The organism is Glutamicibacter sp. BW80, assembly GCF_002332385.1.
Lineage (GTDB): Bacteria > Actinomycetota > Actinomycetes > Actinomycetales > Micrococcaceae > Glutamicibacter.
Genome location: NZ_NRGV01000016.1, coordinates 1 through 57,671, shown reverse-complemented (window position 1 = coordinate 57,671; position 57,671 = coordinate 1). Strand labels below are relative to the sequence as shown.

The window sequence follows — 57,671 nt, the reverse complement described above, 5'->3', positions numbered from 1 at the left end:
GCGCCCACGATTGGTTTGCCGAAGCGTTGCCTCAGCTCATCGACTATTGCCCTGGCTTCACTGGGTGAACCGCCGGTGTCAACGACGGTCGTGCCGCTAGGCCCGAGGATCGCGGCAATGTTGACGCTATCTGCGCCAAAAGATTTCACGAATACGTCGTTTGCGACCTCAACCCAAGACATGACCACAACGGTACAGCCGTCGGTGGTCAAAATGGCGGATCAGCCGACAGCAATGGGCCTGGGCCATCGGCATCAGCACAAATTCCAGGGTCATCTCGGCTGTGTCCGGGAGCGCAGAGTGCTCCACGAGCAGCGCGCCTAGGCAACCGTCGCAGGGGAGCGCTGCATCCGTGCAGTGCGGGTTATGGCAGTCAACTAATCGCCGCAACACTCACCGTTCGTCCTACCCGGAGAAGTTTGGCCCCCACCGGCGGCTCCAACGGCCAGATCCGCCACGAGAATCCCTGCGAGTTGTGCAACGCTACCGGCTGGGCCATGGAATAAATACCGCGAGCCGTGGGGCTGATTCCTGCTAAACATCCCGACAGGATAAGCTCCCGGTATGCCTACAATTGATCTGCAAAAACGGAAAAAGACCTTGTGGATCCCAGTCGTGCTGATGTCACTGCTGATTGCGGGGCTCGCGCATGTACCGTGGCTCGCCGGGGGAGTGCTTCCCAAGGTGCAGGCGGCCTCGCTGTGGCTTCTGCTCATCCCATTTGCTGCGCTGGTCTATGCCTGCTGGCGGCGCAAATTGCTTCCGGGAGCGGTGCTGCTTTTGGTGCTCATCTTCGGATTGCAGCCTTACCTGCAGTTCAATCCGCCGGCCGGCACAGAACCTGGACCGGCGCTGAAGGTATTTTCGTTTAATACCTATAAGGCCCAGGCAGATCCCGCCGAGCTGGCGCGAGAGATCAGCAGCGAAGATCCAGATGTGCTTGTTTTGGTGGAGACCAGTGAGCCGTTGCATGAATCGCTCGCGGCCCGCGGGGCCATGACCGAATATCTCTACCGGACAGCTCCGGCGCCGGAAGATGGAAACCGGGACACAGTCATCTTTTCAAAACTCCCGTTGACCCAGACCGAGACGGAGCTGAGTACCGAAGAGACCGGGTGGTTCAGCATGCCCACGGTGCTGATCGAGGTTCAGGGACAGCAGGTGCCCTTGGCCGCAGTGCATGTGTATCCGCCATTGGGCAATGCGGAAACCTGGGAGCAGGGGCTTGGCAGCGTGGAGAAGTGGATCGAAACGCATGGTGAAAACCCGGTGATTTTGGCGGGCGACTTCAATGCCACGCGCGGCCATCCGCAATACCGCCGCGCGGTGCAGGGGCTAGATGAAGCTTCGGGGTTTGTTCCTGCGGCGACTTGGCCGGCCACGCGACTGCCGAGTCCAGTCATAGAGATTGATCACATCATTTCTCGTGGGTTTACGGTCTCGGAGACGAAATCCATTCGGTTGCCCGGCTCGGATCATTTGGCGCTCAGCGCAACTTTGCATCTGCAGCCGCCAGCAAGCCCGTAAAGCCGGGAGCAATCCGGGCCGCGGGTGTGACCAAGAACGCTAGCTTTCCTATTACCACACCATTTCTAAATGGCGTGAATCTAGGCTAGACTTAAGGTTCTGTGCGCATTTCATTCGAGGACTATCCACCTTCGGTGCGATGCAGTGCGGCCTGACACCGTCGGGTTGCGCAGTACAGCCTCGATATTTTACGCCTCGGCCCTGCCAGCAATTGGGATCAGCATTCGGTGCGCCCGCGCCGGTGGGGGTAAGCGATCGTATCGTGGAGACCATATCCGTTCCGCAAGGCTCCCAGAGAGAACCAGCGAGACGACAGGAGTAAGAAGTGATTCAGAAAGAGTCGCGACTAAAAGTTGCCGATAACACTGGTGCTAAGGAAATCCTTACCATCAACGTGCTCGGTGGCTCGAAGCGTCGCTACGCAAGCATTGGCGACACTATTGTCGCTACCGTCAAGGATGCAATTCCAGGCGGCAACGTGAAGAAGGGCGACGTCGTCAAGGCTGTCGTTGTTCGCACCAAGAAGGAAATCCGTCGTGCAGACGGTTCCTACATCAAGTTCGACGAGAACGCTGCTGTGATCTTGAAGAACGAAGGTGAGCCCCGCGGAACCCGTATTTTCGGTCCAGTGGGTCGCGAACTTCGTGACAAGAAGTTCATGAAGATCGTTTCGTTGGCTCCGGAGGTGCTGTAAGCATGGGTGCAAAGATCAAAAAGGGTGATCTGGTTCAGATCATCTCAGGCAAAGAGCGTGGCAAGCAGGGCAAGGTCCTGACTGTCATCACCGCCACTTCGCGCGTTCTGGTTGAGGGCGTTAACCGCGTCACCAAGCACACCAAGGCTGGACAGTCCGAAAACGGAACCACGTCCGGTGGCATCGAGGTTGTCGAGGCTCCAGTGCACGTTTCCAACGTTGCAGTGGTTGACCCAGAGACCAAGAAGCCAACCCGCGTTGGTTTCCGCGAGGAAACCGTCGAGAAGAACGGTGTGTCCAAGACTGTGCGCGTCCGTTACGCCAAGGCTTCCGGAAAGGATCTGTAATGACTGAGACAGCCACCAAGATCCAGCCACGTCTGAAGGCAAAGTACGCCGCAGACATCCGCCCTGCATTGCAGGAGCAGTTCAGCTACGTCAACCCGATGCAGGTACCAACCCTGACCAAGGTCGTCGTGAACATGGGTGTCGGCGAGGCCGCTAAGGACTCGAAGCTCATCGAAGGCGCCGTGCGCGATCTGACCGCAATTACCGGTCAGAAGCCAGTGGTCACCAAGGCTCGCAAGTCGATCGCACAGTTCAAGCTGCGCGAAGGCATGCCGATTGGTACCCACACCACCTTGCGTAACGATCGCATGTGGGAATTCGTCGATCGCTTGATCACCTTGGCACTGCCTCGTATCCGCGACTTCCGCGGTCTGAGCGACCGCCAGTTTGATGGCAATGGCAACTACACTTTCGGTCTGACCGAACAGTCGATGTTCCACGAAATCAACCAGGACAAGATCGATCGCGTGCGCGGTATGGACATCACTGTGGTGACCACCGCCAAGACTGACGATGAAGGCCGTGCCTTGCTCAAGGCTCTGGGCTTCCCGTTCAAGACCAACAACTAAACTCGCTACGTTACAGGTCCCTAGCGGAAACCGTAACGAGGAAGGGCTGAAGCCCACATGTCTATGACAGATCCAGTCGCAGATATGCTGACTCGACTGCGCAACGCCAACTCGGCACACCACGACTCCGTGTCGATGCCGTCGAGCAAGCTCAAAGTGCGCATTGCCAACATCTTGAAGGATCAGGGCTACATTGCCTCCTTCGAGGAAGAAGCAGCAGAAGTCGGCAAGACGCTGACCATCACCCTGAAGTACGGCCCATCGCGTGAGCGTTCAATCGCTGGCGTACGCCGTATCTCCAAGCCAGGCTTGCGTGTATACGCAAAGTCCACCAACCTGCCTCACGTGCTCGGTGGTCTTGGTATCGCAATCCTGTCCACCTCCTCCGGTCTGCTTACTGACCGTCAGGCTGCAAAGAAGGGCGTAGGTGGGGAAGTCCTCGCCTACGTCTGGTAACGGGAAGGGAGAAACATACAATGTCACGTATTGGACGTCTTCCGATCACCGTCCCGGCAAACGTTGAGCTGAATGTGGATGGCCAGCAGGTCACCGCAAAGGGCCCGAAGGGTGAGCTTTCGGTCACCATCTCGGCTCCTATCACCGTTGCCAAGGATGAGAACACCGTTACCGTATCCCGCCCGAACGATTCGCGCGATGCGCGTTCGTTGCACGGCTTGAGCCGCACCCTGATCAATAACCTGATCATCGGTGTGACCGACGGATACGAAAAGAAGCTGGAAATCCACGGTACCGGTTACCGTGTTGTCGCTAAGGGCGCCGGCCTGGAGTTCGCTCTCGGCTACTCGCACCCAGTTAGCGTCACGGCTCCTGACGGCATCACCTTTACCGTCGAGGGCAACAACAAAATCACCATCGCTGGTATTGACAAGCAGCACGTCGGTGAAGTTGCCGCTAACATCCGCAAGCTGCGCAAGACCGAGCCTTACAAGGGCAAGGGCATTCGCTACGCTGGCGAGATCATCCGCCGCAAGGTCGGAAAGGCTGGTAAATAATTATGGCTATCGGAATCAAGGGCAAGAGCAGGTCCGCTTCACGCGGTCGTCGCCACCTGCGTGTGCGCAAGCGCATCGTTGGTACCTCGGTACGCCCACGCTTGGTCATCAACCGTTCGGCTCGTCACATGTTCGTACAGATCGTGGACGACTCACAGGGTCTGACCCTGGCCAGCGCTTCGACCATGGAAGCAGATCTTCGCGCAAGCGATGCCGACAAGACCGCAAAGTCCAAGCGCGTTGGTGAGCTCGTCGCAGAGCGCGCCAAGGCTGCAGGCATCGAAGCAGTTGTCTTCGACCGCGGCGGTAACCGCTACCACGGTCGCGTGGCAGCCATTGCCGACGGCGCACGTGAAGGTGGGCTGGCACTGTGAGCGAAGCTACTAACAAGAAGGAAACTCAGGTGTCTGAAGCTACTGAAGCAGCCTCGACTACTGCAGCTCCTGCCACGGAGAAGACCGGCGCCGCTCGCGGCGAGGGTCGTGGCCGTGGTGGAGAAGGCCGTGGCCGTGGCGAGGGTCGTGGCCGAGGCCGCGATTCGAAGGACAGCCGCAATGACGACAAGGACAAGTTCCTTGAGCGCGTTGTAGCTATCAACCGCGTATCCAAGGTCGTCAAGGGTGGTCGTCGCTTTAGCTTCACCGCACTTGTCGTCGTGGGCGACGGCAACGGAATGGTTGGCGTTGGCTACGGTAAGGCCAAGGAAGTTCCAGCAGCTATCGCCAAGGGCGTTGAAGAAGCCAAGAAGTCCTTCTTCCGCGTTCCACGCGTTGGCGGCACCATCCCGCACCTGGTCAAGGGCGAGGCCGCCGCTGGCGTCGTCTTGCTCCGTCCAGCTGCTCCGGGTACCGGCGTTATCGCCGGCGGTCCGGTGCGTGCGGTATTGGAATGCGCTGGTATCCAGGACATCCTTTCGAAGTCGATGGGTTCAAGCAACCAGATCAACATCGTGAAGGGCACCATTGCAGCGCTGAAGGGTCTCGAAGAGCCTGCAGCAGTTGCAGCTCGCCGCGGTCTTCCGCTGGACGAGGTTGCACCAGCAGCAATGTTGCGTCACATCCAGACCCAGAAGGCAGGTGCTTAATCAATGGCTAAGAACATTGTTCCAGGCGATGCCACGCTGGAAATCACCCAGATTAAGTCCATCATTGGTGGTAGCCAGGTTCAGCGCGACATCGTTCGCTCGCTGGGTCTGAAGCGCATCGGACACACCGTTGTCCGCTCCGCTGACCCTGTGACCGTAGGTATGGTCAACAAGGTTCCACACCTGTTGAAGGTTGAGGAGGCGAAGTAAAGATGGCTGAAGAAAAAGCACTTAAGGTTCACCACCTGCGTCCAGCTCAGGGTGCCAAGACCGCCAAGACCCGCGTGGGTCGTGGCGAGGCATCCAAGGGTAAGACTGCAGGCCGTGGTACCAAGGGTACGAAGGCTCGTTACCAGATCAAGGCAGGTTTCGCAGGTGGACAGCTTCCACTGCACATGCGTCTGCCAAAGCTGCGTGGCTTCAAGAACCCATTCCGCGTCGAGTTCCAGGTTGTAAACCTGGACAAGATCTCGGAATTGTTCCCAGAAGGCGGCGAAGTTACCGTCGAGGCACTCGTTGCCAAGGGCGCTGTTCGTAAGAACCAGCCTGTCAAGGTGCTGGGCACCGGCGACCTTACGGTCAAGGTTGACGTGAAGGTTAACGCTTTCTCGGCTTCCGCAACCGAAAAGATTGCTGCTGCTGGCGGCCAGGCAGAAACCCTCTAATTCAGGGTTTGCGCTATAGCTAAATCCCCGGTGAGCTTGTTTAGACAAGCTCACCGGGGATTTTCTTATCTCGCGTTACTCGTAGTATTACGCTGTAGAATCCCAAGTAAACCACCGTATTTCCGCAACCACTGCGAAAAAATGGGGTTGTAGCTGTGTGGCGTATTTGGCGAGATAGTACATAAGACGGCTAGAATCATTAGGTCATAGCAAGAGTCTTTACCTAGACTCAAGCACATACTTCAGGAGGACGCTTGTTCAGCGCCATAGCCCGAGTTTTTCGGACGCCTGACCTGCGCAACAAACTGCTTTTCACCCTCGGGATCATTGCGATCTATCGAGTCGGCGTTTTTATTCCGGCCCCGGGCGTGGATTACAGCAACGTTCAGCAGTGTCTGGCATTGGGTTCAACCACCGGTGGTCTTTATCAGTTCGTAAACCTCTTCAGCGGCGGCGCCCTGTTGCAAGTTTCGATCTTTGCCATGGGTATCATGCCGTACATTACGGCGGCCATTATTGTGCAGCTACTGCGTGTGGTGATCCCGCACTTCGAAGCACTGCACAAGGAAGGCCAAGCCGGCCAAGGCAAGCTGACCCAGTACACCCGCTACCTGACCATCGCGTTGGCGCTCTTGCAGGGCACCACGCTGATCACTCTGGCGCGTACCGGCGGACTGTTCCCGAGCTGCACCCTGCCGCTGATTCCCGATGACTCGATTATCGTGATTCTGCTGATGATCTTCGCACTGACCGCAGGCACCGGCCTGATCATGTGGATGGGCGAATTGATCACCGAACGCGGTATCGGCAACGGCATGTCCATCCTGATCTTCATCTCGATCGCTTCGGGCTTCCCGGCCGCCATGGGCGCCATCGCGCAGTCCCAGGGTTGGGGCACCTTCATCGGTGTCATCGCCGTCGGCTTCCTGGTGATCGCGCTGGTCGTGTTCGTGGAGCAGTCCCAGCGACGTGTTCCGGTGCAGTACGCCAAGCGCACCATTGGGCGGCGCACCGTGGGTGGAACTTCCACCTACATTCCGCTGAAGGTCAATATGGCGAACGTGATCCCGGTGATCTTCGCCAGCTCGATCCTCGCCCTGCCGCAGATGATCGTCTCGTTCAACCAGAACGATGACGGTACCCTGCCGGAATGGGCGATGTGGCTGCAGGAGCACTCGGCGTCCTCTTCGCCGTGGTACATGCTCGTCTACACCCTGCTGATCATCGGCTTCACCTACTTCTATGTAGCGATTACCTTCAACCCGATTGAAGTCTCGGACAATATGAAGAAGTACGGCGGCTTCATTCCGGGCATTCGCGCCGGCAAGCCAACGGCCGAGTATCTGCAGTTCGTGATTTCCCGAATCACCTTCGCGGGCGCCCTGTATCTGGCGTTCGTCGCGTTGATCCCGCTGATCGCCTTCGTGCTGTTCAACGCAGACCAAAACTTCCCATTTGGCGGCACCTCGATCCTCATCATGGTTGGTGTGGGTCTGGAAACCGTCAAGCAAATCAATGCTCAAATGCAGCAACGAAACTATGAAGGGCTACTGCGATGAGTCGACTGTTAATTATTGGTCCACCGGGTGCCGGCAAAGGCACCCAAGCAGTGAAGATTTCCGAGCGTCTGGAAATCGTCGCGATCTCCACCGGTGATATCTTCCGCGCCAACGTCAAGGGCGGCACCCCACTGGGTGTCGAGGCGAAGAAGTACATCGACGCCGGCAACTTCGTGCCGGACTCGGTCACCAACAACATGGTTGAAGATCGACTGGGCCAGGAAGATGTCGCCAACGGCTTCCTGCTCGATGGCTACCCACGCACCAGCGCGCAGGTTGATGCCCTGGATGCCATGCTTGCCGCTCAGGGCGTCGAGCTCGATGCAGTGCTGCAGCTGACCGCCGATGACGAAGAGCTGGTAGCGCGCCTGCTCAAGCGTGCTGAGATCGAAGGCCGCGCCGATGACACCGAAGAGGTCATCCGCCACCGCCTGGGTCTGTACAACGAAGAGACCCGCATCGTGGTAGATCGCTACGAAGAGCGCGGCATCGTGCGCAAGGTCGATGGCATTGGCGCCATCGACGAGGTCACCGAGCGTGTGCTCTCGGCGTTGAACGTTACCGCCTAAGCATTTCCACTTACACGTAGGGACCGTGCCGCGAACAGCCTCTGAGGGCCGTGGCACGGTCCCTGCGTGGTTCAGCAACACATATCCAAACGCTTACTCGGGTTCTGAGACCCAAAAGAATTAAGGGGCATGACATTGGCTCTAGGTCAGCCACGAATTGAGTACAAAACCAATTCGCAGATTTTGATGATGCGCGAGGCCGGACTGGTGCTCGCCGAAGCACTCGATGAGGCCAGCGCCACCGCCCGTCCGGGGGTCACCACCAAGCAGGTCGATGCGGCCTTCGCGAAGGTGCTCGAACGCCACGGCGCCACCAGCAACTTCCTCGGCTACCACGGTTTCCCGGCGAACATCTGCGCCTCGGTCAACCACGAGGTCGTCCACGGCTTCCCCAGCGAGTACGAGCTGAAGGACGGGGACGTGCTGAAGGTCGATGGCGGCGCGATCATCGATGGCTGGCATTCGGACTCCGCACGCACCCTGCTCATCGGCAAGGTGGACCCGGCGGACCAGCGCTTGAGCGAGATCACCGAGCAGGCCATGTGGGCCGGCATCGCCGCCTTCTCCAAGGCGCGGTACATCGGGCAGATCGGCGAAGCGATCGACGACTTCGTCAGCTCCCAGCCGGGCGCCCCGCTGGGCATCTTGGAGGAGTACTGCGGCCACGGCATCGGCTCGGCCATGCACATGGCCCCGGATGTGCTGAACTACAACACCGGCCACCGCGGATCGCGGATCAAGCCGGGCATGGCGCTGGCCATCGAACCTATGCTGGTGCGCGGCAAGATCGCGACCTCGGTGCTGGAAGATGACTGGACGGTAGTCACCGATGACAAGGCGAACGCCTCGCAGTGGGAGCACACCGTAGCCATCCACATGGGCGGCATCTGGGTACTCACCGCACATGATGGCGGCGAAGCGGGATTGGCGCCATTCGGCGTGACTCCCTCGCCGATCAAGCCTTAAGTTCTGGCTCCGGCACGCCCTGCGTGCCGGAGCTAACAGTTTAAGTGCGTCCTTGGATTTGTCCTAGAGTCTGCCAATGGCGTATTCTTAATTTTTGGTTGTCTATTTGACTGAGCCTAAAACTCTTAGGGTTCGGTGAGGTCGTAAACAGCCAGAACCAATTACTTGTTGATGGAAAATCGTCAACAACAAAAGTTAGCGGGGAAAATGGGCAAGAAGGAAGGCGTCATCCAGGTAGAGGGCTCCGTATCCGAAGCGCTGCCGAACGCGATGTTTCGCGTAGAGCTGCCAAACGGTCACGTGGTGCTCGCCACTATCTCGGGTAAGATGCGTCAGCACTACATTCGTATCCTCCCAGAGGATCGAGTGCAGGTTGAAATGAGCCCATACGACCTCAACCGAGGCCGTATCGTTTACCGCTACAAGTAAATCTGCAGTCCATAGACATTAGCCTGACGGACGTTGAACGAGAGATCGTTCGAACGCCCGTCTGAGGAATGTCCCTGGGACGAACTGCTTATTCACTGCTCCACTCAATAACTGCAACCGCAAAAGGACAAAGCCTTGAAGGTTAACCCTAGCGTGAAGCCGATCTGCGATAAATGCAAGGTGATCCGTCGTAATGGCGTGGTCATGGTGATCTGCGAGAATCCACGCCACAAGCAGCGTCAGGGCTAATTCCGTTCTTCGGAATTTCCCACGCGTAGTCATATAGGCAGTACCGCATCGAAGTATCGATGCACACCCCCGGGTTCGGAGGCCGGGGCCAGGAGATATCCTGGGCGGTACTGCTCCAGACCTCCGTTGGTTGAAAGGTAGCCACTTGGCTCGTTTAGCAGGCGTGGACATTCCACGCGAAAAGCGCGTAATTATCGCGCTGACTTACATCTACGGCGTGGGCAAGACCCGTGCAGAAGAGATCATCGCAGCGACCGGGACCAACCCGGACACGCGCGTTAAGGATCTCAGCGACGCTGACCTCGTTCAGCTGCGTGACTTCGTCGAAGGCACTTACAAGGTAGAAGGTGACCTGCGCCGCGAGGTTCAGGCTGACATCCGCCGCAAGGTCGAGATCGGATCCTACGAAGGTATTCGTCACCGTAAGGGCCTGCCGGTCCACGGTCAGCGCACCAAGACCAACGCTCGTACCCGCAAGGGCCCGAAGCGTACCGTCGCAGGTAAGAAGAAGACTCGCTAAATCTTAGCGGTCTAGTTCAAATACTTTTTTCGTAGGAGAAGAAATGCCCCCAAAGACTCGTGGAGCGGTACGTAAGCCGCGTCGCAAGGACAAAAAGAATATCGCGCAGGGACAGGCGCATATCAAGAGCACCTTCAACAACACCATCGTATCGATTACCGATCCGTCCGGTGCTGTTATCTCGTGGGCTTCGGCCGGCGAGGTAGGCATGAAGGGCTCGCGTAAGTCGACCCCATACGCTGCTCAGATGGCCGCTGAATCTGCCGCTAAGCGCGCGCAGGAGCACGGCATGCGCAAGGTTGACGTTTTCGTCAAGGGCCCGGGCTCGGGACGCGAAACCGCGATCCGTTCGCTGCAGGCTGCTGGCCTTGAGGTTGGATCCATCCAGGATGTTTCCCCAAGTGCCCACAACGGTTGCCGCCCATCAAAGCGTCGCCGCGTCTAATTGATTCGCTAGGCTGAGCCTAAAGAAGTCACCGAGCCATTCTTGACGAATGGGTCGGTGACGTTCTTGGACTCTCATGCCTGCAACAGACGAACGGCCAACAGGCTACCGTCGTTTCCACCCCCGTGAGGCGTCATATAGCGGACGCTCGCTGAAAGGAAATGTAAGTGCTCATTACGCAGCGCCCAACCCTGACCGAAGAAGTAGTTTCCGAGAATCGCTCCCGGTTCATCATTGAACCGTTGGAGCCAGGCTTTGGTTACACCCTAGGCAACTCACTCCGCCGTACCCTGTTGTCCTCGATCCCTGGTGCAGCTGTCACCAGTGTTCGACTCGACGGTGTATTGCACGAGTTCTCTACCGTAGCCGGTGTCAAGGAAGACGTCACCGAACTGGTTCTTAACATCAAGAACCTGTCGGTCTCTTCCGAGCACGACGAGCCGGTCGTCGCCTACCTGCGCAAGCAGGGCCCAGGCGTCGTCACCGCAGCGGATATCACCCCACCAGCGGGTGTAGAGTTCCACAACCCTGAGCTGCACATCGCTACCTTGAACGCCAATGGCAAGTTCGATTTGGAACTGACCATCGAGCGTGGCCGTGGCTATGTGTCAGCTGCTCAGAACAAGAGTGCCGACACCGAGATCGGTCGAATCCCAGTTGATTCGATCTACTCGCCGGTGCTGAAGGTGACCTTCCGCGTGGAAGCTACCCGTGTTGAGCAGCGCACCGACTTCGATCGCTTGATCGTTGACGTTGAAGCAAAGCCGTCGATCACCCCGCGCGATGCTGTTGCATCCGCAGGTACCACGCTGGTTGAGCTGTTCGGTTTGTTCCGCGAACTGAACACCGCAGCCGAAGGTATCGAAATCGGCCCATCGCCAACGGATGCAGCTTTGGCTGCAGACATGGCGCTGCCGATCGAGGATCTGGAACTGACCGTTCGCTCGTACAACTGCTTGAAGCGTGAGGGCATCCACTCCGTGGGTGAACTCGTAACTCGCTCCGAGGCCGACCTGATGGACATCCGTAACTTCGGTGCGAAGTCCATTGACGAAGTCAAGGCCAAGCTTGTTGAACTGGGTCTAGCACTGAAGGATTCCCCTCCAGGGTTCGACCTTGCCGCTCGTAGTGCCATCGAAGATGGCGACGACGTCTACGACGAAGGCCTGTAAAGACCTTAGTCTCGCGACACACTACTTCACCCGACCTGCCGGTCACATACCGGCGGACTCGGTCATTCATCTAGGAGAACTACCATGCCTACCCCTACTAAGGGTCCGCGTCTCGGCGGCAGTGCAGCACATGAGCGATTGATCTTCGCTAACATGTCCGCACAGCTCTTCGAGAACAAGAAGATCACCACCACCCTGACCCGCGCCAAGCGTCTGCGTCCCCACGCAGAGCGCCTGATCACCTTCGCAAAGCGTGGAGATCTGGCCTCGCGTCGTCGCGTCCAGTCGGTTATCGCTTCGCGCTCGCGCACCAACAAGTCGATCGTTCACGAGCTGTTCGCGAACATCGCACCTGCTATGGCCGATCGCCAGGGTGGCTACACCCGCATCACCAAGATTGGTAACCGCAAGGGCGACAACGCCCCTATGGCTGTTATCGAACTGGTAATGGAACCGGTTTCGCCAAAGCAGGCAGTCGTCAAGGAAGCCACCCAGGCTACCGAGAAGGCAACCGAAGCTACCACCGAAGAAGCCTAAGCTTAAGCTTGTGAATCTTCACCGGTAAAACGGTCAAGTTATCCCCGGACAATCCGCAAGGAATGTCCGGGGATAACTATTTAACGCAACGAAGCCCGGCAAATCATTCGGTCCGGACGTGGTGCCTGTCCGCGGCGTTCATTCAGACGATAGGCCACCCCAGTTGTACCGAGGCTTTGCGCGCCATGGTCAACACATCAATGTGGGTCAGGTTCCGGGAAAAAGCGGGTGCCATCGGGAAAGCGGTACGCGCGCGCGAAAAGAGAACCACCATGGGCATACCAACCATCGTTGAATTCACGTAGATGCCGTCAATGTCAGCGCCAAGCTGCAGGTTGATCTCCTTAGCCCACGCTCGGCAAACATTCTTGGGCTGTCCATTCAAGGAAGCCGAGGACCGATGTCTCAGTAGCCACGTAGATGTAGTCAAATCAAGGAGATGAAGTGGGCGTATCGGCGACCACGCGGAGAGTGTTCGGCTCTTGTCGAAGGAAATCGCGCGAGCTGTCTGAAAGACCTCGGCAAAAGCGGTGACGTAACTAGGAGTTGTGTAGGAGACTCCAAGCCCGGGATGAACATTTACCGGGAGAGGATGAGGCTCCCATCTGAAAGCCTTGATTGGACCGTACTCGCGCAGGTTGTTCCATGGTGCGCCGAAGGCTCCGGAACTTGTGTGTATTCTCCACAGAGGTCCTTGCCAAATCCTCAAATCATGGGGGAGCCGGGTGGGCGGCACAGGTGGCTTGCGAGGATTCTTCGGTGCCTTGGCAGTCACTCGAATTCCAAATGAGAAACCAATTCCAGTACGGCTTCAAGTGCACCACCGGTAATAAGCCAATCCGCAGGGGAGCGCCCTCCGAGATAGTCCTCATTGGATTGGGTCATTACGGTTTCGATCGCCAGCGGGTGATAGAAACGCGGGAAAGCGGGAATCAGTTCCCGCAGTCCGGGGACCACGCCCTCGCTGGTGAACTGCCATTTCGGGAACAGGGATTGTTTCCCTTCACTTCGAGCTAGCGCGAAATAGTCACCCTTTGCTTTCGCGCGGCGCACATTCGCCTCGTCCCGACCAACGATCCGCGCAACTTCAGCGGTGGTGTAGGCGGATTTCTCCACCAGATCCAGTGATTTTGCTTGGGCGTCTAGGACGATCAAATCGGACTTCAGCCGTCCTTCAGGGCTTAAATCGGCCTCTGACAGGTCTGTGTTCTCCAGCAGGAAATTACGTTCGCCCTCGGTCAACGGTTCGCTGATGCTATCTGACACATCCGAAACTACGCGCAAGAAATCTCGGGGTGCCATGCTGCCACCGTGTTTGTCCAAGAAGATCTGTACCGTCGACTCCAGATCCTTCCGGATGTAGTTCATCGCGCCGCTCATAGTCATGATGATACGCCGTATCCAACCGTGGATAAATAGGTAAACCCTGCCATGTGGACGACGGAACGCGAGCATCGTGGACTGATGACGGCTGCGGCGATTAAGTCGTGAATTACGACCACAAGCGTGCGGCAGCAATGTTCCGCAGTGAACGGAATCGATATGCGGGGGCGTCTTGGCATGCCCTGCCTGCCGAACAGGTTCATTCGCTCCCTGCGGCACTTGGCTGGAGGACTGCAGAGCGCGCGGATCGCAGTGCTGCGGGCAGGTCAAAATGCGGTAGAAAGAGCATGTCCAGCTGCGGTTGGGGCTTCGGTTCGCGATTCACTCTTGTTCCAAGGGATAATTGAAAGCATGAATTCGCAGTCAGAGATCATTGATCCATTCGGTACCACCGCTCTGGGTACTAGTTCGTCCCCGGCGCTGATCCGCATGCGCATGGTGCTTGGCTACGACGGCGCAGCCTACAACGGCTGGGCGCGGCAGCCCAATGTCGTCGGTGTGCAGCAGCTGGTCGAAGAGGCACTGGAAACCCTGATCCGCCGCCTGGTCCGGGTGGTCGTCGCCGGACGCACCGATGCCGGGGTGCACGCGCGCCGGCAGGTAGTCCACTTCGATCTGACCGAGGAAGAATACCTGGCGCTGCCGCGCAATTCGGATCTGTTACCGGGCCCGGCGCTTCTGCGCCGCATCAATGGCCTCTTGGGCCGCCAAGATAAGGCCGTGTGGGTCCATGAAGTGGCCAAGGCCGCCGAGGGTTTCGACGCACGTTTCTCCGCCTTGGCCCGTCGCTACTCCTACCGGATTGCCGACGGCATCCACCGCTGGGATCCACTGAGCCGGCAGCTGACCATGTGGTACCGCGAAGACATCAACATCGACCTGTTGAACGCCGAGGCCCGGTCGGTCCTCGGACGCCACGACTTCCTCTCCTACTGCAAGCCGCGCCCGCGGGCCACCACCATCCGCACGCTGCAGGAGTTCGAATTCAGCCGTGCCGAGGATGGGAACATCATGGTGCATTTGAAGGCCGACGCGTTTTGCCACAATATGGTGCGTTCGCTGATCGGGGCGGCGCTGCGTGTGGCCAGCGGCAGGGAAGAGCCTGGTTTTCTGGCCGAACGCCTGGCGCTGATGGTGCGCGATTCGAAGTCGATTCTGGCTCATCCGCACGCGTTGGTGCTCGAAGAGGTCTACTATCCTGATGACCACGAGCTCGCCGAGCGAGCGGCACTCACCAGGGCAAGACGCGACGTTTCGCAGAAGGATTCATTAAAAGACCTCGATTAATGACCCTTCGGGTGTCATTGCTCACCTAGAGGCACCTTTGTTTTGGTCGTCTGAGTGTTAATCGGCTAAACTTTTATGAGTTGTGTATGTCCACGTTCGACACTACACGCCCAAGCGTGACGGCTTAGTTGCATAGTCGCTGGTCTGCTGGGTGTGCGAACAATATATGGACGGCCGGTCATCATCAGTCCTCACCTGACGTACTGGTCTAAGCACAAGAACAACACGACAGTGCTCGTCACTGGAGGATCTCACGCCTCGATACCTGCGACTGTTTGACCAGAAACGAATCAACGTAAGGCAATTACTGTGCGTACGTACACCCCTAAGCCGGCTGACCAGACTCGTCAGTGGTTTGTCATTGACGCCACCGACGTAGTACTCGGCCGTCTCGCCGTCCAGGCCGCAACCCTGCTGCGCGGCAAGCATAAGCCAACCTTCGCAGCTCACATGGACATGGGCGACCATGTCATCATCATCAACGCCGAGAAGGTCGCCCTGACCGGTAAGAAGCTGAAGGACAAGCGCGCCTACCGTCACTCGGGCTTCCCGGGCGGTCTGAAGAGCGTTAACTACGCCGAGCTCCTTGAGAAGAACCCAGTTCTGGCCGTCGAGAAGGCCATCAAGGGCATGCTGCCAAAGAACAAGCTTTCCGACGCTCAGCTGTCCAAGCTGAAGGTATACCGCGACGCCGAGCACCCACACGCTGCTCAGGCTCCAAAGGTACTGGAAATCAGCCAGGTCGCTCAGTAGTACTGGCCCCGAGAACAAAGACTTAATAGGAGATTATCGTGGCTGAGAACGCTGAAGAGACCACCGAATTCGAAGGCGAAACCCCTTCGACTTACACCACCGAGACCGCTGCATCGACCGTCGTAGCCGACACCGAGCGCGCTCCACTAACCGTTCCAGGTGGCGCAGTAGGCCGCCGCAAGCAGGCTATTGCCCGCGTTCGCCTGATCCCAGGCTCGGGCAACTGGGTCGTCAACGGCCGCACCCTGGAAAACTTCTTCCCTAACAAGCTGCACCAGCAGGATGTTAACGAGCCATTCAAGGTTCTGGGTCTAGAAGGCGCATACGATGTTATCGCCCGTATCCACGGTGGCGGCATCTCCGGCCAGGCCGGCGCATTGCGTCTTGGCATTGCCCGCTCGCTGAACGAGATCGATCGCGATGCAAACCGCGCGGCGCTGAAGAAGGCCGGCTACTTGACTCGTGACGCACGCGTCATCGAGCGCAAGAAGGCTGGTCTCAAGAAGGCCCGCAAGGCTTCGCAGTTCTCGAAGCGCTAAACCTTACCCACAGGTTTCCCAAAGGCCCGCATCTTCGGATGCGGGCCTTTGGCCGTTTAAAGCCCCTTTGTGACCTCTTGGCCATTAAAGTTTTCTCACATAGCGTTCCAAAGCTCACATGTGCACGGGTAAATCGATGCGCAGGGCTTATGATTGACGATGATGGCAAGGTTATTTGGGACCGATGGGGTCCGAGGAAAAGCAAACGAGTTGTTAACCCCCGAGCTGGCGCTGGATCTAGCGCAAGCAGCTTCGGTGGTTCTTGGTTTAAGTCAGTCGGAAGACGGACGCAAGCCGGTTGCCGTGGTGGCGAAGGATCCGCGTATCAGCGGCGACTTCCTCTCCGCCGCGATCGAGGCTGGTCTGGCCGCTTCCGGTGTTGACGTTAAGGATGCGGGCACGTTGCCGACTCCGGCCGCCGCATTCCTGGTCGGTGATCTCAACGCCGACTTCGGCGTGATGATCTCCGCCTCGCATAATGCCGCGCCGGATAACGGCATCAAGTTCCTGGCCCGGGGAGGCAAGAAGCTGGACGACGCGTTGGAAGACGCGATCGAAGCCTGCCTGGACATGCCGAACCCGCGCCCTACCGGCGGCGCCGTAGGACGGATCTCGCGTTTCTCCGACGCCGAGGACCGCTACATCATGCACCTGCTGGCGGCTATGCCAAACCGCCTCGAAGGCGTCAAGGTGGTCTTGGACTGCGCCCACGGCGCGGCTTCGGGCTGCTCGCCAGAGGTATTCAAGAATGCCGGCGCAGAGGTCATTGTCATCGGCGCCGAGCCAGATGGCATCAACATCAATGACGGCTACGGCTCCACCCACCTGGAAAAGCTCCAGGCCGCCGTGCTCGAGCACGGTGCGGACCTGGGCATCGCACACGACGGCGACGCGGACCGCTGCCTCGCGGTGGACCACGAGGGCACCGTCGTTGACGGGGATCAGATCATGGCCGTGATGGCCATCGACCTGAAGGCCCGCGGCGAACTGGTGGATGACACCCTGGTGGCCACCGTGATGAGCAATCTCGGTTTGAAGATCGCCATGGAAGAAGCCGGCATCACGCTCAAGCAGACCGGTGTCGGAGACCGCTACGTGCTCGAAGGCATGCGCGAAGGCAACTACTCGCTGGGCGGCGAGCAGTCCGGCCATGTCATCTTCAGCAAGTACGCCACCACCGGTGACGGCGTGCTGACCGGCCTGCTGCTGGCAGCCCGTGTGAAGGCCACCGGCAAGACCCTCAAGGAGCTTGCCTCCGTGCTCACCGTGCTGCCGCAGGTGCTGATCAATGTGCGCGGCGTGGACAAGGCAGGGGTTGCCGAGTGCGAACCGCTGCTCAATGAGATCGCCGGGACCGAGGCCCGCCTGGGTTCCACCGGACGGGTGCTCTTGCGCCCCTCGGGCACCGAGCCAGTGGTGCGCGTGATGGTCGAGGCCGCCACTCAGGACCAGGCCCAGCTCGAAGCGGAGCTGCTGGCCGGCGCCGTGGCAACGCACCTGGCGCTTTAAGGCAACCACCCAGTAAACATCAAGAAAACTCACACCCCCGTACCGCGTTCCCGCAGGGATCATGGTGCGGGGGTGTGGCATGCTAACTAGTAGTTATTGGGTTAGATATCTGGGGAGTAGTACTTCGTGACTTTGCGTATCAGCGTCATCGGCACCGGCTATCTTGGTGCAACCCATGCAGCGTGCATGGCAGAACTGGGCTATGAGGTCATCGGCCTGGATGTTAATCCGGAGAAGCTCCAGGCACTGGCGGCCGGGATCCTACCCTTCCACGAGCCGGGCCTGCCCGAGCTGCTGCGCAAGCATGTCTCCAGAGGGCGCCTGCGGTTCACCGACTCCTACGCGCAGGTGGCCGAACTGGCCGACATCCACTTCGTCACCGTCGGCACCCCGCAGCGCGCGGACTCCCAGTCCGCGGATATGAGCTACGTCGATGCGGCGGTTGACTCCCTGGTGGAACACATCAGCGGCGAGGCGCTGATCGTGGGCAAATCCACGGTGCCCGTGGGCACCGCGCGCCGGCTGGCCGAACGCATCGAAGCCACCGCGAGCCCGGAAAGCAAGATCACCCTGGCCTGGAACCCGGAGTTCCTGCGCGAGGGCTTCGCCGTGAAGGACACACTGACACCGGACCGCCTGGTCTACGGCCTGGCGGATGAGAGTGCGCTGGGCAAGCTGCGCGAGGTCTACGCACCGATCCTCGCCGCCGGCACCCCCGAGGTCGTCACCGACCTGGAAACCTCAGAGCTGGTCAAGGTGGCCGCCAACGCGTTCCTGGCCACCAAGATCTCCTTCATCAACGCCTTCGCCGAGGTCACCGAGAACGTCGGCGGGGACATTAAGACGCTGGCCGACGCGATCGGCCACGATGCGCGCATTGGACGCAAATTCCTCAACGCCGGCGTCGGATTCGGCGGCGGCTGCCTGCCCAAGGACATCCGCGCCCTCCAGGCCCGGGTCAGCGAGCTGGGCCTGAGCCAGACCATGGGCTTCCTCGCCGAGGTGGACCAGATCAACCTGCGCCGCCGCGACCGCGTGGTTTCGCTGGCCTCCTCGATCCTGGGGGAGCAGCTGGCGGGCAAGCGGATCTGCGTGCTCGGGGTGACCTTCAAGCCCGACAGCGACGACGTGCGCGACTCGCCGGCGCTGGATATCGCGGTGCGGCTGTACAACTCCGGGGCCGAGGTTTCGGTCTATGACCCGGAGGGCAATAAGAACGCGGCCGGACGTTTCCCGCGGCTGAACTATGTGGATTCCTGGCGCGAGGCGGCGAAGGCCGCGGACCTGGTACTGCTGCTGACCGAATGGAACGAATTCCGGGCGCTGGACCCCCAAGAGCTCGGCGAGGTTGTCGGCACCCGGGCGCTGATCGATGGGCGCAATGTGCTGGACCGCCCGAAGTGGCGCGAGCAGGGCTGGGTTATCACCGGGCCCGGCGAGAAGTTCGAGCTCGACTAAAAGTAATCCCTGAAAAGAAAATGTGGTCTCTGCGTATCGCGCAGAGACCACATTTTTCTGATTTAAGAGGCTTTGCCTAGAAACCGAATTCCTTCATAACCGCCGGCAGGTTTTCGATCAAGCGCGAGGCGCTCACAGTACCCTCTGCGGCGCTCACCCGGCCCAGATGGCCATGGATGACAGCCGCGCAGGCGGTGAGCTCCATCAGGCGGCCATTGCTGACGGTTTCCAGGCCCTGGATGCCCGTCAGCGAGCTGTCGGAGAGCAGGTAGCCGAGAATGCCCGTGAGCACGTCTCCAGAGCCTGCGGTCGCCAGCTGGGCCGCCGCATGGCAGACCACGAGGTTGGCACCGTCCGGGGCGACCACATAGCTGGTCGGCCCCTTCAGCAGCACCACCGCGTTGTAGGCAAGGGCCACCCAACGGGTCCAGCGGATCGGGTCCTGGGCGACTTCCTCGGTGGTGACGCTCACCCCGGCGCGGCGCAGCAGCATGCGAAGCTCCTTGGCATGCGGGGTCAGCACACGTGGCTGCTCGCTGGGCCCGGCGGGAACCACATCCAGCCCGCTGGCGTCGATGACCGCCGGCTGGCGGCTTTCGAAGACGTTGGCGATAACCCCAGTGGGGGGAGTGCGGCTGTCGATTCCCGGGCCAATGGCCCAGGCCGAAATCTTCGCCCCGCGCCCGTGGAGGTGGCGCCGAGCCAAAGACAATGCCTCAGAGATCTGCTGGTCATCCAGCGGAACGGTTTCCGGCGCGGCGATGGACAGCAGTGGCTGCACCTCTCCGGGTACATGGGTGCGCAGCAGGCCTGCACCGCAGGCAACCGCGGCCCGTGCGGTCAGCAGCGCGGCACCGGGGTAGAGCGCGGAGCCGGCAATGAGGCCGAGGACGCCACGTTCGTACTTATGGCGCCCGGCGTCCCGCCAGCTGCGGTGCTCATCGAGCAGCGCACGGGCCGAGAGCTCGTCGACCAAATCGGTTTCCGGGCTGAGCGCGGAAAAATCAAAGTCCAGGCCGGCCACCTGAATCTCACCGGTCACCAAGGGTGCGTCGCGGGAGATCAGTCCGGTTTTCAGCGCCCCGAAGGTGATGGTGCGCTCGGCAAGCAGCACCTGGTCATCGGCAACGCCGGTTTCGCAGTCCAGCCCGGAGGGAACATCGCAGGCCAGGACGCGTGCGCCGGTGGGCAGCTGGGGCAGCTGTGCCCCGGGGCGGTAGCCAATTCCATAGATCGCATCGATGACCAAGGCCGCCGCAGCCAGCTCGGACTGGCCTGCTGCCACCGGCTTCACGGTGCCGGAAGCAGCGGTATAGGCCTTCAAGGCTTCGGTGTGGCAGGTGTCGGTGCATTGCAGGGCGAGGGTCTGGTAGCCGCGCTGTGCCAGTTCGGCCAAGGCGTAGAGCCCATCACCGCCGTTGTTGCCCGGGCCGATCAGAGCGACCACCAGGGTGTCGGTGGCCGTTGGCGCTTGGGACAGCATGCTCTCGGCCGCGGCGGCGAGTTCACCGGCGGCGGCGCGCATCAGCGCTTCACTTCCACGTGTGGAGATCTCTTGGGCCTCGACCGCACGGACTTGCGCAACACTGTAGACAGGGATCATAAGACAAACTTTACTCACCCAAGCGGTGATACGCCCGTTTTAACTGCTAACGTGTCGTTTTATCGCTCGGCGACAACCATGGCCACGGCCATATCGCCGTCATGCGACATGGTCAGATGCCAGGAAGTAATGCCGCGCAGTTCACTGGCTGCGGCAACCGTGCCGCGAATGAGCACTTGCGGATCTCCGGCCTCGTCCTTGGCGATGGTGCAATCCTGCCAATTCATACCTACCGGGGCGCCCAGAGCCTTGGCGATGGCCTCCTTGGCGGCGAATCTCACGGCCAGGGAGCGAAGCGGCAAATCTCGTTCCACCGCGGTGAAGAGTCGTTCACGCAGGCGTGGGGTGCGTTCGAGCTGTCGGCCAAAGCGTGGCACGTCGACAATGTCGACACCGATTCCTGCAATCATGATCTCCAGTCTATCCAGAGCCCTTGAAGACAAAAAATTGCGGGCACCCCCGAAGGGATGCCCGCAAGATTCTATGGTGCAGAGTGGATTACTCCACGGTCACCGACTTGGCCAGGTTTCGCGGCTGGTCCACGTCGAAGCCCTTGGCCGAGGCAAGTTCGCAAGCGAAGAGCTGCAGCGGCACGGTGGCCAGCAGCGGCATCAGCAGCGTTGGAGTCTCCGGGACGTAGAAGACCCACTCGGAGTAGTCCTTCACATCGTGATCGCCGTCTTCGGCGATGACCAGGGTCTTGGCGCCACGGGCGCGGACCTCCTGGATGTTCGAGACAACCTTCGAGTGCAGCGAATCGCGGCCGCGAGGGGAAGGAACCACCACGAAGACCGGCTGGCCGTCGTCGATCAGGGCGATCGGACCGTGCTTCAGCTCGCCGGCGGCGAAGCCCTCGGCGTGGATGTAGGCGATCTCCTTGAGCTTCAGCGCGCCTTCCATGGCCACCGGGTAACCGACGTGGCGGCCCAGGAACAGCACCGAGGAAGCGTCTTCCATCGAGCGGGCAAGTTCCTTGATCTCGTCGGCGCGATCCAGGATGTCCTGGATCTTCGCCGGGATCTTGCCCAGGTCGGCCAAGATGTCCTTGATCTGGCCCTGGAAGAGGTTGCCGCGCAGCTGAGCCAGGTACAGGCCCAGCAGGTAAGTGGCGGTGATCTGCGCCAGGAATGCCTTGGTGGAAGCCACCGCGATCTCCGGACCGGCGTGGGTGTAGAGCACCGCGTCGGATTCGCGCGGGATGGTCGACCCGTTGGTGTTGCAGATCGACATGGTCTTTGCACCCTGCTCCTTGGCATAGCGCACGGCCATCAGGGTGTCCATGGTTTCCCCGGACTGCGAGATCGAAACGATCAGGGTCTTCTCGTCAACGATCGGCTCGCGGTAGCGGAACTCGTGTGAGAGCTCCACCTCGACCGGAATGCGGCACCAGGATTCGATGGCGTATTTGGCTACGGAACCGGCGTAAGCGCTGGTACCGCAGGCGAGCACAACGATCTTGGAGATCTTGGAAAGTTCTTCCGGATCGATGCGCAGCTCATCGAGGGTCAGGCGGCCATCGGCGTCCGAGCGGCCCAAGAGGGTGTCGGCCACGGCGGCTGGCTGGTCGAAGATTTCCTTCTCCATGAAGGAAGGGAAGCCGCCCTTTTCGGCGCTGGCTGCATCCCAGTCAACGTGGAATTCCTTGCCTTCGGCAGGGTTGCCGTCGAAGTCGGTGATGCTGTGGGTATTCGGGGTGATGGTCACGATCTGGTCCTGGCCCAGTTCCACCGCACGACGGGTGAAATCGATGAAGCCAGAGACATCGGAACCGAGGAAGTTTTCGCCATCGCCCAGGCCCAGCACGAGCGGGGAGTTGCGGCGGGCTGCCACGACGACGCCCGGGTGGTCTTGGTGAACTGCCAGCAGGGTGAAGGCACCTTCGAGGTGCTTCACGGCCAGCTGCATGGCCAGGGTGAGATCCCCATTGGCTTCGGTGCTGTAGAGCTTGCCCAGCAGGGCCGCTGCAACCTCGGTATCGGTGTCCGAGAGGAGCTCGACCCCTTCGGCTACCAGCTTTGCCTTGATGCCCGCGAAGTTCTCAATGATTCCGTTGTGGATCATTGCAAGCTTGCCGCCATCGGCCAGGTGAGGGTGGGCGTTGCCGTCGCTTGGCCCGCCGTGGGTGGCCCACCGAGTGTGGCCGATACCGGTGTGAGACCCAGGCAACGGTTCCTCGGCGATAACATTTTCCAGGTTGACAAGTTTGCCAGCCTTCTTGCGTGAGTGAATGGCACCATCGGCGACCACGGCAACACCGGCCGAGTCATAACCGCGGTACTCCAACCGACGTAAACCTTCAATTAGAACGTCAAGTGCACCGTGATCGGTGACTGAGCTTGACGCTCCCGCATATCCAACAATTCCGCACATAGGAAAAAGCGTACCGGTTGATTCCCCAATGATGGGAGATATCGTGGCGCATCACTCAAAAAGTCGCGTGTCATAGGTCACCGGAGAACGCGACTTATGGGTCATGTGCAAAGAAAGCGATGGCAAAGTTTGGGTTGTTGGGGTAATCCTTGGCAGAATTTGTCTCCGTGGAACCACAAGGAACGTTAGAGACACCGATTACCCCCTTCGTCGAGCTAGAGCGCGAGACCTGGGCCCGTCTCTCTAACAAGATGGAACAACCCCTCAACGAAGAGGATATTGAACGGCTGCGCGGTTTAGGCGACGCGTTGGACCTCGATGAGATTCGCGACGTATACCTGCCATTGAGCCGTTTGCTGTACCTCTATGTCCAAGGCGCCGGGGCAACGCACCGGGCAACAACGACATTCCTCGGCGAGCAAACGAGCCGCACACCCTTTGTCATCGGCGTCGCCGGTTCGGTGGCGGTAGGCAAGTCCACCACCGCCCGCGTGCTTCGCGACATGCTGCGCCGCTGGCCGGAAACTCCGGACGTGCAGCTGATTACCACCGACGGGTTCCTTTACCCCAATGCAGAGCTTGAGCGCCGCGGCATCATGGACCGCAAGGGATTCCCGGAGTCCTATGACCGCCGCGCGCTGCTGCGCTTTGTCTCGGCGGTGAAGTCCGGTGTTCCGGCAGTCGGCGCCCCGGTGTACTCGCACCTGACCTACGACATCATTCCCGAAGAGCGCAATGTGATTCGCTCGCCGCAGGTGCTGATCGTCGAAGGGCTCAACGTCTTGCAGCCGGCGCGGACCCGGTCGGATGGAACCGTGGGCCTGGCGCTCAGCGACTTCTTCGACTTCTCCGTCTACGTTGACGCGCGGACCAAGGACATTGAAGAGTGGTACATCCGGCGTTTCATGAACCTGCGCTCGGGCGCCTTCGCCGACCCGGCGAGCTACTTCCACCGTTATGCCCAGTTGACCGACGACGAGGCGCGCGAGACGGCGCACGGCATCTGGAAGCGCATCAACGAACCGAATTTGAAAGAAAATGTGCTGCCTACCCGTGGCCGTGCGCAGTTGGTGCTGCGCAAGAGCGCGGATCATTCGGTGCACCGGATGCTGCTTCGCAAAATCTAGACATTCTTCCTAACGGGAACCGAATTTCTTACAAAATTTAAGTTTTCGCGCAAAATGTCCGCTCTCGCTGTGTTTTTGCTGTGTATGCTCAAATCATGCTTAAGGGATTCCGCGATTTTATAATGAAGGGCAACGTCATCGATTTGGCGGTTGCTGTTGTAATCGGTGCCGCATTCGGTGCCGTGATTACCGCTCTGGTAGAGAACATTCTCATGCCATTGATCGCTGCATTGGTTGGTTCGCCAAACTTTGACAGCTTCCTGCTCATTACCCTCAACGGAAATGACATCAAGATCGGTGTCTTCATCACCGCTTTGGTCAACTTCCTGCTGATCGCCGCGGCCGTTTACTTCGTCTTGGTTATGCCAATGCAGAAGGCGACCGAGGCAAGGAACCGCCGCCACGGCATCACCGAAGAAGAGGACGAAGTCGACCCGCAGGTTGCTCTGCTGGAGCAGATCCGCGACGAACTGAAAACTCTCCGCTAACCGCCCCCACAAACGCGCAAGGGCCGCTAGTCTCAAACATGTTTTGAGCGCAGCGGCCCTTTACCTTTAACCTGTGGACCGCCGTTGGCTCGGCCTGCGGGGTGCGACGCGGCATCGGTTGCGGAAAAGTGGGAAGATAGTTTGGTGAACTCTGAATCTCTTGAGGAAATCAACGCGCCGGAAGCAGGCGACACCGCTCCTTACATTGGTTGGGAACGCCGTGCAGTAATCGACCTGTCCGCGATCCGCAGCAACGTCAAGCAAGTCGCCGATCTGGTGGCCCCGGCCAAAGTCATGGCCGTGGTCAAGGCCGACGGCTACGGGCACGGAGCATTGCCGGTTGCTACCGCGGCACTGGAGGCCGGCGCACGCTGGATTGGCTGCGCCCATGTGGCCGAGGCCCTCGCCCTGCGCGAGGCGGGCATCGAGGCGCCCATGCTGGCCTGGCTGCACACCAATGACACCCCGTTCGAAAAGGCCATCTCCGCGGGAATCGACCTCGGAGTCTCCGGCTGGGATCTGGAGCTGATCGCCGCCGCCGCGCAGGCGGTGCAGACCCCGGCGCGCATTCACCTGAAGGTGGATACCGGGCTGGGACGCAACGGGTCCACCATGGCAGATCTGCCTTCCTTGCTGGAACGTTCAGCGAAGTTCCAGTCCGAGGGCCTGCTGCGCGTTGTGGGAGTGTTCTCGCACCTTGCGGTGGCCGATGAACCCGAACGCCCCGAAACGGATCTGCAGCTTGAGGTCTTCGATCAGGCCATCGAAATGGTGGAGGCCGCCGGCTTCAACCTGGAGATGCGCCACGTCGCCAACACCCCGGCGATCCTCTCCCGCCCGGACTCGCACCACGAAATGGTGCGCTTGGGTCTGGGCCTCTACGGGCTGAGCCCGTTCGAAGGCGAAACACCGGCCACCTATGGTTTGCGTCCGGCAATGAAGCTGGTCACCAAGGTCGCCAACGTGAAGAAGGTCAACACCGGGCAGGGCGTCTCCTACGGACTGCGCTACCTCACCGCGAAAGAAACCTATCTGGCGCTGATCCCGATGGGATACGCCGATGGACTTCCACGCGTGGCTACCGGTGCTCCGGTCACCATCCACGGCAAAACTTACCCGGTGCGCGGCACGATCGCCATGGACCAGTGCGTTATCGATCTGGGGCTGGATATTGACCCTGAACAATTCCTCGGGGCCGAAGCGATTATCTTCGGCGAAGGGGGAGAATCCGCGACCACCTGGGCGCACGCGGCCAATACCATCAACTACGAGATGGTCACCCGCATCTCGCCGCGCGTACCGCGTTACTACGTTGAGGGAACCTGGGGCCAAGCCGGTGACTAGAAAAGTTTTGGAATTCAGCTGCCAACTCGAAGACCTGACCGCTACCGAAGCGCTCGGCGAAGCACTGGGCAGTCACTTGTCCGCAGGGGACTTGGTGATCCTCACCGGTTCCCTTGGCGCCGGCAAGACCACCCTGACCCAATCGCTCGGGCTAGGACTGAACGTCCGCGAGGGAATCATCTCGCCCACCTTCGTCCTCGCCCGCCAGCACCCGTCGCTTGCCGATGGGCCGGGGCTGATTCATGTGGATGCCTACCGGCTCAACGGGGATAGCGACGTGGACACCCTGGATCTGGAGTCCACCCTGGCCGACTCGGTCACCGTGGTGGAGTGGGGTCTTGGCAAGGTTGAGCACCTGAGCGATTCACGGCTGGAAATCCAGCTGGACCGCGAGGTCTGGGCCGTTCCGGCGAGCAACCCGTGGGAAGAATCAGACGAAGAGCTAGATGAACCGCGCCTTTTCACGCTCAAGGCCATAGGCCCGCGCTGGGCCGAAGAGAATTTCACCGAACTGAAAAACGCGTTGCTGCAGGCCATCGGACTGCAGCACTCGGGAGAAACACATGCCTAACTATCTGTCCATTGACACCTCGGCGCACGCCTCGGTGGCGCTGGTCGATTACACCACTGGTTCAGTAATCGCTCAGAGAACCTCGCCGAAAGGCAACGACCAGACCGAAACTCTGGCCAGCTATGTCCGGGACATGCTGGAGGAGAACAATGAAGAGGGCAAGAACTTGGCTGGCATCTTCGTTGGCGTGGGTCCTGGCCCTTTTACCGGACTGCGCGTCGGCCTGGTGGCTGCACGCACGTTCGGCTTTGTCTGGAACGTTCCGGTCCATGGAATCATGTCGCTGCATGCGCTCGCCGAACGCGTGCTTCGTTCCGGTGAGAACCCGAAAGAATTCGTGGTGGCCTCGGATGCACGTCGTAAGGAACTGTACTGGGCGCGCTATGACGCAGAGGGTAAACTGCTGGACGGTCCGCATGTATCCGCTGCTACTGAGTTGCCTGTGCTACCGGTTTATGGCGTGGGTGCTGGCTTGTATAAGGAACAGCTGGAGTCCGTTGGTAGCCAGCCACGGGAACGTTCCTTTGACTGGGTAATCGATGCACGGCATCTGGCCCATCGCGGCATGGATGACCTGGCATCTGGACTCGATCTGTCGGATACCGCACCGCAGTACCTGCGCGAATCAGATGCCCAGGTACCGGCGTTCATGAAGAAGGCCAAGGCATGAGCATTACCCTTCGCGAGATGACATCCGAAGACATTCCCGCAGTCCACACGCTGGAAACCCAGCTGTTCCCCGAGGACGCTTGGCCACTGGCCGGATTCGAAGCCGAGCTGGCTCAGCTGGAGACCCGAAAATACTGGGTCTATGAGGACGCCGGTAAGATCATCGGCTACGCCGGCTTATGCACCGTGCTGCCCATTGCCGACGTGCAAACCATCGCGATCATCCCCGAGTACCAAGGCCAGGGTTTGGGCCGTGCGCTGCTGACGGAACTGATCACCACTGCACGGGCCAACCGTGCCTTGGATCTGATGCTCGAGGTGCGCTTTGATAACCCCTCAGCCATTGGACTCTATGAGTCCATGGGATTTGAGACCATTCATCGTCGCCCGCGCTACTACAAGGGCGGCATCGATGCGCTGATTATGCGCCTTCCACTGCACGCGCTCGACACTCCGGAGGCCAGCGAATGAGCACCCCACAGCACCCACTGGTACTGGGCATCGAATCCTCTTGCGATGAAACAGGAATCGGGATCGTGCGCGGCACCCAGCTGCTGGCCAACACCGTGTCCAGCTCCATGGATGAACACGTGCGCTTCGGGGGAGTGATCCCGGAGATCGCAGCACGAGCCCACCTCGAAGCGTTTGTGCCCACCTTGGAGCAGGCGCTCGCCGAAGCTGACGTAACTCTTGAAGAAATCGACGCGATTGCCGTCACCAGCGGTCCTGGGCTAGCCGGTGCGTTGATGGTGGGCGTGGCCGCGGCGAAGGCGCTGGCGCTAGCCACAGGCAAGCCGCTGTACGGCATCAACCACCTGGTGGCGCATGTGGGCGTCGGCGTGCTGGAAGGCACGGTTCTTCCACCGACCTTCGGGGCGCTGCTGGTCTCCGGCGGTCATACCGAGATCTTGAAGGTCACCTCGTTGACCAACGATGTGCAGCTGCTCGGTGCGACCATCGATGACGCGGCGGGCGAAGCCTACGACAAGACCGCCCGCTTGCTGGGTCTGGGCTATCCGGGTGGACCGGCCATCGACAAGGCCGCCAAAGACGGAGACAAAAAGGCTTTCCGTTTCCCGCGAGGGCTGTCGCTGCCAAAGTTCGTGGGCTCCGCCGAAGAACCGGGCAAGCACCGCAACAACTTCTCTTTCTCGGGTCTGAAGACCGCGGTGGCTCGCTGCGTGGAACACTTCGAAGCGGCTGGGGAACCGATCCCGGTAGCGGATATTTCCGCATCTTTCCAGGAAGCGGTAGTGGACGTGATTACCTCCAAGGCGGTTCGCGCTATGCAGGAGAATGGGCTGACGACTTTGCTGTTGGGTGGGGGCGTCGCGGCGAATACTCGTTTGCGCGAGCTACTGGCGGCGCGTTGCGCTTCGGCCGGCATTACGTTGGTGGTTCCGCCGTTCTCGCTGTGCACGGATAACGGGGGCATGGTCGCAGCCCTCGGCGCCCAGCTGGTGACCGCGGGCACGCAACCATCTGGATTGGGCTTCGCTACCGACTCATCACAACCGGTAACCAATATTGTTTTGGCGAGCTGAGAATTTACACAGCTTACAATTACTGATCGAAGTTGGAGATCTTGAAGTTTTAAGCCATCTGATGGAACTCGAGTAGCCAGGGGCGCAACGAATATCGATTCCTCGCTTAAGACACGTTCATATCTCATCAAATACGGTAATCCTTCTATTTCTAGCAGACTGGATAGAATCGAAATGGCAAGCGGACCGTAGCTTGCATGCTGTGTGTTAAGGGGTAGAAGTGCGCGTAATTAGCAATAGAACAGAACGTCTCGGCGATGACCTCAAAACCGAACTCCGAAAAGGGGCGAAGGTTCGTATCGCCGCGTCGACGTTTTCCATCTTTGCATTCGAAGCGCTTCGGGAAGAACTTGAACAAGTAGAAGAACTGGAGTTTGTTTTTACGTCTCCGTCTTTCAGACCGGCCGATGCGGGTGACAAGATTCGGAAGGAACGCCGTGAATTCTTCATTCCCGTGGGTCATGCAGAGTCCAGTCTCTACGGCACAGATTTCGAAATTAGACTCCGCAACAAACTCACACAGCGTGCCATCGCCAAAGAATGTGCAAACTGGGTCCGCCAAAAGGTTACGTTCCGTTCAAACTCCACCGATCAGATGATGCAGCCCATGGTGATCGCTGGCGACCAGGCTGCCTACTTTGCGCCGCAGGGTTTCACTACGGCCGACCTCGGCTACGAGCAGGGCAACGCTATGTCGAATATGGTCACGAAAACCGAAGGAACAATTGAAACTAAGCAGTTCCTTGACACTTTTGATCAGATTTGGAACACACCCGGTCATCTCACCGACGTCACCCAAGCGGTGCATGATCATATCGCAGCTGTATATACGGAGAATTCGCCAGCACGGATCTATTTCCTTATTCTTTATAACCTCTTCGCCGAGTTCTTAGACGATATTTCTGAGGATACTTTGCCTAATGACCGTACCGGGTACGAAGACACTAAGGTGTGGCAGAGTCTCTACAACTTCCAGCGAGACGCAGCAACGGGCATAATCAACAAGCTCGAAACCTACAACGGATGCATACTCGCCGACAGCGTCGGCCTTGGAAAGACCTTCAGCGCACTCGCAGTGATTAAATACTACGAGCTACGCAACAAGTCAGTATTAGTTCTTTGCCCGAAGAAGCTTGCTGAGAACTGGACCACGTACAACTCGAACTACACGACCAATCTCTTTCATGAGGACCGGTTCAACTACGATGTACTTGCGCATACCGATCTCTCACGCGTCAAGGGTCAGTCCATCGGTGGCCTGCAACTCGACCGAATCAACTGGGGTAATTACGATCTCGTTGTTATTGACGAGTCCCATAACTTTCGCAACGCGGACTATTCAGAGGAAAAAGAGTCGCGCTACCAGCGCCTCATGCGTCAGGTCATTCAAGAAGGTGTGAAGACCAAAGTTCTTATGCTCTCGGCGACCCCGGTGAACAACCGTTTCAATGACCTAAAGAACCAGCTTCAGCTGGCCTATGAGGGTGACTCTGAACAACTCAGCACTCGCTTGAATCTCTCCTCCAATGTAGAGAAAGTGTTCAAGGACGCGCAGACCGTCTTCAATACCTGGTCCATGCTTGACGCTGAAGAACGCACTACGGAAAGTATCCTGACGATGCTTGACTTCGATTTCTTTGAACTTCTCGATGCCGTGACGATCGCGCGCTCACGCAAGCACATCGAGGCTTTCTATGACACGTCTGCCATCGGCGCTTTTCCCAAGCGGCTCGCGCCTCAGGCAATCCGTGAGCCTCTAACGAATTTGCCTACTGCTCCAAGCTTTAATGAAATTTTTGAGCAGATTCAGACCCTAAATCTTGGCGTCTACGCGCCAATGAGCTATGTATTCCCATCGCGCCGTTCTAAGTACGAGGACATTGGCAAGCCGTCTAAGAGCACGGAGAATTTCCAAGCAGGTGGAGGTCAAGCCGGCCGCGAGCAGGGAATCAAGCAGCTGATGACTGTAAATCTGCTGAAACGCTTGGAATCCAGCGTTGAAGCGTTTCGAATTACTTTGGCCAAAGTTGAGTGCACTGTCGATAATCGGTTGCAGCAGTTGGCATCGTCCATGCCAATCGATGATCGCGACGCCGTTGATTCTGAGCTCGATTTGGATATCGATGATTCCGAGAATGCAGGGCTTGAAGCGCTCATGGTCGGTGATCTTCTGATCGACACAGCGGACCTTGACATTGAACGGTACAAAGTTGATCTCTGGCATGATCGGGAGACCCTTCGCGAACTCATGAGCGCCATGGCCGTTATCACCCCGGAGCAGGACTTGAAGTTGATCAAGCTCAAGCAGCTCATTGCCAATAAAGCCATGTACCCGATCAACCCAGGCAACAAGAAGATCCTGATTTTTTCGGCTTTCGCAGACACCGCCGGCTATCTCTATCGAGAGCTTGGACCCGCATTGGCTGCCGCTGGTCTGCACACGGGACTGATCACCGGGGGACAAAGCGGCGCGAAGACGACTCTGGGCACTGGATATGACTTCGGCCAGATTATGACGATGTTCTCTCCTGTGTCGAAACATCGTTGCGAGACCATGAGTGGACATCCCGGAGACATCGACGTTCTCATCGGCACGGATGTTATTTCCGAAGGCCAAAACCTTCAAGACTGCGACACCGTCATCAACTACGACATCCATTGGAACCCAGTACGTATCATTCAGCGCTTCGGACGTGTCGATCGCATTGGGTCGAAGAATTCTGTCATCCAGCTTATTAACTTCTGGCCGGATATCAGTCTGGACGAGTACATCAATCTTAAGGACCGCGTGGAAAACCGCATGCGGATTGCCAACCTTGCCGGAACTGGAGATGACAACGTCCTAGAACCGAATAGTGCTGAGGCGTCCTACCGGCGCGAACAGCTGCGTAAACTTCAAGATGACGTCATCGAACTCGAAGACGTACGGTCCGGGGTCTCCATAACTGACTTAGGCCTCAACGATTTTCGAATGGATCTGCTCGGGTACGTCCGCCAAGTCGGGAACCTCGCTGGAACACCTAAAGGCCTACACGCCGTTATCCCTGCGAACTCAGAACTAGGCTTGGAGCCAGGCGCCATTTTTGCATTGAGAAACATCCAAACCGATGCCGAACAACTAGGCGGCAAGGATGGCGCTCGCGGTAACCGCTTGCACCCCTACTACTTGATCTATGTCGATCAGCAGGGTGAAGTTATCTCCGACCATACGGAGGCTAAGCACCTTCTCGACCTGTTGCGCGCCGGCTGCCGTCCGTTCGACACACCAGTTTTGGACGCGGTCGCCGTGTTCAACGCGGCTACCGTTGAGGGGGCGGAAATGGGAGTCTATTCGCAGCTTCTCACCGATGCGATCAGCTCCATGATCGAACGTAATGACGAACACGATATCGACAGCCTCTTCACATCCGGCGTGACTACAGCGCTCAAGAACACCATCTCAGGTTTAGATGATTTCGAACTCATTGCCTTTATCGCAGTCGTTGATCCCAATAAGGAGGTGAAACATGGCTGATGTACTTTTCTCCTGGCCTGCGACCGCGGCCGTCGGCACCCGCATTCCCAAAGAACGCTTCTACGCGCAGGGCCCTGTAGCTGGGGGAACTAAGGAAAAATTCGTCGCCGAGGTTTCACGGGTTATCTGGAGCTACAAACTTGCACTTGATACCGTCAACATTCCGGAGATGGACGGTATCTCGGAGATAGACGTTTTCAGGATAGACACGAAAAATGGCGAACTTTCCGACAGCGTTCTGACAGCCATCGACAAAGCCATCCCGCGCCCGTTGATTTTTGAAGTCACTAGACCCAAAGCAGAAGTGGGTAGTGGTAACGGCGTCGTTCGTATGGTTGCAGCTCATAAGTTAGTGGATGGGGGAGCTACGAAGCTGAGCGGATACTATTCGACAGGATGGTTACCAACCGGACAAGAGCGAATGGCGCTCCCCAATGCGATCAATCTGCAAGTTCTCTACACCGCGTTGCTGGAACCGCTCACTCCGGTGAAAATCCGGACGAGTGAAACAATGTCGGAGGTTGCTGAGAGACTAGAAGCGGTCCGAAAACTGGACCGAGAGATCAGCACGTTGGAGCGTAGACTCCGCACCGAGGTACAGCTCAACCGCAAGGTTGAGATTCGCAGACTGCTCAAGACTAAACAAGCACTTCGAGAACAACAGAGGTAACCGGTGGAGAAGATCCGAATGACATCTCGTGACATGACCGCGGCCAACATCGAGGCACTCGCCGAGCTGTTTCCGAATGTCGTCACCGAAACCATAGACATTGAAGGAAATCCCAAGTCGTCGATCGACTTCGACTTATTGCGGCAGGAACTTTCCGATCACATTGTGGAGGGGCCTCAGGAGCGGTACCAGTTAGATTGGCCGGGGAAACGTGCGGCCGCTTTCGCCGCAAACGCTCCAATTGCCAAGACTCTGCGTCCCATCCGCGACGATTCGGTGGACTTCGACACGACGAAGAACTTATTCATCGAGGGCGACAATCTCGATGCCTTAAAACTGTTACAGGAGTCGTATCTCGGCAAGGTCAAACTGATCTATATCGATCCTCCTTACAACACGGGAAACGACTTCGTGTATGCGGATGATTTCGCGGAGTCCACCGCGGAGTACCTCGTCAAGTCGGAGCAGGTTTCCGAGACCGGTGAACGTATGGTGGCGAACTCGGAGTCGAATGGCCGGTTCCACTCGGACTGGCTGAGCCTGATGTACTCGCGTCTGAAGCTCGCCCGGAACCTGCTGACCGATGATGGCGTAATCATGGTGGCGATCGGCGACCAGGAGCACGCCAACCTCCGCAACCTGATGGACATGGTGTTCGGTGGCGAAAACTTCCTCGCGAATGTCGTCTGGCAGGGACGTGCAAAAAATGATGCGCGCTTCTCTGCCGGAGGCATCGATTACATGTTGATTTTCGGCCGTAATCGAGGAGCGCTGGTTGGAAAAGATGCTCGCTGGAAAGAACCAAAGAAAGGCTACTCTTTGGTTCTTTCAGCAGTTCGAGATTGTTGGGAACGAGCTGATGGTGACGCGGAGCTGGCGACCAGACTTCTGCGGGACTGGTGGAAGACATCTCCTGACACAGAGAAGGGCCTTCAGTCATATTCTGAGATTGATTCGAACGGCCGCGCCTACTTGCGGGGGCCTCTCGCCAGCCCAAATCCTCGCGAGAATCTGAAATATGAAATTCTGCATCCAGAATCATTCAAGCCAGTTCCGATGCATCCAAACGGCTGGCGCTATTCGCGCGAAACGATGGATAATTTGCTGGCGGATGGTCGTATTGTCTTCGGTAAGGATGAGCTGACGTCGCCTCGTCGCAAGATGTATCTCGATGAGCAGGACGACCAGGCGATTCGATCCCTCATTGTCAAGGAAAGAGCTCCTGCAAGTGAAGCCCTGAGCAGACTGCTCGACGGTAAGTTTTTTGACTACCCGAAAGATGTTGATGTTCTCGTGACTTGGATTCGTGCGGCCACGCAGAACAATAATGATGCACTCGTGCTGGACTTCTTTGGTGGCTCAGGTTCGACAGCTCATGCAGTCATGAATCTCAATGCTGAAGATGGTGGCACACGACGGTTCATCCTTGTCCAGCTGCCGGAAAAACTTGATGCCGCAGCTCAGCAGCAGGGTTACTCGACAATCGCTGACGTCGCACGAGAACGTCTTCGTCGTGTCGGTACGCAAATGAACCTCTCCGCTACGGAGACGAGCACCGGGTCGCAAGATCGCGGATTTCGCTCGCTCAAGATCGACACCATGTCCAAGACGGACACCCTGAGGTCGGCAGATGCACTTCAGCAGTTGGAGATTGAACAGCTGGAATCCAGCATCAAACCTGACCGAACGGGTGAAGACCTACTTTTCCAGGCCATGCTCGACGCAGGCCTGGAACTGACCTTGCCGATCACTCGCGAAGAACGGGACAGCTTCGAAATCTATGACGTTGAAGAAGGAGCACTCATGATGTGTTGCCGTTTACGAGAGAGGAACTCTCTCTCTCTCTCTCTCTCCGGGACTCGTTCGCGAGCTTGCCGCACGGCAGCCGTTGCGCATGGTCTTCCTCGACGAGGAGTTCGAGCATGATGCGTCACGGATCAATGCAGAACAGATCTTCCGCGAGCTCTCACCGCTCACTGAGGTTAAGGCGATCTGAGTGGTCGCCACGGCGGCCCGAGAACGCCCACGCGAATTCGCTTGTGCGTGGTTCGGTGTACTCTGTATCCTTCGCTGGGGCTGGTGCCTGATGGAGAAACGCACACTGCACTCACCCGATCTCACCGCCCGCAACATCGAGCGGATCGCAGAACTGTTCCCAAACGCTGTGACCGAAGCGCAAGACGCCGACGGCAATGTGGTCCCCTCGATCGACTTCGATTGCCTGCGGCAGGAACTGAGCGATCACATCGTCGAGGGGCCGCAGGAGCGTTATCAGCTCGACTGGCCGGGCAAGCATGCCGCCGCCTTCGCAGCGAACGCTCGGATCGCCAAGACCTTGCGTCCGGTGCGTGAGGAATCGGTCGACTTCGACACGACTAAGAACCTGTTCATCGAGGGCGACAACCTCGATGCGCTGAAGCTGCTCCAGGAGTCGTATCTGGGGAAAGTCAAGTTGATCTACATCGACCCGCCGTATAACACGGGAAATGACTTTGTTTACAACGATGACTTCGCCGAAACTACCGCCGAATATTTGGCGCGCTCTGTTCAAGTGAGCGAATCTGGAGAGCGATTGGTAGCTAATCCGGAATCGAATGGACGCTTCCATTCCGACTGGCTGAGTATGATCTATCCGCGCCTTAAAATGGCAAGAAACCTTCTGCATGATGACGGACTGATTTTCATTAGCATCGATTCAGGGGAATCTTCTTCCCTGAAGATCCTTTGTGATGAGGTGTTTGGGCAGAACAACCTCGTTGACGTTCTCGTATGGCAGAAAAAGGTGAGTCCTTCAAATGACTCTCAATTCTTCAGTAACGACTATGAGCATATTTTGGTCTACGCGAAGTTTAAGCGCCCAGGCGTTATTGATCGACTAGAGCGCACTGGGGAGCATAACAAGTACTACACGAATCCGGACGAAGATCCTCGAGGTCCTTGGAACTCGGTTGCTGCGACGTCGAATAAGTCTTCCTCTGAGCGCCCGAATCTTTACTATCCAATCGTGAATCCGAATAGTGGTGTCGAGGTGTGGCCGGTCCGTAAGTCATCGTGGAAGTACTCACGAGAAACTATGCAGGACTTAATTAAAGACGGGCGACTGTATTGGGGAGCCAGCGGCCATTCTGAGATTCCTCGCGTGAAAAAGTTCTTATCGGACGCTGGAAAGGTCGTGCCTCGGAATGTCCTGCATTACCAGCAGTACGGAAGTACGCAGTCTGCTAAAACCGAGTTTCGAGATCTCATGGGTGAGATTCCTTTTGATTACCCAAAACCGACCAAGCTGATTGAAGGTTTGCTTTCACTGCTGCCGGATGACGACGAGTCGCCAATCGTGCTGGACTTTTTTGCCGGCTCGGGTACAACAGGGCAGGCGGTGCTACAGAAAAATAATCAGGACGGCGGAAATCGACTATTTATCTTGGTGCAGCTTCCCGAATCGCTGGACGTCGCGGCACGGAATCTTGGATTCCCAACTATCGCTGATGTTGCGCGTGAACGGATTCGTCGGGTAGGAAAGGCGCTAACTGAGGCCTCAGAGAGTGCACGGAAACCTTCTCAAGACGTCGGTTTCCGGTGTGTGAAGGTGGCATCAACTTCGAAGGCAGATTTGCTGCGTTCCGCGGAGGCTACGGACCAATTGGATCTGGTCGAGCTAGAACCCAGCATCAAACCGGGCCGTACCGGGGAAGACCTCCTCTTCCAAGTCCTCCTCGACTGGGGCCTTGAACTCACCGTTCCAATCGTGCGTGAGGAGATTGACGGGCGCGAGGTTTTCGCTGTCGACGACGATGCGCTGTTCGCCTGCTTCGCAGAGAATGTGACCCCGACTGTGGTCAGGGCATTGGCCGAGCGAGAGCCTCTGCGCGTTGTCTTCCGTGACGATGCGTTCGAGTCCGACGCTGCTCGGATCAACGCGGAACAGATTTTCAAGGAGATCTCTCCTACTACAGAGGTAAGGACCATCTGATTTGAAACTCCAGTTCAAGGTTCAGGAGTACCAGACCGAAGCCGTCGACTCCGTTGTTGATGTCTTTGCTGGGCAGCCACGCCGGGACGGTACGTCCTACCGTATCGACCCCGGCGTATCGAGCGCAGGTCAGAACCGGATCTACGATGATTCCGGTCTGGCCAACGCTCCGATCGAGCTGTCCCGTCCCCAACTATTGGAGAACGTGCACCGGGTCCAAGGCTCGCGGAACCTGCCGCTGTCCTCGGAGCTGAAGGACTCGAAGGCTGCTTCTGGTGCTCCGAACCTTGACGTTGAGATGGAGACCGGTACAGGAAAGACCTACGTCTACATCAAGACCTTCATGGAGCTGAAAAAGCGCTATGGATGGTCGAAATTCATCATCGTCGTACCCTCCGTCGCGATCCGTGAAGGCGTGAAGAAGACCTTCGACGTCACAGCCGACCACTTCCAATCGCTTTATGGCACCAAACCGCGCTCGTTCATCTACGACTCGAAGCAGCTGCACGAGCTGGAACGTTTCAGCTCTGATGCCGGCGTCCAGGTGATGATCATTAACATTCAAGCCTTCAACGCCACAGGCAAGGACCAGCGACGTATCTACGACGTGCTCGATGACTTCCAGTCACGGCGCCCGATCGACGTCATCAAGGCCAACCGTCCGATCGTCGTGATCGACGAACCGCAGAAGATCGGTGCTGACAAGTCGCTCAATGCCCTTGCTGAGTTCAACGCGTTAATGGTTCTGCGATACTCGGCGACCCACAAGGTCGATCACACGAAGGTCCACCGCCTTGACGCGCTGGATGCCTACAACGCGAAGCTCGTGAAGAAGATCGCGGTGCGAGGGATTACAGTCAAGGGTCTGGCCGGGTCCACAGCATACCTGTACCTCGACAGCGTCATATTGAAAGAGGGCGCTGCACCGACAGCTCGCGTGGAACTAGAGGTCCAGACGAAGAGCGGAGACATCAAGCGAATGACCCGGATCGTTGATAAGCGTACCAACCTTCACGATCTCTCCGGTGGAATTGAGGCTTACAAACCTGAGGGACAGGCGCTGCTAATCACGGATATCGACGCAACTCGTGACATCCTCGAACTCTCCAATGGGGATATTGTCGTTGCAGGTCAACTGGCCGACCGTGACGTAACTGAGGATTCGAAGCGTCGCATCCAGATCCGCGAGGTTATCCGGGCACACATCGCCAAGGAACGGGCGCTATTCGCACAGGGCATCAAGGTGCTCTCTCTGTTCTTCATCGACGAGGTCATGAAATATCGCGACTACGGTCGTGAGGAGTCCCACGGTGACACCCTTGGTGATTACGCCCGCATGTTCGAAGAGGAATATGAAGCCGTCCGGGCCGAGATTCTCGGAGAACTCGAACTCGATGACGCAACCGCCGAGTACATGAAGTACCTTCGGCGCGATGAAGTAGGAACTGTCCACGAGGGCTACTTCTCCATCGATAAGAAGTCAAAGCGACAGGTGGATGAATGGAAAAATGGAAGGATCGCCAAGACCGGTGAACTGAAAGGACTTTCAGTAGACACGGACGCCTACGATCTGATCCTCAAGAACAAAGAACGGTTGCTCTCGTTCGCCGAGCCCGTCAGATTCATCTTCTCCCACTCCGCACTGCGAGAGGGCTGGGACAACCCTAACGTGTTCGTCATGGGTATGCTTAAAAAGTCCGACAACACCGTGTCTCGCCGCCAAGAGATCGGTCGAGGTTTGCGTCTCTCGGTCGATCAGCACGGCGAACGCATGGATAACCCGATCACCGTCCACGAGATCAATGAGCTTACCGTCGTCACGGATGAGTCCTACACGGACTTCGTCAAGGGACTCCAAGAGGAGATCTCGAAGTCCTTGGCCTCGCGTCCGCGCAAGGCCTCGATTGAGTTCTTCACCGGCAAGACGATCAAGACGCCCGAAGGCGAGTCGCAACTGGAGAAGGAACTCGCTACCGCGTTGTACGACTACCTCGTCAAGAACGATTACCTCAACGTGGACCACACCATTTCGGAGAACTACAAGGACGCTAAAGAGAACGGCACTTTTGCCGTTCCGACCTCACCCATCCTGACGCCGGTCATCGACTTCGTGTGGCCGCTGGTCGACGCGCTATACCTCGATGTGTCGATGATCGGTGGCGACGACCGGGCCATGAAGAAGATCCCGATCAATGAGGCGAACTTCGCCAAGCGTGAGTTCAAGGAACTCTGGGGCCGGATCAATCATAGGGCCGTCTACCAGGTCGAATTTGACTCGAACGAACTGATCGCGAAGTCCGTCACTGCACTTGACTCGAAGCTCAATGTGACCGGACTCCAATACGTAGTGGAACATGGCAAGCAGCTTGCGAGTCTTGATGCCGAGCAGTTGAAGACCGGCAAGGCATTCAAGGTTGCCGGCCACTCACGCGAAACCGAACAGATTTCGGCGAGTTCCTCAGTGAAGTACGACTTGTTGGGGGAGATCACCGAGAAGACCCAGCTCACGCGCCGCACGGTGTCCGCGATTCTTCGCGGCATCCGTCCGGACACGTTCGGGAAGTTCCGGCTTAACCCGGAGCAGTTCATCACAGAGACCTCTCGTTTGATCAACGAAGAGAAAGCGACCGTGATCGTCGAACACCTCACCTACGACGCGCTGGAGGATTGTTTCGAGACGGCGATCTTTACCGAGAACCAGTCCGCGCAGGACTTCCGAAAAGCCGGTGAGAAGCTCTCCAAACACGTTTACGACTATGTAGTTACTGACTCCCAAGTTGAGCGCGACTTCGTGGAAAAACTCGACACTAGTAAAGAAGTTGCGGTCTACGCAAAACTTCCCCGTGGGTTCTTCATTCCAACTCCGGTAGGAGACTACAACCCTGACTGGGCTATCGCATTCGAAGAAGGTTCGGTGAAGCATGTCTACTTCGTGGCTGAAACTAAGGGGACCATGTCGAGCTTGGAGCTCAAGGGCGTCGAGGACGCGAAGATTAAATGTGCAACCAGGTTTTTTGAAACCCTCACCAAGCAAAGCCAAGGAGAAGTTGTCTACAAGCAGGTAGACGGCTTCGATACCTTGATGGAGTTGGTTGGTAAATGAACGAGCAAATTTACGATCGAAGCGCTGAAGTCGCGGCGGTCCTCGAAACGGAACAAAGCCGTTTGGGTGACACCTTTCGAGGCGACCGTGATGGATTGAGCTTAGAACAACAGGCAGACATCGCAGGAGCGAAGGGTGGTAACTATGGCTACAACAATCGGGTGACCATCAAAGCTCTTACTGACGGTACGCTCCCAACTGGGCCAACACTGGCTTTGCAGGCTGCTCGACGACTACGTACGTTGCTGAAACGGACCGATCTTTCGCCGGAATTACGAGGTGATTGGGTTGTCTTGGAGGAGCAGCTAACGATTCGCGCAGAAGACAGGATTGCCGCCGAGATTGAAGAGGCGGCCACCAGCCGCGCGACCTCTGAGGCTGAATCGGCACGTACTCCGGGTATTTACGTTTATACACTGCCGCATTATCTAAAATACCCGATCGATCCGGAGACCGGGAAGACCTACTTGAAGGTTGGGCATTCATCACGTGACGCTGTCCACCGTGCAGGCTCGCAGGGGCGCTTCACCGCGCTACCAGAAGACCCAATCCTACTTCGGATCTATCTATCTGATGCGTCGTTCGAAGCAGAAAAGAAGTTTCATGAGTGGCTACGCATGGCCGACCATTACGGAGCACGTACCCGTCGAGGAGGGACCGAATGGTTCCTTACTTCAACGAAATTCCTCGACCATATCGCGACTGAGCTTGGTTTAGAACGATGGACAGTAAATGACCTCGATGCAGGCGATAACTGACCGGTCAGGCCTGTCAGATAAACCAGAACTGCACTAAAAGTTGTCTGAGGCCGTCTAACTTGCAGGCAGGGGCAAATGCGGTATGCCGACCGGGCTATTTATCCAGTGTGGCCGGGACCCCAGAGAGGCACAACAGCCTCGTCGTAAGTAGCGCTCTCGATGTCATCAACTTCTGAAACCTCCTCCATCCGCACGTTTCGAGGGCTATATATCCAGTTGAGATTGCCCTCGCGCTCGAGCTTGCCCGTAAAGGTGAGCTTGCGGTCCTGGCGATGGGCTTCGATTGCCTGTATGTACTGATCTTCTTGCAATCGTAAACGTACTTTTCGGAATCTGCCACCGCCCTCAGTGATAATGCGGACAATTCGGTCTTCGGTGCTGGACTCGTGTTGCAGCACCGCGACTTCGCCGCTGAGTGTAACTTCTTGTGGTTCATAGGCCTGCGCAAAGCGATTCGCTACGCTGTCCAATACCGAGGCTTCGTCTGGAGCGAAGGAGAATTCACGCGTGCCCCCTATGTTTATCTTTGCAGAATTTGGCCGTATGAGTTTGACGGCTGACTCGCTATCTCGCGTCGCTGAACCCAACGCTCGCGCGAACTCAAACGATAGTCCTTGGGGAACGGCCTCGTCGAATACACGAATATCTGCGTCCTTACGGTAGGCGTCGAGACAGGAACGGGTTACGTCCAGTGCGGTCTCCAGCCAGTTCATGATCTGTGCACCACTCGTAGAGTCGGGAGCGGCCATGCCAGGCAGAACGGGCCTCAACTCGTCGGTTTCAGCGAAGTGGAAGCTACGGTCTCTCGGCGCGTGAGCCGTGATTATAAAGCTGCCGACTTGGGTCTGTCCCATGAGGCAACTTGAAAGGAATGACTTGGCAACGTGGGCACTGGCATTGCCGTGGTACATGCGTCGTTCTCGCGACGCCTTGGCTGCGGCGACAAGCATTTCGCGCGCCGCGGCGTAAAGCTGCTCTCCTTGAGTCCACGAAATCAGGCCGGCATCGATGGTGCTTTCTTTCTTCCAATGCGCCTCTTCAAGCCCACTTGCCGTCGAGATAGCTGCAAGCTCCATATACCTATTGGCATCTGGGCCAAGATAACCACGTAGGCGACGCATAGCCGTATCCATTAGGCGAACGAAGTCGGCGCGGCGCGGGTCCAGAGGAACTATAATCTCATCTGTCGACTCCGGGCTTTGCCAAAGGTCGAACGCTCCCTGAGCACCACCAGTGACGGACCAATCAAGTTTGCGAAGCAACCAATTGATCTTTTCAAGTTCGCGTGGACTAATCGCCGTCATGGCTTGTCTCCATTGTGAATGCGTTCCATGATGTGGCAGAGAGCGACGTCATCCAGCACATTCGTGGTCGGTGCCCGGAAAGATGGATTTGTGGCCGACGAAACTTTGGCGCCGGCGAGGTTCACCCAGTATGCGCAGTGACGGATACTGAGAGCGTCCGGTGTGGCCGATACCCAATTCTCTTGTAATTCAGGAAGTGTCATCACAACAGCGATGTGTGGGACTGATGGGTTCTGACTACGATACTCGTCGTAGCGATCACGACTCATTCTTGCTGTGACGAATTCGGCGCGAGCGTCAAATTGTGTTGCGGTTGCCTTCAGCTGGAGTGCTAGTAGGGCCTCCTTGATGTCGCCATTTTCCTCCCGCCGACGATGTTTTAGATAAACGTCGGTCCCCTCATCGATCGACGGTTCACCTATGAAGACACATCCAGACGCGGCTACAACGGCACGTAGATATCCAAGTTGCAGTTGCTCTTTGTGGTCTGACAATCGTTCGGGAGAGCCGCGCATGACTTGAGCTGCCACAGCTACCATCTGTTCTTTCGCATGACGACAAGCATATAGTGCGAATCAATGCAATCACTCTGTATGGTCACAATGTTTAGTTCTGCCCAACACAACGTGCAAACGAGGAACTACCAAGAGAAATCGTAAGACATTGTCAACTAAGGTGAGCTGTCTGAGCTGTCGGAGGGCTCAGGTATGGTTAGTTCATCAAGAGAACCTTGCAAACCTGATACCAGTTAAAAATCAATTTGGGGGAGATTGCACATGAGCTACCGGAACAAGACCTATGTAGCGTTTGCGAGTGAAGACATCTCGTCGTACCGGCTTGTGGAGGCGTGGAGAGGGAACAAAAACATCGACTTCAACTTCTTCGATGCCCACGACCTATTTGTTGCTCGTGACACGAGCCGGCCGGAGACCATCAAGAGAAACCTGCGTGAGCGGATGAAGAACGCGAAGCAAATCGTTCTTTTGGGAAGCGCAGCAGCCAAAAAGAAGGGCGGGGATGGGGTTTCATTCTTGGCCTACGAGCTGCAGGTTGCGCTGGAGCTGAATTTGCCTATCGTCGTCTCCCACCTGGATGGGTCTCGCAAGGGCAACAGCGCCAATTACCCCAAGCCGCTCGTCGAGGCTGACCACTACACCATCTCGGTGTCCTTCCAGCCCAAGATCATCCAGTACGCGCTCGACAATTACGCTTCCACATACTCGGCCAGCACTACGACCGGTGAGCGAATCTACAACGCCAGCGTCTACACCGACTTGGGACTGTAGGGCAGTCGCCGTGAATAAAATCTTGCCTCGTCGTGTGAAAGTGATGGGGCAACGGTTCCTTGCTGCACTGGGCGTCAGCGCGATCCCAATTGGAATCTTGGCCCCGCTGTCGCCGAACTGGTGGGAAGGGAAGTGGTGGCTGGTCTTCTTCGTGGGTATGGCAGCGGCTGCGTGGGCGAGCCTCGGCTTACGACGACGCCCCATCCAGCAGACTTATCCAGAAAACGTCACTATTCGGCTGGTGGTGGGTGATTTGTTTGATCAGAAGGCAAGCGTAGTGATCGGGATGACCGCTACCTTCGACACCTCAGTGCCTGACGTGATCGCAAGGAACAGTCTTCAGGGCAACTTCCTATACAAGGTATACGATGGGTCGCAGCACCAGCTGGACCAAGACTTGGATCAGGCCCTGGCTTCAGTGGACTCTGTGGGAACCATCAACAAGGTTGGAAAGCAGACCGTTTACCCTATCGGCACTGTTGCCACCCTTTCCCCACCCGGGTCCATCCGCTATTATTGCGCCGCCTACACGACCATGAACATGCAGAATAAGGCAACCGGTACGATCCGCGGGATGCTCGATAGCCTAGACGAATGTTGGAATCAGGCGGACGTGCATGGAAATGGCGCACCTATTTGCGTTCCTCTTATCGGGCAAGGGCAATCTCGTATTCCCGAGCTCACTCCTGAAATCTCCGTCAGGCTGATAGCTTTCTCATTTCTGCTCCGCACCAAACGGTCACGATTCTCTAGGGAACTACGCATCGTCATTCATCCGGACGAACAAAGTAAAGTCAACCTACCAGAATTCCAAGCGTTTTTGACCTCGCTGGTGGCCGCATGACCGATAGCAGTCTGGATCTTCCCAATGACGATCCCTGCCCCTTCTGCGACTACCTCAGCGGCAAAAGGCCCTTTACAATTATTTGCCGCACCAGTTTGATCGCTGTACTTGTGACAAGAGACCAACGAGGCATTGGCCATCTCCTCGTCATTCCCACCCGCCATTACCCGACACTGTTAGAAGCAACGGTCGAAGAACGTCACGCTCTTATCGACACTGTTGCTGCCGCTGCTGCCGCGATCGATGACGCTTATGAGCGGCCAGGGATTGCTGTCTGGCAGAATAACGGAACTGCTGCACACCAAGCTATCGCGCACCTCCACTTTCATGTTGCCGGTACACTTCCCGGCGGTGGTACAGACTTTGGAGAAGTACCTGAGCTCACTGTTCAGCAGACAGACCAAATCGCGCGGCAATTAGCAGAAGCAACTACGTCGCCTATCTGCCAACCATGACTGTGAATCCTCCACCGTGATTGAATGGGGACTAACTGAAACGAACAACGCATGGCTGGACTGTTGTTTCATTAGCCTAAAAGCTTGACCAGAGCAGCCTGGATAATCCTAAAGTGTCCAAGGGCGCGTATGCGGTGATGCTGTCCCAGGTTGTTTTACTTTCGCGTGGCAAGGAATCAATGTGAATCAACAAGATACTCACCGGGTATGCGTCGTCTTTAGTCGCTGAGTAAGTCATGAAGGTTTGAGGCACAGCCGATTGACTTTTAAACGGCTGTGCCTTTACCGTTTCTTTTTGCCTACTTCATCGGAAGCGGCTCATCGAGCGGTTGCGCCTTTGCGCTCATATCGATGCCCAGATCCTTAGCGAACACTGTACGGGTTCCGGTGTAGACTCCGTCCTTGTTCTCGTCGAGTTCGAAGACGCGGGCACCGCGAAGCTCGTGGTTCTCGGTTCCACCAAGGCCATAAGTGCCGAAGCCGGTACCCGGGGCGTAGCCCAGCTCGATGCCGTAGTAGTCGCCCTTGAAGGTATTGATGTGGTCGTGGCCGCAGTACACGCCACGAACATCGCCGCGCTCCTGAAGGGCTGTGAACAAGCCGGAGTTGAAGGCGCCGACGTAGATGCCCTCGTTCTTGACTCCTTCGATGGAGTGCTTGGCCGCCGCTTTCTCGTGGTCGGCATCATTCGAGGTGAACTGGGAGCCGTACCACATGTGGTGGTGCTCCCACAGTGGGATATGGAAGAACATCAAGGACTGGACCTTGCCATAGCGTGCTTCGGTGGCCTGGGAAGCTTCGCGGTACCAAGCGATCTGCTCTGGGCGGATCCAGTCGTAGGACATGAGCCCTTCGAAGTCCTGTCCGCCAATGGTCTTTGGCGCGTAGCGGTTCGAATCGAGCAGCCAGATACCGAAGGCGGGCTTGGCGTTCTTGGATGAGGCGATCAGCAGCTGGGAGTTCGATTCGCCTTGGATCTTGTCATTCTTCGAGTTGGTGTTGAACTCGTAGCCGCGAACGAAATCGAGAATTTTGGCATCCGTCATATTGGTGCCGTTGGGCATCGAGTCCTCGTCATGGTTGCCAAAGGTCAGTGCCCAGGGGACACCCCGAGATTCCATGGGCTGGACAACGTTGTTGATTGCCTGCTTGACCTCGGTGGTGGTTTTCGGCGAACCATTGATGACGTCGCCGTTGATGAGCGCGAAGCCTGGCTTTTCGGTATCCAGCACCTTGTCCATCAGTTCCAGAGTGCGGCGATCGGTGCGCGGGCCATCCTGCGTGTCATTGAATTGAACGATCTTGAACTTGCCGTCTGCCGCGAACTTGAGCTTCGGGGTGGCAGCTGGAGCCTTCTTGGCCGGCGCTGCGGACGCTGCTGTGCTGTTGGCAGCGAGGAGTCCGGTAATCGCGGCAGCTGTGCTGCCGATCAGAACTCCGCGACGGGGGACAGAAGAAGAATTGCTCACAGATGTGCCTTTCACATGAATAAGGTAGCCAGTATTAATTATTTGGCTGATAACCACTAGAGCGTAGGGCTGGCTAGTGACCAGACAGTGAACGCTGGTAGTCGCTCCCAGCCCCTGCGCGTAAATAAAGCTGTAGAACATGAACCTTCGGCCTTCAAGCCGATTCGGGCGTGCAACAGTTCACAAGATTTGTCGAGGCAAACATCAAACGTCTAATGTTTAAACGTGATTGTCAACTCGGCTGAACAGCCCGTCCCGCCCGATGCCCCGCAAGCCCGGAAGTCACCGTGGATGGTCGGTGCCCTTGCCGTCGTTGCGGTAATCCTCGTCGGGTTGAATCTGCGCATGGGCATCGCCTCCGCGTCACCGCTCTTCCACGAGTTGCAGGAAATGCTGGGCTATGGCACCTTTATCGCCTCGTTGCTGCCGACAATTCCGGTGCTCTGCTTCGCCGTGGCTGGTGCCGCAACCAGCTTGGTGATTCGCCGTACCGGCCTTGAAATGGGCATTGCCTTTTCCTTGCTGCTGCTCACGGCTGGCTTGGCCCTGCGAGTCGTCGATTCCACCTGGGCTTTGCTGGCAGGCACTGTGGTGGGCATGAGTGGTCTGGCTATCTGCAACGTGGCCATGCCCTCTTTCATCCGCGAACATCATGGACACCGTTCGGCCTCGATGACCGCCGCATACACGACAACCATGTCAATTGGCGCGACCTTTGCCTCCGCAGTCAGCATCCCTCTGGCAATGCAAGTCGGATCACCCACAACCGCCTTGGCTTTTTGGGCGATACCGGCCAGCTTGGCTCTGCTGGCATTTGTACCATTATCTTTCTCGGGAAACCGCACGAAGCCCACTGCGGGCGCGCATGTCTCACCTTGGCCGCTGCTGGCCACGGGCAAGGGTTTGCTATTCACCACGGTCTTCGGAATCCAGTCGTTGCTGGTCTACACGGTGGTCAGCTGGTTGCCGCATATCCTCATCTCGCGCGGGCTGGAACCGGCTGCCGCCGGGCTGATGCTCGGAATCGTGCAGGGAGTGAGCATCCCGGCGGTCCTGATCATGCTCTGGATGGCCTCGAAGCCGGGTTTGCTGCGCAGTGCTTTCCTGCTGACCACAAGCTGCTCGGTACTCGGCTTCCTGGCCCTGCTGGTTCTGCCCGTGGAATTGTCCTTGATCAGCTCGATACTCATCGGACTGGGATTCGGCGTTTTCCCGCTGGTTATGCTTATGCTCAGCCGCAGCGGTGGAAGCGCAGAAGAAACCACGGCTCTGTCCACGGTGGCTCAGTCGGTAGGCTATTTGATTGCAGCCCTTGGCCCGTTCGTACTGGGTCTGATGCAAGGCGCCTTGGGATCCTGGACCTTGGGACTGGCGATCGTGCTGGTCTTCGCGGTGGTTCAGCTGGTGTTCTGTTTCAAGCTTGGCGGTCTGCGCACCGAGGCCGATTCCCGGCAGTTGGTCGAAGTTGATGGTTCAGCCGAAGTGGGGCGCTCATGATCAACATGCCAATCCGCCCACCGCTGGCCGAAGAAGTCGTTGCCCGGTTGAGCGATGCCGTGGCGCAAGGACGCTGGGCGGTAGGGGATCGCATTCCGGCAGAACCCGAGCTGATCGCCGAAATGGGTGTTTCGCGCGGTACGCTGCGCGAAGCAATTAAGGCTCTGGCTCGCACGGGCATGTTCGAGGTGCGCAGGGGAGACGGTACCTATGTGCGGGCCACCAGCGAAATCAGCGGAACCGCGCAACGCGTATACCGGGAACACTCGGACCAGGATGTTCTGCAGGTGCGTTTCGCTTTGGATACCCAGGCCGCGAGGCTCGCTGCGAAATCCTCCGATGCGCAGGTGATCCAGGGCTTGCGTACCCTGTTGCGTCAACGAAGTGATGCATGGCGGGCGCAGGACTATCAGGCTTGGTCGCAGGCAGACTGGCAGTTCCATCTAGAAGTGGCGCGCGCCTCCGGAATTCCGCTGCTGCACGAGATTTACGAGAGCTTCGGCGACGTCTTCCACGGCACCAAGATGGCCCAGCGACTAGCGGAGGGATTCGACGGTTGCCTGCGCGAGGGGCATGAATCCCTGGTGGATGCCATCGAAGCCGCCGATGATGAAGCAGCCACTCGGACAGTTATTGCAAACCTCGACTACTGCATGAGTTGGATGCCGTAAGTCCCGAACAGGAGCGCCGTGACGATTGCCACCAGGGCGCCGAGATTCTGTGCCTAAGAAGCTAAATGACTCCTAGGGAGGACACCAAAAAAGGGACCCTACGCGCGATATCTAGCTTCACGTAAGGGGCGTATCACTTGCGGTGGACCGGAATCCACATTAAGATTTATGGAAACGGATATACGCGTAAACTAAAGAATACGTTTTACCTCAACAATTACATGAATTCTTTTTCATCCGATTAATTCATTTATTATTTGAGCGGCAAAAAACGCATCGTGGCATCCCAACGAACGATGGAAGAACGAATTTAAATTACGGTGAATAGGATGATCCGATTTCCCAGGTCTGGTCTGCCAGCTCGAAAGATCTTCGACAACCATGTCAGAGGAAGCTACGACAGGAAAGAATCTTTCCGAGTCGCCAATAACAATTCCGAGCTGAAAATCCCGTCCAATTCGGGAAGCCAAACCATTGAAATCACTCCTGCCACTCGTCGAGCTGAAGCTTACCACAAAATCTTCAAGGGTAAGCTGAGTATTTGTTTGGCGCCATCCTTTGGGGATATTCCAATTGTGGAATGGTTGTTCTACGCTCGAACTATTGAATTTTGGATATGATCCACTGGTCATGCGAGTATTGCGATGCTGAACGAACAATGAATTATTCGAAGTCCTCAACTCCAAGACACAAATCGGCGTCACCATGAAGAATGCTCCTCTGACGCGCGGAACGCTACCTCTATTTTCGTCCAATTCTCGGTCGGCGTCCCGAGGATTAAAATATAGACTTTTCACCCCATAATGTCTTTCAGTGGCGGGGTGGTCCGGTTCGCCTCTTGTTTCGACCAGAAACCACATCACGATGTTTCTAGCGGATACCACCTTTTCCTTTAGGACGGAAGAATGACGATCCAGGTCAAGATCTTGAAGCAAGATTTTCCTTATGCGAGTTGAAATGGCAAGGGTCCGTTATTTCTTGCTCAATAATACAGAGTCAATTCAGCAGTATCGACGTCGCCTCCGCCAAGATTCAATATGCGCAGTCCGATATTCCGTTCGCGCAGTTCTTCGGCGAGTTCGAGCATTTTCTGGGTGGAACGACCCAGCCGATCCAATGTCGTGATCACCAGATTGTCTTCTGGGTGGAGTGCATCGAGGGCTTTATCGAGTCCAGGACGTTTGGTTAGCGCCCCGGAGAGCCCGTGGTCGGTGTAGAGGTCATCGCGCCGGATGGCAGCTGCGAAGGGGTCTTGGATTTGCCGGTCGCTGTCTTGGGCTTTGGTTGATACGCGCGATTCCGATCAGCTTGGTCATGGAATCCTTGAAAAGTATCTCGCAACTAATGGTGTCAGCACGATTTGAGGACATTGGTTGCAACACATAGTTGCGAGGATTTAGGACCAGTGAGTTTTCAAGGTTTTCAGCTGGGGGAGTGGCGGGTGATGAGACGTCTCGCAACCTATAACTTTTGCGACGCATTTCCTGTATGGGTAGAGGAAATTCAAGGACACGGGAATAGTTGAACCTTTCCTTCTTCTCGCGCTGTCATCATGGGTGTGTGACCGAAGCTATCGGTTTCGCCATTCATTCAACAGCGTTGTCGTCCCAGGCACCGCGGAAGAGAGCCGCTGTGCGTCTCAGTAACATCCACATCGAGAACTATGCACGGTTACGCGATTTAGAGCTCTCAGTTCGAGGTCATCTTGTCATCGTCGGGGCTAATGACGTCGGAAAAACTTCTCTCCTGCGGCTTCTCAACCTACTATTGGGAAGCACCGCGCAGCTATACCAGAATCTTTCCGTTGACGACCTGCAGCAACCAGACAGGCCCCTCATCGTCTCTGTCTCCTTCAGCTCCTTCACTGACGCTGAACGTATTCTTTTTCACCGGGAGATTGACATCGATCCAGACGACAGATCAGAGTCACTCGACGTTCGACTCGAGGTCCAGATCGATCCGGAAGACACTGAGTCTGTTCTCATCTCAAGATGGTGCCCGGGACGCGGCGAGGTGAGAAATCCTACGAGAGAGCAGATTGTAGCGTTCGGATGGCGTTATCTTCCCGCTGCGAGATCCTCATCAGCCAATCATCTCGAAGGTCGCGATGGTGCCGTCCAAGTGCTTCTCCGCGCAGTCGAGTCCGAGCTCGGAGATGAAAAAGCCATTTTCAGCGCGTTACTTGAGTCATTCAATGACAAGCTCAGTGAAAGCCCCGCCCTCACCCAGCTGAGAAAGGGCATGGCGCAACACCTCTCTAGTTCGATGCCGAAAGACATAAATACAGATCAGCTGTCGATCCGAACCTCTGCAGACCCGAGCAAATCGGTCCTCGAAAACGTATCCATGTACCTCGCCCGAGAAGAAGATTTTGCACCTCTCTCGCAACAATCCGATGGTATCCGTCAGCTGATTTCAATGACACTATTTGATCTCGCACAGGGTGCAGCGAATGTAATCGCGATCGACGAACCTGAGTTGCATCTGCATCCGTCCAGCCAACGTACTGTAGCGGAGCTGCTTACTCAACAGGTGAATCAAAAAATCCTGGTCACACACTCGCCCTACATAGTGCAGAAATTTGATCCCGCACAAGTGGTTGCCGTCAGTCCGGACGGTGCGTGCCATCAAATAGATCCGACGACGTTTTCCATCGAAGAGCGTATGCAAGCCCACTGGTGGTCGCCACGCATGCTGGAAGCTCTCGCGGCACGCTTTGCAATCGTAGTAGAGGGAATAGCTGACCGCCTGATCGTAGAGGCGGCCGCACGAGCGCGCGGAATATCGCTAGATCGGATCGGTGCAATGGTCTTTGAACTAGGGGGGCGCGGAGAACTTCCCCACGGTCTACAAGTTGCTAGGTCCGCACGGCTTCAACGTTCACGTACTCGGCCTCGTCGACGAGGCCGAAAGCCCCCGGTGGGTCGGGGCGGTCGGCGGCAGACCCAAGAACGTCATCGGCACCACCGTCTTCATCTCCAAGGCTGATCTCGAAGACGAATACTGTCGCTCACTGGGCACAGCGCGGGTATCTGAAATGCTCATCGATGCACACGTCGCGGACCAGTCTGCGATTCTCTCCTCGTGCGCAGCCGTCAGTATTCCCGACGTGGATGTATCAGCTCTAGCTAAGTTTTGCCGATCGAGTACGAAATCAGGAAACCGGAAAGTTCCTGCTGCCCTCGCCGTGTCAAAGTTGCTCACTGCCGATGAATCCTTGAAGCTCGAGAGCGTCGCAGCACTTCTTACCCGTCTCGAAACAGTCGCGCGCGAATCATGACAAAAACTCCCGACTTTGACGCAGCAGTGACACATAACGCACAGAACCTTCTGGTCATCGCCCCGCCCGGATGCGGTAAGACAGAGTTGCTTGCTCGACGAGCCGCGCTATTGATCCCCAGGCTAAGCCCGAACCAGAAAATTCTTGCTCTCACATTCTCGAACAAGGCCAAGGCCAACCTCACTGGTCGGCTTGTCAGCGTTCTTGGAGTTGAACGCACGCGCAAATATATCAGTATTCACAATTTTCACGGCCACGCAGCGGAGATCGTTAGGGCACATGGACGGACGCTCGGCATCGATCCGCAATTTGAAATGCCAGATAAGCGAACTCAACCCGAGGCAATCGCCCCCCTGCTCGACGGGCTTTCTGAGAGTGATGCTGGTGATCTGAATAGACGAATCGAAGAAGACCTCCGTGATGCAAAACAACGTCCTAACAGCGACTGCCAAGTACTTGACGCACTCGCCGCCCACGGACTTACTCAGTCGGCTGAGCTAGAGGCAGCGCGGCAAGAATCCGGGACTATCTTTTACGATGATCTACTCAGGCATGCCCAGAGGCTGATCCGTGTGCCGGAAATTGCGTCGCTTTATCGCAAGCACTACGGCGCCATGTTGGTGGATGAATTTCAAGATCTCTCTCCACAGCAACTCGATCTGGCAATTCGCAGTTGCGAGCAAAGTCGCACGTTCGTGGGTGACCCGCTCCAAGGCATCTATAGCTGGACAGGTGCTCGACCAATCGATGTGGAGCGACGACTCCGCAAGATCTGCGGCGAGCCTGTCGACCTCGGTGTCTCCTATCGATCGTCACCCAGAGTCCTCGGACTGCTGAACTTGGTCTCCGTCGGGCTTGGCGGTCAGGCTCTCCAACCGAACGACCCCAACGTCTGGTTCGAAGAAGGCATAACTACCGGCGCCAGGTTCTCGACAGGGGCAAAAGAAGCAGCGTTCATTGAACAGGCGTCGCGTCGCATTCTTGATAAGCAACCAAGCGCCACAATTGGAATCATCTGTCGAGCAGCCTGGCGACGTAAGCCTATCGACGCAGTATTTGCGGGGTCTTCACTGCCCAGCACGCGGTGGGACCTCGCTGTCGATGATGCGCGCATCATCGAACTCATCAATGGCGCTACGACGAGGCTCGGCGGAAACCCAGACCTTGCTGCCCTTAAGACAGAAGTACTCGCCCGTATAGATGCCACTGACTTGGACACCGCTGCTGACGTGGCGGACGCCTTGGACCATCTCGAAAATCTGGCCACTGACACCGGATCAATTCAGGCTACTCTTATGCAATTTCGCATCCTCGATAAAGGCGACACTGCCATCGGACCTGGCGTTCATCTGCTCAACGCACACACTGGGAAAGGACAACAATTTGATTGGGTTTTCATCCCCGGTTTCGAACAAGGCCATGTGCCCAGCTTCTTGGCGAAGAAACAATCCGAGATCGAAGAGGAACACCGTGTCCTCCTGGTGATGCTCTCCCGCGCTAGACACGGCGTAATACTCAGTCGAGCAGATTCACTGATCTCGAAGAAGGGGCAACCATATTCGACGAGAGTCAGCACCTGGGCCAGCGAATTGAGAACCGGGCTCATAACTGATCAAACCGGTTTGTTCGAACATGTCGCCAGGATGCCGGAACAATCAAGTTGAAAATATTTACTGTCTCATAACCTAGGTGTCTCGAATCCCATGGATAGTGAGCCACTGGCCAAAGCTGCGGTGCTCGTGGATGATTTATGGCCGGTATCTTCGTGTTATGCACCCCCAAGAACTGGTCGATGACGGTGGTTTCGGTGAACGGATAAAGATCCGATTGACGTCTGTTTAGACGGGGCTTTCGGTAGCGCACGCGTAACGAAGCGGTATGTCATCTCTCAAAACATCGCTTACAGCCTGACTCAATACATCGATTACACGATGTCTCAGAACATCGCTAACAGGTAGCAGGCGTCGTGGCAGACCGGCTTGAGGGTTGGCACTTCGGTAATTGAAGGTGTCAATTTCATTATCGTCGGCGATACGCCGTCAAATCATCGAGTTCGATCCGGGCCTGCCCGACTCTCCGAGTATCTCGCAGTTCTGCAAGCAACTGGGAATCAGCAGACCCTCCTACTACAAGGTCAAGAAACGCTACGTCGCCGAGGGGAACAAAGCACTCAACCCGCACTCCAGGGCACCGAAAACCACCCGCGCGATCTACGGGGAAGAAACCAAGGAAACCGTGCTCAAGAAACGCCGCCGGCCGGCCAAAGCAGGCTGGGACCACGGGCCGATCTCCATCTGGTTCGAAAGCCTGTACACGGAGGAAATCTGCGACGGATGCCCCTCGGCGGCTGGCGTCACCAAGAGCAACCCGAGGAAGCGGCCCCGCAAGTCCTGGCTTCGGTTCTCCCGATCGAACTCTTGAAAAACAGAGCAGGAACCGAGCCTTACTGCAAGATGTCCGGAAGAACCCTGCTCAGGATGACAAAGTGCGCCGCAAGGGACCTAGTGGACCGACCCTCAGATTGACCTCTGTTCCTTCGCCACCTGCCCGAGAGCGTATGAATTGGAGGAATTGAGTCCAGCCGCGGCCGGTCTCTAAAGGTGTGTGTTTCAAAATTGGGTCTTTCCTAGGGATTCCATGGAAGTTTCAAAGACCCCATAAGGGTGAACCTTCGTAGTCAAATCCATACCAGCAGAATCCTCCGCAGCAGGCCGAAAAAGAATGGCACTACGACCAAGGGACCGAACACTCGCGGTGCACCAGATGCGGTGGCGGTATGATCCGGCAACGTGACTATGCCACCGCCCGCTTTAGGAATCCACCGCTCGACAGTTAACCGTCGGAGCACCACGTGTTGCCCACACCACACAGCAAGTGCGCTGGTGCTACGCGGGGTGGGACCTTATCACCGTTACCGGGGACCATCACACGGCCCGATCCTCCACGAACCGCTGTCGGGACCAAATCGATCTACCAACACCTGCGGCTGTTGAAATACAATTAGGAATATCGAAAGGACCAACCACGGTCGGACGAGGTAAGCCAGGTAGGGTCGGATGACAACAGTCGATTTCGAAACAAGCGTTGAGTTATCTGAAGTGCATCGTGACACCTCGATTGTATTTTCCATTTCATCAATCCCGAGTGAGACGATACGCCCATGAGTAACAATGTATCTCCCGTCCCCATGACCACTGCGGCGGAGGTTTGGCGTCGCCTCATCCAGGAGCGCGTGCTCCGGCCAAAAAGCTACGACAAGGATATCGTCACTCTCTTAGAATCGCAGTTACCTGGCTCGAAGCCGTTGGCTGTGCGTATGGAGGCCGCCGGATGGACCGCGCGGGACTTATTGCGGGCGATGTCTCCGGTAGTTGATTCGTTCGCTGGTCTTATGCGCGATCTGCTTTCCCTCTACAATGACATTGATGCCACCCGTGCGACAACGGAGAACCTCATCCTTTCCTATGAATTCGACGAGGGGGAAGTGTTTGACCAGTCGTTGATGCAGTTCCGGAGTGCTGTTGCCACTTTGGATCGTGTGCAGGCTGCTCGTGGTGCGTTCGTGCTCTCGACACAGCGATGGGAGTATCCTTCGGCCAAATTGTGGTCCCCCTGCAACGCTAATTTTCGGGCTCTACGTGGTGAGGACGAGGACGAGTGGAGATTCACCTTGCCTGTACCTCCGGAGGTGGATGACCCCGAGGTGGCGCGCGGAGTGTCCCTTGTGTACGCGGTGCTCACAGCAAGCTGCGACACACTGCGGAACTACGGCGCGACCATGCACGCCGTCAGCAACAATCCTGCGCTTCAGGATAGGAAACAGAACGAGCTCGCGGAGCATCGAAAACTGTTCTTCGATTTCACCGATTTCTTCCCTGAAGTGGTGATCCTGCGACTTCGAGCAGACGTCGAGCACCTAGCATCCAGGCCTTCCAACGATGTCAACAAGTGGCTTCGTGAAATAGAGATCTGGTGCTCGTCGTTCTGGGGAACTGAAGTTAGTGATGCAGCATCCGCTTTGGATTCGGTGTTGTCCTTGCCAATGTGGGGCAAACGCCACGAACTGTATTCGACGTGGGTGGTCTGCATTATAGCTAAGGCGTTCAAAGGGCAAAAATTGCAGTTCGAGGTAGTCAACGGACGGCTAAGTTTCCCATTCAAAGCCACCAAAATTGCATCTTTTGAGGACCCTGCCGGTCAAGTAGAGCTATGGTCCGAAGTTAGGTCTGCTGCATCCGGTGTGTTAGCTCATGGTCGCAAGCAGGGAGTGCAACCCGACTATCGCTTCCAGCGACCGGGGCAGGCGCCGCACGAAACAGATATGGCTATCGAAGTCAAACAGTATAGGAGTGCCGCGGCTTCGCGTCACGGCGACACCGCGAGGGACTATGCCAGAGCCCTGCCCCTTGCCAGAGTGGCGATTGTGGCGCATGGCCCGATCGGCAATACCGCCATGAACCGTGTCGACGTCTCCGATCGAGACCGGGTCTCATTCCGCGAAAACGTGCGGTCGCTTGTATCAGCTGAGTCGAAGGCACTCATCGAAGAGCTGGCGGGAGTTTTTCCTCCCTTGGCCCCGCATGTGCTGGCCATTAAAGCTGGACAGTCTCGCGTCCATGAAGTCGAGGTCCTGCTCATCACGCTTCAGCAGGAATCAGTCCCTGACACAATTCTGCATAGAGGCATACACATCCAAGCGCTTGACCCGTCGACGGAAGCGGAGATCGTCTTGGAGATTGTGTGTCACCCGGAGCGGGGACACACGATCGATGGCGCGCGCCCCTTTGTTACCATCACCTTCAGTTATGGGGACGAGAGACGCTTCGAGGCCGTCCAGCCGAACCTTTCCACTAGTTGGCATGTCGGAACCCTCAGCAAAGGATCGTTCATTATATCGGGCAAGAGCGTCGAGAGTGTTGGCTAACTCGTGCCCGTGAGGGACGTGGTGGAGGGCCAGCGCAGACGCACTGCTAACTATTGATGGATTGTGTTTGGTGCAACGATGGAATGTGCCAGCACGGTAATGCAAATAAAGGAATTTTGCCTGTCGCAGGCTCGCTTTACCACACTGGTCAAACATGGCAACGACGAGGTTTTCAACAAAAAGCCGCCAGCATATTGAGCTGTAGCGGACCAATATCCTCGGAGAGACGCAAGATTATTCGGAGACGAACTTTGTGAGCGCACTTGGAGTCCTCGTCCAAGCGTCGGTTGTTTTTGCTATTCTCAAACCATATGCAACCGGTAAGAATAATGATGAAGTTGGAGAGTTAACCTCATGTCGACAAACAATTATTTTGCCCCAGTGAGCAAGTTACTTGCAGGATTTGAAAAGGTTGGAATCGTGTTGCGTCCTGCGGAACGTAAAACGCAAATCTATATCTGGCAGGTGGAAGGCTGCGCTGTATATGTTGGCAAGAAATCGGACAAAGCAATGCGCGCGGTGCAAGAACGAAACTGGGTTGCCGAGAAAACTGTATTGGAAAATTATGAGATCCCTTTCGTGCGTACAATGAGACGTCTTAATGCACAACCAGTTGAATACATAATAGGTTCAGTAGATTTAGATGTACTTCGAAACAAAATATTCGAACATCGAGTAAAGGGTTTCAAAGAAGCTATTGCTGAACTGCAAGACAAAGAAACGCTATCTAACGCCGAGATAGAAACAGCGTTAATACGTGCCATTGTCCAAGCTGGATATGTCTTGGCGAATTCTTCGGGAGCAGGTCTGTGGGATGGTGCTTTGCGTCAAGCCCATCTAATTGGATCCTTGACTGCATGGGCGAATTGGGGGACAGACGATGATTTTCTCTTGGGCTTGAGTGGCGATCTGGACGCAGGGCTTCCGCAAAGTCGC

The 57,671-nt window shown here is 57.0% G+C and carries 54 protein-coding genes and 3 pseudogenes (1 of these 57 running past the window's edge); 47 read left to right on the top strand and 10 right to left on the bottom strand.

What is annotated here, in order from left to right; translation table 11 throughout:
• Window positions 1-182 carry the 5' portion of an MBL fold metallo-hydrolase gene (locus CIK76_RS03925; protein WP_096283664.1) on the bottom strand. The gene continues 643 nt to the left of window position 1, outside the view, so 182 of the gene's 825 nt are visible here — the first part of the coding sequence; its start codon is at window positions 180-182; its stop codon lies beyond the left edge, outside the window.
• Window positions 183-564: 382 nt separating this feature from the next.
• On the opposite strand from CIK76_RS03925, the gene CIK76_RS03920 reads away from it, so the two are divergent.
• The 19 genes and pseudogenes from CIK76_RS03920 to rplQ all read left to right on the top strand — a co-directional run.
• Window positions 565-1,527: an endonuclease/exonuclease/phosphatase family protein gene (locus tag CIK76_RS03920; RefSeq protein WP_096283662.1), complete on the top strand. Its 963-nt coding sequence runs from the start codon at window positions 565-567 to the stop codon at window positions 1,525-1,527.
• 325 nt (window positions 1,528-1,852) lie between these two features.
• A complete protein-coding gene (gene rplN, locus CIK76_RS03915; RefSeq protein ID WP_096283660.1) occupies window positions 1,853-2,221 on the top strand; it encodes a 50S ribosomal protein L14 in 369 nt (122 codons plus the stop codon).
• A 2-nt stretch (window positions 2,222-2,223) separates the two neighbouring features.
• Window positions 2,224-2,568 (top strand): 50S ribosomal protein L24, encoded by a 345-nt coding sequence (rplX, locus tag CIK76_RS03910; RefSeq protein WP_096256888.1) that lies wholly within the window; start codon window positions 2,224-2,226, stop codon window positions 2,566-2,568.
• A complete protein-coding gene (rplE, locus tag CIK76_RS03905; RefSeq protein WP_096283658.1) occupies window positions 2,568-3,137 on the top strand; it encodes a 50S ribosomal protein L5 in 570 nt (189 codons plus the stop codon). Before rplX ends, rplE begins: the two co-directional genes overlap by 1 nt.
• A 57-nt stretch (window positions 3,138-3,194) precedes the next feature.
• Window positions 3,195-3,593, top strand: coding sequence for a 30S ribosomal protein S8 (gene rpsH / locus CIK76_RS03900; RefSeq protein WP_096283656.1), 399 nt, complete (start codon window positions 3,195-3,197; stop codon window positions 3,591-3,593).
• 20 nt (window positions 3,594-3,613) lie between these two features.
• Window positions 3,614-4,150, top strand: coding sequence for a 50S ribosomal protein L6 (rplF, locus tag CIK76_RS03895; protein ID WP_096283654.1), 537 nt, complete (start codon window positions 3,614-3,616; stop codon window positions 4,148-4,150).
• 2 nt (window positions 4,151-4,152) lie between these two features.
• On the top strand, window positions 4,153-4,524 hold the full coding sequence (rplR, locus tag CIK76_RS03890) for a 50S ribosomal protein L18 (protein ID WP_096283652.1): 372 nt from the start codon (window positions 4,153-4,155) through the stop codon (window positions 4,522-4,524).
• Window positions 4,525-4,553: 29 nt separating this feature from the next.
• A complete protein-coding gene (gene rpsE / locus CIK76_RS03885) occupies window positions 4,554-5,234 on the top strand; it encodes a 30S ribosomal protein S5 (protein WP_176484079.1) in 681 nt (226 codons plus the stop codon).
• Window positions 5,235-5,237: 3 nt separating this feature from the next.
• Complete coding sequence (gene rpmD / locus CIK76_RS03880) at window positions 5,238-5,444, top strand: 50S ribosomal protein L30 (RefSeq protein WP_096283647.1); 207 nt, start codon at window positions 5,238-5,240, stop codon at window positions 5,442-5,444.
• A gap of 2 nt (window positions 5,445-5,446) precedes the next feature.
• Window positions 5,447-5,899: a 50S ribosomal protein L15 gene (gene rplO, locus CIK76_RS03875; RefSeq protein WP_096283645.1), complete on the top strand. Its 453-nt coding sequence runs from the start codon at window positions 5,447-5,449 to the stop codon at window positions 5,897-5,899.
• Between the two features lie 254 nt (window positions 5,900-6,153).
• Window positions 6,154-7,458, top strand: coding sequence for a preprotein translocase subunit SecY (gene secY, locus CIK76_RS03870; protein ID WP_096283643.1), 1,305 nt, complete (start codon window positions 6,154-6,156; stop codon window positions 7,456-7,458).
• On the top strand, window positions 7,455-8,027 hold the full coding sequence (locus tag CIK76_RS03865; RefSeq protein ID WP_096283641.1) for an adenylate kinase: 573 nt from the start codon (window positions 7,455-7,457) through the stop codon (window positions 8,025-8,027). Before secY ends, CIK76_RS03865 begins: the two co-directional genes overlap by 4 nt.
• 135 nt (window positions 8,028-8,162) lie before the next feature.
• A complete protein-coding gene (map, locus tag CIK76_RS03860; RefSeq protein WP_096283778.1) occupies window positions 8,163-8,993 on the top strand; it encodes a type I methionyl aminopeptidase in 831 nt (276 codons plus the stop codon).
• Between the two features lie 207 nt (window positions 8,994-9,200).
• On the top strand, window positions 9,201-9,422 hold the full coding sequence (gene infA / locus CIK76_RS03855) for a translation initiation factor IF-1 (RefSeq protein ID WP_096256877.1): 222 nt from the start codon (window positions 9,201-9,203) through the stop codon (window positions 9,420-9,422).
• Between the two features lie 135 nt (window positions 9,423-9,557).
• Entirely contained in the window at window positions 9,558-9,671 is a 114-nt protein-coding gene (gene rpmJ / locus CIK76_RS03850) for a 50S ribosomal protein L36 (protein WP_013349661.1), read from the top strand.
• 145 nt (window positions 9,672-9,816) lie between these two features.
• On the top strand, window positions 9,817-10,191 hold the full coding sequence (rpsM, locus tag CIK76_RS03845; RefSeq protein ID WP_096283639.1) for a 30S ribosomal protein S13: 375 nt from the start codon (window positions 9,817-9,819) through the stop codon (window positions 10,189-10,191).
• Window positions 10,192-10,234: 43 nt separating this feature from the next.
• Complete coding sequence (gene rpsK, locus CIK76_RS03840; protein WP_096283637.1) at window positions 10,235-10,636, top strand: 30S ribosomal protein S11; 402 nt, start codon at window positions 10,235-10,237, stop codon at window positions 10,634-10,636.
• Between the two features lie 167 nt (window positions 10,637-10,803).
• A complete protein-coding gene (locus tag CIK76_RS03835; protein ID WP_096283635.1) occupies window positions 10,804-11,808 on the top strand; it encodes a DNA-directed RNA polymerase subunit alpha in 1,005 nt (334 codons plus the stop codon).
• Window positions 11,809-11,892: 84 nt separating this feature from the next.
• A pseudogene (gene rplQ / locus CIK76_RS03830) lies at window positions 11,893-12,306 on the top strand (50S ribosomal protein L17); the annotation flags it as partial.
• Between the two features lie 810 nt (window positions 12,307-13,116).
• Here the strand turns inward: rplQ and CIK76_RS03820 are convergent.
• Entirely contained in the window at window positions 13,117-13,998 is an 882-nt protein-coding gene (locus CIK76_RS03820) for a hypothetical protein (RefSeq protein WP_141393451.1), read from the bottom strand.
• 81 nt (window positions 13,999-14,079) lie between these two features.
• Between CIK76_RS03820 and truA the strand changes: the two genes are divergently transcribed.
• The 5 genes from truA to CIK76_RS03795 all read left to right on the top strand — a co-directional run bounded on the left by truA (window position 14,080) and on the right by CIK76_RS03795 (window position 19,274).
• Window positions 14,080-15,015 carry a tRNA pseudouridine(38-40) synthase TruA gene (truA, locus tag CIK76_RS03815; RefSeq protein WP_096283627.1) on the top strand — a complete coding sequence of 312 codons (936 nt, stop codon included), beginning with the start codon at window positions 14,080-14,082 and terminating at the stop codon, window positions 15,013-15,015.
• Window positions 15,016-15,324: 309 nt separating this feature from the next.
• Window positions 15,325-15,768, top strand: coding sequence for a 50S ribosomal protein L13 (gene rplM, locus CIK76_RS03810; RefSeq protein ID WP_096283625.1), 444 nt, complete (start codon window positions 15,325-15,327; stop codon window positions 15,766-15,768).
• Window positions 15,769-15,806: 38 nt separating this feature from the next.
• On the top strand, window positions 15,807-16,307 hold the full coding sequence (gene rpsI / locus CIK76_RS03805; protein WP_096283623.1) for a 30S ribosomal protein S9: 501 nt from the start codon (window positions 15,807-15,809) through the stop codon (window positions 16,305-16,307).
• Between the two features lie 162 nt (window positions 16,308-16,469).
• Window positions 16,470-17,816 (top strand): phosphoglucosamine mutase, encoded by a 1,347-nt coding sequence (glmM, locus tag CIK76_RS03800; RefSeq protein WP_096283776.1) that lies wholly within the window; start codon window positions 16,470-16,472, stop codon window positions 17,814-17,816.
• 126 nt (window positions 17,817-17,942) lie between these two features.
• The gene (locus tag CIK76_RS03795; protein WP_096283621.1) at window positions 17,943-19,274 is read left to right on the top strand and encodes a UDP-glucose/GDP-mannose dehydrogenase family protein; all 1,332 of its coding nucleotides are present in this window, start codon (window positions 17,943-17,945) and stop codon (window positions 19,272-19,274) included.
• 76 nt (window positions 19,275-19,350) lie between these two features.
• Here the strand turns inward: CIK76_RS03795 and CIK76_RS03790 are convergent, their stop codons facing one another.
• From CIK76_RS03790 to glmS, 3 genes are all read right to left on the bottom strand, one after another.
• Window positions 19,351-20,877, bottom strand: a complete 1,527-nt coding sequence (locus tag CIK76_RS03790; protein ID WP_096283619.1) for an NAD(P)H-hydrate dehydratase — start codon at window positions 20,875-20,877, stop codon at window positions 19,351-19,353.
• A 59-nt stretch (window positions 20,878-20,936) separates the two neighbouring features.
• Complete coding sequence (locus tag CIK76_RS03785; RefSeq protein WP_096283617.1) at window positions 20,937-21,287, bottom strand: holo-ACP synthase; 351 nt, start codon at window positions 21,285-21,287, stop codon at window positions 20,937-20,939.
• An 88-nt stretch (window positions 21,288-21,375) separates the two neighbouring features.
• Window positions 21,376-23,247 (bottom strand): glutamine--fructose-6-phosphate transaminase (isomerizing), encoded by a 1,872-nt coding sequence (gene glmS / locus CIK76_RS03780; protein ID WP_096283615.1) that lies wholly within the window; start codon window positions 23,245-23,247, stop codon window positions 21,376-21,378.
• 167 nt (window positions 23,248-23,414) lie between these two features.
• Between glmS and coaA the strand changes: the two genes are divergently transcribed.
• From coaA to CIK76_RS03715, 13 genes are all read left to right on the top strand, one after another.
• On the top strand, window positions 23,415-24,374 hold the full coding sequence (coaA, locus tag CIK76_RS03775) for a type I pantothenate kinase (protein WP_096283774.1): 960 nt from the start codon (window positions 23,415-23,417) through the stop codon (window positions 24,372-24,374).
• Window positions 24,375-24,469: 95 nt separating this feature from the next.
• The gene (gene mscL, locus CIK76_RS03770; protein ID WP_096283772.1) at window positions 24,470-24,862 is read left to right on the top strand and encodes a large conductance mechanosensitive channel protein MscL; all 393 of its coding nucleotides are present in this window, start codon (window positions 24,470-24,472) and stop codon (window positions 24,860-24,862) included.
• 168 nt (window positions 24,863-25,030) lie between these two features.
• Window positions 25,031-26,206 carry an alanine racemase gene (gene alr / locus CIK76_RS19555; RefSeq protein WP_255248340.1) on the top strand — a complete coding sequence of 392 codons (1,176 nt, stop codon included), beginning with the start codon at window positions 25,031-25,033 and terminating at the stop codon, window positions 26,204-26,206.
• On the top strand, window positions 26,199-26,777 hold the full coding sequence (gene tsaE / locus CIK76_RS03760) for a tRNA (adenosine(37)-N6)-threonylcarbamoyltransferase complex ATPase subunit type 1 TsaE (protein ID WP_096283611.1): 579 nt from the start codon (window positions 26,199-26,201) through the stop codon (window positions 26,775-26,777). The genes alr and tsaE overlap by 8 nt, the downstream gene beginning before the upstream one ends.
• Window positions 26,770-27,447 (top strand): tRNA (adenosine(37)-N6)-threonylcarbamoyltransferase complex dimerization subunit type 1 TsaB, encoded by a 678-nt coding sequence (gene tsaB / locus CIK76_RS03755; RefSeq protein WP_096283609.1) that lies wholly within the window; start codon window positions 26,770-26,772, stop codon window positions 27,445-27,447. Before tsaE ends, tsaB begins: the two co-directional genes overlap by 8 nt.
• Window positions 27,444-27,917 (top strand): ribosomal protein S18-alanine N-acetyltransferase, encoded by a 474-nt coding sequence (rimI, locus tag CIK76_RS03750; protein ID WP_096283607.1) that lies wholly within the window; start codon window positions 27,444-27,446, stop codon window positions 27,915-27,917. The genes tsaB and rimI overlap by 4 nt, the downstream gene beginning before the upstream one ends.
• A complete protein-coding gene (gene tsaD, locus CIK76_RS03745) occupies window positions 27,914-28,990 on the top strand; it encodes a tRNA (adenosine(37)-N6)-threonylcarbamoyltransferase complex transferase subunit TsaD (RefSeq protein ID WP_096283605.1) in 1,077 nt (358 codons plus the stop codon). The genes rimI and tsaD overlap by 4 nt, the downstream gene beginning before the upstream one ends.
• 220 nt (window positions 28,991-29,210) lie before the next feature.
• Window positions 29,211-32,504, top strand: a complete 3,294-nt coding sequence (locus CIK76_RS03740; protein WP_096283603.1) for a helicase-related protein — start codon at window positions 29,211-29,213, stop codon at window positions 32,502-32,504.
• On the top strand, window positions 32,497-33,174 hold the full coding sequence (locus CIK76_RS03735) for a DUF4391 domain-containing protein (protein ID WP_096283601.1): 678 nt from the start codon (window positions 32,497-32,499) through the stop codon (window positions 33,172-33,174). The genes CIK76_RS03740 and CIK76_RS03735 overlap by 8 nt, the downstream gene beginning before the upstream one ends.
• Window positions 33,175-33,192: 18 nt before the next feature.
• Entirely contained in the window at window positions 33,193-35,100 is a 1,908-nt protein-coding gene (locus tag CIK76_RS03730) for a site-specific DNA-methyltransferase (RefSeq protein ID WP_217990334.1), read from the top strand.
• A gap of 160 nt (window positions 35,101-35,260) precedes the next feature.
• Window positions 35,261-37,144 carry a site-specific DNA-methyltransferase gene (locus CIK76_RS03725; RefSeq protein ID WP_096283770.1) on the top strand — a complete coding sequence of 628 codons (1,884 nt, stop codon included), beginning with the start codon at window positions 35,261-35,263 and terminating at the stop codon, window positions 37,142-37,144.
• A 1-nt stretch (window position 37,145) separates the two neighbouring features.
• Window positions 37,146-40,247: a DEAD/DEAH box helicase family protein gene (locus tag CIK76_RS03720; RefSeq protein ID WP_096283597.1), complete on the top strand. Its 3,102-nt coding sequence runs from the start codon at window positions 37,146-37,148 to the stop codon at window positions 40,245-40,247.
• Entirely contained in the window at window positions 40,244-41,005 is a 762-nt protein-coding gene (locus CIK76_RS03715; protein ID WP_096283595.1) for a hypothetical protein, read from the top strand. Before CIK76_RS03720 ends, CIK76_RS03715 begins: the two co-directional genes overlap by 4 nt.
• A gap of 98 nt (window positions 41,006-41,103) precedes the next feature.
• Here CIK76_RS03715 and CIK76_RS03710 read toward each other — a convergent pair whose 3' ends face one another.
• The gene (locus tag CIK76_RS03710) at window positions 41,104-42,309 is read right to left on the bottom strand and encodes a hypothetical protein (RefSeq protein WP_096283593.1); all 1,206 of its coding nucleotides are present in this window, start codon (window positions 42,307-42,309) and stop codon (window positions 41,104-41,106) included.
• On the bottom strand, window positions 42,306-42,839 hold the full coding sequence (locus tag CIK76_RS03705) for a DUF4365 domain-containing protein (RefSeq protein WP_176484076.1): 534 nt from the start codon (window positions 42,837-42,839) through the stop codon (window positions 42,306-42,308). Before CIK76_RS03705 ends, CIK76_RS03710 begins: the two co-directional genes overlap by 4 nt.
• Window positions 42,840-43,085: 246 nt before the next feature.
• Between CIK76_RS03705 and CIK76_RS03700 the strand changes: the two genes are divergently transcribed.
• The 3 genes from CIK76_RS03700 to CIK76_RS03690 are packed head-to-tail and all read left to right on the top strand — an operon-like array spanning window position 43,086 to window position 44,894.
• Window positions 43,086-43,595: a TIR domain-containing protein gene (locus tag CIK76_RS03700; RefSeq protein WP_096283589.1), complete on the top strand. Its 510-nt coding sequence runs from the start codon at window positions 43,086-43,088 to the stop codon at window positions 43,593-43,595.
• Between the two features lie 10 nt (window positions 43,596-43,605).
• Complete coding sequence (locus CIK76_RS03695; RefSeq protein ID WP_255248337.1) at window positions 43,606-44,439, top strand: macro domain-containing protein; 834 nt, start codon at window positions 43,606-43,608, stop codon at window positions 44,437-44,439.
• Window positions 44,436-44,894: an HIT family protein gene (locus CIK76_RS03690; protein WP_096283587.1), complete on the top strand. Its 459-nt coding sequence runs from the start codon at window positions 44,436-44,438 to the stop codon at window positions 44,892-44,894. Before CIK76_RS03695 ends, CIK76_RS03690 begins: the two co-directional genes overlap by 4 nt.
• Window positions 44,895-45,193: 299 nt before the next feature.
• Here the strand turns inward: CIK76_RS03690 and CIK76_RS03685 are convergent, their stop codons facing one another.
• Complete coding sequence (locus CIK76_RS03685) at window positions 45,194-46,363, bottom strand: metallophosphoesterase family protein (protein WP_255248336.1); 1,170 nt, start codon at window positions 46,361-46,363, stop codon at window positions 45,194-45,196.
• A gap of 225 nt (window positions 46,364-46,588) precedes the next feature.
• Between CIK76_RS03685 and CIK76_RS03680 the strand changes: the two genes are divergently transcribed.
• Together CIK76_RS03680 and CIK76_RS03675 are read left to right on the top strand one after the other, a co-directional pair.
• Window positions 46,589-47,860, top strand: coding sequence for an MFS transporter (locus CIK76_RS03680; RefSeq protein ID WP_096283583.1), 1,272 nt, complete (start codon window positions 46,589-46,591; stop codon window positions 47,858-47,860).
• Window positions 47,857-48,531 carry an FCD domain-containing protein gene (locus tag CIK76_RS03675; RefSeq protein ID WP_096283581.1) on the top strand — a complete coding sequence of 225 codons (675 nt, stop codon included), beginning with the start codon at window positions 47,857-47,859 and terminating at the stop codon, window positions 48,529-48,531. The genes CIK76_RS03680 and CIK76_RS03675 overlap by 4 nt, the downstream gene beginning before the upstream one ends.
• A 233-nt stretch (window positions 48,532-48,764) precedes the next feature.
• Here CIK76_RS03675 and CIK76_RS18980 read toward each other — a convergent pair whose 3' ends face one another.
• Complete coding sequence (locus CIK76_RS18980) at window positions 48,765-49,466, bottom strand: hypothetical protein (protein ID WP_141393450.1); 702 nt, start codon at window positions 49,464-49,466, stop codon at window positions 48,765-48,767.
• A gap of 68 nt (window positions 49,467-49,534) precedes the next feature.
• A pseudogene (locus CIK76_RS03670) lies at window positions 49,535-49,847 on the bottom strand (recombinase family protein); the annotation flags it as partial.
• A gap of 244 nt (window positions 49,848-50,091) precedes the next feature.
• On the opposite strand from CIK76_RS03670, the gene CIK76_RS03665 reads away from it, so the two are divergent.
• The 5 genes and pseudogenes from CIK76_RS03665 to CIK76_RS03645 form a co-directional block, all read left to right on the top strand.
• Window positions 50,092-51,519, top strand: coding sequence for an AAA family ATPase (locus tag CIK76_RS03665; RefSeq protein WP_176484075.1), 1,428 nt, complete (start codon window positions 50,092-50,094; stop codon window positions 51,517-51,519).
• A 288-nt stretch (window positions 51,520-51,807) separates the two neighbouring features.
• Window positions 51,808-53,475, top strand: a complete 1,668-nt coding sequence (locus CIK76_RS03660; RefSeq protein ID WP_096283577.1) for an ATP-dependent helicase — start codon at window positions 51,808-51,810, stop codon at window positions 53,473-53,475.
• A 343-nt stretch (window positions 53,476-53,818) separates the two neighbouring features.
• Window positions 53,819-54,226: pseudogene (locus tag CIK76_RS03655) on the top strand (helix-turn-helix domain-containing protein); the annotation flags it as partial.
• A 745-nt stretch (window positions 54,227-54,971) separates the two neighbouring features.
• Window positions 54,972-56,735, top strand: a complete 1,764-nt coding sequence (locus CIK76_RS03650) for a hypothetical protein (RefSeq protein WP_141393449.1) — start codon at window positions 54,972-54,974, stop codon at window positions 56,733-56,735.
• Between the two features lie 354 nt (window positions 56,736-57,089).
• The coding region (locus CIK76_RS03645; protein WP_141393448.1) for a hypothetical protein at window positions 57,090-57,671 on the top strand (582 nt) is incomplete at its 3' end.

What these genes read in the sequence shown, in the direction of transcription:
- CIK76_RS03700 (WP_096283589.1), top strand. Translation starts at nt 43,086, where the DNA reads ATGAGCTACCGGAACAAGACCTATGTAGCGTTTGCGAGTGAAGACATC.
- glmS (WP_096283615.1), bottom strand. Translation starts at nt 23,247, where the DNA reads ATGTGCGGAATTGTTGGATATGCGGGAGCGTCAAGCTCAGTCACCGAT.
- CIK76_RS03650 (WP_141393449.1), top strand. Translation starts at nt 54,972, where the DNA reads ATGAGTAACAATGTATCTCCCGTCCCCATGACCACTGCGGCGGAGGTT.
- glmM (WP_096283776.1), top strand. Translation starts at nt 16,470, where the DNA reads ATGGCAAGGTTATTTGGGACCGATGGGGTCCGAGGAAAAGCAAACGAG.
- truA (WP_096283627.1), top strand. Translation starts at nt 14,080, where the DNA reads ATGAATTCGCAGTCAGAGATCATTGATCCATTCGGTACCACCGCTCTG.
- rimI (WP_096283607.1), top strand. Translation starts at nt 27,444, where the DNA reads ATGAGCATTACCCTTCGCGAGATGACATCCGAAGACATTCCCGCAGTC.
- rpsK (WP_096283637.1), top strand. Translation starts at nt 10,235, where the DNA reads ATGCCCCCAAAGACTCGTGGAGCGGTACGTAAGCCGCGTCGCAAGGAC.
- tsaD (WP_096283605.1), top strand. Translation starts at nt 27,914, where the DNA reads ATGAGCACCCCACAGCACCCACTGGTACTGGGCATCGAATCCTCTTGC.
- CIK76_RS03690 (WP_096283587.1), top strand. Translation starts at nt 44,436, where the DNA reads ATGACCGATAGCAGTCTGGATCTTCCCAATGACGATCCCTGCCCCTTC.
- rplO (WP_096283645.1), top strand. Translation starts at nt 5,447, where the DNA reads ATGGCTGAAGAAAAAGCACTTAAGGTTCACCACCTGCGTCCAGCTCAG.
- rpmD (WP_096283647.1), top strand. Translation starts at nt 5,238, where the DNA reads ATGGCTAAGAACATTGTTCCAGGCGATGCCACGCTGGAAATCACCCAG.
- tsaB (WP_096283609.1), top strand. Translation starts at nt 26,770, where the DNA reads ATGCCTAACTATCTGTCCATTGACACCTCGGCGCACGCCTCGGTGGCG.
- rplR (WP_096283652.1), top strand. Translation starts at nt 4,153, where the DNA reads ATGGCTATCGGAATCAAGGGCAAGAGCAGGTCCGCTTCACGCGGTCGT.
- CIK76_RS03865 (WP_096283641.1), top strand. Translation starts at nt 7,455, where the DNA reads ATGAGTCGACTGTTAATTATTGGTCCACCGGGTGCCGGCAAAGGCACC.
- CIK76_RS03730 (WP_217990334.1), top strand. Translation starts at nt 33,193, where the DNA reads ATGACATCTCGTGACATGACCGCGGCCAACATCGAGGCACTCGCCGAG.
- CIK76_RS03785 (WP_096283617.1), bottom strand. Translation starts at nt 21,287, where the DNA reads ATGATTGCAGGAATCGGTGTCGACATTGTCGACGTGCCACGCTTTGGC.
- CIK76_RS03710 (WP_096283593.1), bottom strand. Translation starts at nt 42,309, where the DNA reads ATGACGGCGATTAGTCCACGCGAACTTGAAAAGATCAATTGGTTGCTT.
- rplX (WP_096256888.1), top strand. Translation starts at nt 2,224, where the DNA reads ATGGGTGCAAAGATCAAAAAGGGTGATCTGGTTCAGATCATCTCAGGC.
- CIK76_RS03725 (WP_096283770.1), top strand. Translation starts at nt 35,261, where the DNA reads ATGGAGAAACGCACACTGCACTCACCCGATCTCACCGCCCGCAACATC.
- CIK76_RS03660 (WP_096283577.1), top strand. Translation starts at nt 51,808, where the DNA reads ATGACAAAAACTCCCGACTTTGACGCAGCAGTGACACATAACGCACAG.
- CIK76_RS03735 (WP_096283601.1), top strand. Translation starts at nt 32,497, where the DNA reads ATGGCTGATGTACTTTTCTCCTGGCCTGCGACCGCGGCCGTCGGCACC.
- CIK76_RS03715 (WP_096283595.1), top strand. Translation starts at nt 40,244, where the DNA reads ATGAACGAGCAAATTTACGATCGAAGCGCTGAAGTCGCGGCGGTCCTC.
- rplF (WP_096283654.1), top strand. Translation starts at nt 3,614, where the DNA reads ATGTCACGTATTGGACGTCTTCCGATCACCGTCCCGGCAAACGTTGAG.
- CIK76_RS03790 (WP_096283619.1), bottom strand. Translation starts at nt 20,877, where the DNA reads ATGATCCCTGTCTACAGTGTTGCGCAAGTCCGTGCGGTCGAGGCCCAA.
- CIK76_RS03675 (WP_096283581.1), top strand. Translation starts at nt 47,857, where the DNA reads ATGATCAACATGCCAATCCGCCCACCGCTGGCCGAAGAAGTCGTTGCC.
- rpsH (WP_096283656.1), top strand. Translation starts at nt 3,195, where the DNA reads ATGTCTATGACAGATCCAGTCGCAGATATGCTGACTCGACTGCGCAAC.
- infA (WP_096256877.1), top strand. Translation starts at nt 9,201, where the DNA reads ATGGGCAAGAAGGAAGGCGTCATCCAGGTAGAGGGCTCCGTATCCGAA.
- rplE (WP_096283658.1), top strand. Translation starts at nt 2,568, where the DNA reads ATGACTGAGACAGCCACCAAGATCCAGCCACGTCTGAAGGCAAAGTAC.
- mscL (WP_096283772.1), top strand. Translation starts at nt 24,470, where the DNA reads ATGCTTAAGGGATTCCGCGATTTTATAATGAAGGGCAACGTCATCGAT.
- CIK76_RS03920 (WP_096283662.1), top strand. Translation starts at nt 565, where the DNA reads ATGCCTACAATTGATCTGCAAAAACGGAAAAAGACCTTGTGGATCCCA.